Source organism: Nocardia cyriacigeorgica, from assembly GCF_010868145.1.
Taxonomy (GTDB): Bacteria; Actinomycetota; Actinomycetes; order Mycobacteriales; family Mycobacteriaceae; genus Nocardia; species Nocardia cyriacigeorgica_D.
In genome coordinates, this window is record NZ_JAAGUY010000005.1 from 1 (window position 1) to 57671 (window position 57671).

44 protein-coding genes (1 of these 44 running past the window's edge) are annotated in these 57671 nt (G+C 67.1%); 7 read left to right on the top strand and 37 right to left on the bottom strand.

What is annotated here, in order from left to right; all coding sequences use genetic code 11:
• The 4 genes from GV792_RS09200 to GV792_RS09215 form a co-directional block, all read right to left on the bottom strand.
• Positions 1 to 13236: WXG100-like domain-containing protein (locus GV792_RS09200; RefSeq protein ID WP_445738778.1), on the bottom strand; the 13236-nt coding region annotated here is incomplete at its 3' end.
• A 17-nt stretch (positions 13237 to 13253) separates the two neighbouring features.
• Positions 13254 to 13766 carry a YbaB/EbfC family nucleoid-associated protein gene (locus tag GV792_RS09205; protein WP_163823629.1) on the bottom strand — a complete coding sequence of 171 codons (513 nt, stop codon included), beginning with the start codon at positions 13764 to 13766 and terminating at the stop codon, positions 13254 to 13256.
• 18 nt (positions 13767 to 13784) lie between these two features.
• Entirely contained in the window at positions 13785 to 14102 is a 318-nt protein-coding gene (locus tag GV792_RS09210; protein ID WP_163823630.1) for a hypothetical protein, read from the bottom strand.
• Positions 14103 to 14234: 132 nt separating this feature from the next.
• Positions 14235 to 14690, bottom strand: a complete 456-nt coding sequence (locus GV792_RS09215; protein WP_163823631.1) for a hypothetical protein — start codon at positions 14688 to 14690, stop codon at positions 14235 to 14237.
• Positions 14691 to 14804: 114 nt separating this feature from the next.
• Between GV792_RS09215 and dtd the strand changes: the two genes are divergently transcribed.
• Positions 14805 to 15248 carry a D-aminoacyl-tRNA deacylase gene (gene dtd / locus GV792_RS09220; RefSeq protein WP_163823794.1) on the top strand — a complete coding sequence of 148 codons (444 nt, stop codon included), beginning with the start codon at positions 14805 to 14807 and terminating at the stop codon, positions 15246 to 15248.
• Positions 15249 to 15297: 49 nt separating this feature from the next.
• Here dtd and GV792_RS09225 read toward each other — a convergent pair whose 3' ends face one another.
• The 10 genes from GV792_RS09225 to rpsH form a co-directional block, all read right to left on the bottom strand.
• Positions 15298 to 16287, bottom strand: coding sequence for an alpha/beta fold hydrolase (locus GV792_RS09225; protein WP_163823632.1), 990 nt, complete (start codon positions 16285 to 16287; stop codon positions 15298 to 15300).
• 142 nt (positions 16288 to 16429) lie between these two features.
• Positions 16430 to 17230 carry a type I methionyl aminopeptidase gene (map, locus tag GV792_RS09230; RefSeq protein WP_163823633.1) on the bottom strand — a complete coding sequence of 267 codons (801 nt, stop codon included), beginning with the start codon at positions 17228 to 17230 and terminating at the stop codon, positions 16430 to 16432.
• Positions 17231 to 17262: 32 nt separating this feature from the next.
• Positions 17263 to 17808, bottom strand: a complete 546-nt coding sequence (locus GV792_RS09235; protein WP_163823634.1) for an adenylate kinase — start codon at positions 17806 to 17808, stop codon at positions 17263 to 17265.
• Entirely contained in the window at positions 17805 to 19127 is a 1323-nt protein-coding gene (gene secY, locus GV792_RS09240; protein ID WP_163823635.1) for a preprotein translocase subunit SecY, read from the bottom strand. Before secY ends, GV792_RS09235 begins: the two co-directional genes overlap by 4 nt.
• 177 nt (positions 19128 to 19304) lie before the next feature.
• Positions 19305 to 19748: a 50S ribosomal protein L15 gene (gene rplO / locus GV792_RS09245; protein WP_163823636.1), complete on the bottom strand. Its 444-nt coding sequence runs from the start codon at positions 19746 to 19748 to the stop codon at positions 19305 to 19307.
• A gap of 1 nt (position 19749) precedes the next feature.
• Positions 19750 to 19929, bottom strand: coding sequence for a 50S ribosomal protein L30 (gene rpmD / locus GV792_RS09250; protein WP_014349110.1), 180 nt, complete (start codon positions 19927 to 19929; stop codon positions 19750 to 19752).
• 2 nt (positions 19930 to 19931) lie between these two features.
• Positions 19932 to 20588, bottom strand: a complete 657-nt coding sequence (gene rpsE / locus GV792_RS09255; RefSeq protein ID WP_163823637.1) for a 30S ribosomal protein S5 — start codon at positions 20586 to 20588, stop codon at positions 19932 to 19934.
• A 34-nt stretch (positions 20589 to 20622) separates the two neighbouring features.
• On the bottom strand, positions 20623 to 21030 hold the full coding sequence (gene rplR, locus GV792_RS09260) for a 50S ribosomal protein L18 (RefSeq protein WP_163823638.1): 408 nt from the start codon (positions 21028 to 21030) through the stop codon (positions 20623 to 20625).
• A gap of 2 nt (positions 21031 to 21032) precedes the next feature.
• Positions 21033 to 21572 (bottom strand): 50S ribosomal protein L6, encoded by a 540-nt coding sequence (gene rplF / locus GV792_RS09265; protein WP_163823639.1) that lies wholly within the window; start codon positions 21570 to 21572, stop codon positions 21033 to 21035.
• A gap of 13 nt (positions 21573 to 21585) precedes the next feature.
• Positions 21586 to 21984: a 30S ribosomal protein S8 gene (gene rpsH / locus GV792_RS09270; protein ID WP_163823640.1), complete on the bottom strand. Its 399-nt coding sequence runs from the start codon at positions 21982 to 21984 to the stop codon at positions 21586 to 21588.
• Between the two features lie 389 nt (positions 21985 to 22373).
• On the opposite strand from rpsH, the gene GV792_RS09275 reads away from it, so the two are divergent.
• Together GV792_RS09275 and GV792_RS09280 are read left to right on the top strand one after the other, a co-directional pair.
• Entirely contained in the window at positions 22374 to 22874 is a 501-nt protein-coding gene (locus GV792_RS09275) for a GtrA family protein (protein ID WP_175583312.1), read from the top strand.
• A 237-nt stretch (positions 22875 to 23111) separates the two neighbouring features.
• Positions 23112 to 23375 carry a hypothetical protein gene (locus tag GV792_RS09280; RefSeq protein WP_163823641.1) on the top strand — a complete coding sequence of 88 codons (264 nt, stop codon included), beginning with the start codon at positions 23112 to 23114 and terminating at the stop codon, positions 23373 to 23375.
• Between the two features lie 635 nt (positions 23376 to 24010).
• Here the strand turns inward: GV792_RS09280 and GV792_RS09285 are convergent.
• From GV792_RS09285 to rplN, 4 genes are read right to left on the bottom strand one after another with little or no spacing between them, the layout of a single operon-like run.
• Positions 24011 to 24196, bottom strand: coding sequence for a type Z 30S ribosomal protein S14 (locus GV792_RS09285; RefSeq protein WP_014349101.1), 186 nt, complete (start codon positions 24194 to 24196; stop codon positions 24011 to 24013).
• 4 nt (positions 24197 to 24200) lie between these two features.
• Entirely contained in the window at positions 24201 to 24764 is a 564-nt protein-coding gene (gene rplE, locus GV792_RS09290; protein WP_163823642.1) for a 50S ribosomal protein L5, read from the bottom strand.
• A 1-nt stretch (position 24765) separates the two neighbouring features.
• The gene (rplX, locus tag GV792_RS09295; protein WP_163823643.1) at positions 24766 to 25083 is read right to left on the bottom strand and encodes a 50S ribosomal protein L24; all 318 of its coding nucleotides are present in this window, start codon (positions 25081 to 25083) and stop codon (positions 24766 to 24768) included.
• A 1-nt stretch (position 25084) separates the two neighbouring features.
• Positions 25085 to 25453, bottom strand: a complete 369-nt coding sequence (rplN, locus tag GV792_RS09300) for a 50S ribosomal protein L14 (RefSeq protein WP_163823644.1) — start codon at positions 25451 to 25453, stop codon at positions 25085 to 25087.
• 366 nt (positions 25454 to 25819) lie between these two features.
• Here rplN and GV792_RS09305 point away from each other — a divergent pair, with 366 nt between their 5' ends.
• Positions 25820 to 27865 carry a M13 family metallopeptidase gene (locus GV792_RS09305; protein ID WP_440137352.1) on the top strand — a complete coding sequence of 682 codons (2046 nt, stop codon included), beginning with the start codon at positions 25820 to 25822 and terminating at the stop codon, positions 27863 to 27865.
• A 136-nt stretch (positions 27866 to 28001) separates the two neighbouring features.
• Here the strand turns inward: GV792_RS09305 and GV792_RS09310 are convergent, their stop codons facing one another.
• Entirely contained in the window at positions 28002 to 28673 is a 672-nt protein-coding gene (locus tag GV792_RS09310) for a TetR/AcrR family transcriptional regulator (protein ID WP_163823645.1), read from the bottom strand.
• A gap of 104 nt (positions 28674 to 28777) precedes the next feature.
• Between GV792_RS09310 and GV792_RS29540 the strand changes: the two genes are divergently transcribed.
• From GV792_RS29540 to GV792_RS09320, 3 genes are read left to right on the top strand one after another with little or no spacing between them, the layout of a single operon-like run.
• Positions 28778 to 29017 carry a hypothetical protein gene (locus tag GV792_RS29540; RefSeq protein ID WP_256668012.1) on the top strand — a complete coding sequence of 80 codons (240 nt, stop codon included), beginning with the start codon at positions 28778 to 28780 and terminating at the stop codon, positions 29015 to 29017.
• Positions 28965 to 29792: an MFS transporter gene (locus tag GV792_RS09315; RefSeq protein ID WP_256668013.1), complete on the top strand. Its 828-nt coding sequence runs from the start codon at positions 28965 to 28967 to the stop codon at positions 29790 to 29792. Before GV792_RS29540 ends, GV792_RS09315 begins: the two co-directional genes overlap by 53 nt.
• Before the next feature lie 11 nt (positions 29793 to 29803).
• The gene (locus GV792_RS09320; protein ID WP_163823646.1) at positions 29804 to 30190 is read left to right on the top strand and encodes a cupin; all 387 of its coding nucleotides are present in this window, start codon (positions 29804 to 29806) and stop codon (positions 30188 to 30190) included.
• 10 nt (positions 30191 to 30200) lie between these two features.
• Here GV792_RS09320 and GV792_RS09325 read toward each other — a convergent pair whose 3' ends face one another.
• The 18 genes from GV792_RS09325 to GV792_RS09410 form a co-directional block, all read right to left on the bottom strand.
• Positions 30201 to 30782 (bottom strand): Uma2 family endonuclease, encoded by a 582-nt coding sequence (locus tag GV792_RS09325; protein ID WP_163823647.1) that lies wholly within the window; start codon positions 30780 to 30782, stop codon positions 30201 to 30203.
• A gap of 133 nt (positions 30783 to 30915) precedes the next feature.
• A complete protein-coding gene (locus tag GV792_RS09330; RefSeq protein ID WP_163823648.1) occupies positions 30916 to 31704 on the bottom strand; it encodes an ABC transporter permease in 789 nt (262 codons plus the stop codon).
• Positions 31704 to 32441, bottom strand: a complete 738-nt coding sequence (locus GV792_RS09335; RefSeq protein ID WP_163823649.1) for an ABC transporter ATP-binding protein — start codon at positions 32439 to 32441, stop codon at positions 31704 to 31706. The genes GV792_RS09330 and GV792_RS09335 overlap by 1 nt, the downstream gene beginning before the upstream one ends.
• 41 nt (positions 32442 to 32482) lie before the next feature.
• Entirely contained in the window at positions 32483 to 34123 is a 1641-nt protein-coding gene (locus GV792_RS09340) for a long-chain-fatty-acid--CoA ligase (RefSeq protein WP_163823650.1), read from the bottom strand.
• Between the two features lie 109 nt (positions 34124 to 34232).
• Complete coding sequence (locus tag GV792_RS09345) at positions 34233 to 35516, bottom strand: wax ester/triacylglycerol synthase domain-containing protein (protein ID WP_163823651.1); 1284 nt, start codon at positions 35514 to 35516, stop codon at positions 34233 to 34235.
• The gene (locus tag GV792_RS09350; RefSeq protein WP_309139089.1) at positions 35513 to 36664 is read right to left on the bottom strand and encodes an acyl-CoA dehydrogenase family protein; all 1152 of its coding nucleotides are present in this window, start codon (positions 36662 to 36664) and stop codon (positions 35513 to 35515) included. The genes GV792_RS09345 and GV792_RS09350 overlap by 4 nt, the downstream gene beginning before the upstream one ends.
• Positions 36657 to 38066, bottom strand: coding sequence for a condensation domain-containing protein (locus GV792_RS09355; RefSeq protein ID WP_309139090.1), 1410 nt, complete (start codon positions 38064 to 38066; stop codon positions 36657 to 36659). The genes GV792_RS09350 and GV792_RS09355 overlap by 8 nt, the downstream gene beginning before the upstream one ends.
• A 19-nt stretch (positions 38067 to 38085) precedes the next feature.
• Complete coding sequence (locus GV792_RS09360) at positions 38086 to 41574, bottom strand: non-ribosomal peptide synthetase (protein ID WP_163823653.1); 3489 nt, start codon at positions 41572 to 41574, stop codon at positions 38086 to 38088.
• Between the two features lie 105 nt (positions 41575 to 41679).
• Positions 41680 to 43140: a condensation domain-containing protein gene (locus GV792_RS09365; protein WP_163823654.1), complete on the bottom strand. Its 1461-nt coding sequence runs from the start codon at positions 43138 to 43140 to the stop codon at positions 41680 to 41682.
• A gap of 86 nt (positions 43141 to 43226) precedes the next feature.
• Positions 43227 to 43709, bottom strand: a complete 483-nt coding sequence (locus GV792_RS09370) for a hypothetical protein (RefSeq protein WP_163823655.1) — start codon at positions 43707 to 43709, stop codon at positions 43227 to 43229.
• Positions 43710 to 43762: 53 nt separating this feature from the next.
• The gene (locus GV792_RS09375) at positions 43763 to 44068 is read right to left on the bottom strand and encodes an acyl carrier protein (RefSeq protein ID WP_256668015.1); all 306 of its coding nucleotides are present in this window, start codon (positions 44066 to 44068) and stop codon (positions 43763 to 43765) included.
• Positions 44069 to 44139: 71 nt separating this feature from the next.
• A complete protein-coding gene (locus tag GV792_RS09380) occupies positions 44140 to 45453 on the bottom strand; it encodes a lysine N(6)-hydroxylase/L-ornithine N(5)-oxygenase family protein (protein WP_163823657.1) in 1314 nt (437 codons plus the stop codon).
• Positions 45446 to 46990, bottom strand: a complete 1545-nt coding sequence (locus GV792_RS09385) for a pyridoxal phosphate-dependent decarboxylase family protein (protein ID WP_163823658.1) — start codon at positions 46988 to 46990, stop codon at positions 45446 to 45448. Before GV792_RS09385 ends, GV792_RS09380 begins: the two co-directional genes overlap by 8 nt.
• Positions 46991 to 47097: 107 nt before the next feature.
• Positions 47098 to 49452 carry a penicillin acylase family protein gene (locus tag GV792_RS09390; RefSeq protein WP_309138491.1) on the bottom strand — a complete coding sequence of 785 codons (2355 nt, stop codon included), beginning with the start codon at positions 49450 to 49452 and terminating at the stop codon, positions 47098 to 47100.
• Positions 49449 to 51266 (bottom strand): IucA/IucC family protein, encoded by a 1818-nt coding sequence (locus tag GV792_RS09395; RefSeq protein WP_163823659.1) that lies wholly within the window; start codon positions 51264 to 51266, stop codon positions 49449 to 49451. The genes GV792_RS09390 and GV792_RS09395 overlap by 4 nt, the downstream gene beginning before the upstream one ends.
• A 12-nt stretch (positions 51267 to 51278) precedes the next feature.
• A complete protein-coding gene (locus GV792_RS09400; protein WP_163823660.1) occupies positions 51279 to 53429 on the bottom strand; it encodes a GNAT family N-acetyltransferase in 2151 nt (716 codons plus the stop codon).
• A 262-nt stretch (positions 53430 to 53691) separates the two neighbouring features.
• Positions 53692 to 55458, bottom strand: coding sequence for an ABC transporter ATP-binding protein (locus tag GV792_RS09405; protein WP_163823661.1), 1767 nt, complete (start codon positions 55456 to 55458; stop codon positions 53692 to 53694).
• Positions 55455 to 57671, bottom strand: partial view of an ABC transporter ATP-binding protein/permease gene (locus tag GV792_RS09410; protein WP_163823662.1) — the 3' portion only. 429 nt of this gene lie beyond the right edge of the window; only the last 2217 of its 2646 coding nucleotides appear in the window; its start codon lies beyond the right edge, outside the window; it ends in the stop codon at positions 55455 to 55457. Before GV792_RS09410 ends, GV792_RS09405 begins: the two co-directional genes overlap by 4 nt.

Consider the following 57671-nt stretch of genomic DNA (forward strand, 5'->3'; position numbering starts at 1 on the left):
GGTGTCGCCGGAGGGCTGCGGGGTGGGGTCCGGGTCGTCACCGGGGCGCCAGGAGCCGTCCGGGTTGCGGGGTTGCTGCGGGTCGGGATGCGGGCCGGGAGTGGCGTTGTGGACATCGTTCGCCAGTTCGGCCAGGTGGCGGATATCGGCGGCGCGCTGATGGATCTCCGCACGCAACGTGGCCTGCACCTCGGCGAGCTGCGCGGGCTTCAGGCGTTCGTGCAGATCCAGGCGCCCGTCGCGGAACTTCTGGTACGCCTCGTCCCAGGCGTCGTCGCTCGCGTCGGTGATATCGACGCCGAGGATGCGCAGGTAGTCGCGGCTGGGTCGACGTGTGGGGTTGTCCGGGACCTGGCCGCTGCCTAGCGGGGCGAAAAGCCCGGTGTCGCCGAGGATGTCGAGTAGGAAGGCGAGCGAGGACGGGTCGTGGACGGGGAGTTCGCTGCCGCCTACGCGCGGATCGGCGCTCGGATCACGTTGCAGGTCGCGGGTGAAGGGGTCGACGTCGCCGAGCGCGTGCACGAAATCGGTCAGCGCGTCGACGACCGCGGGATGGTCGGCCATCGAGTAGACCATGGCGTTGATCGCCCGTCGCATCCCCGCGGGATCGAGGGTGTCCGGGTCCGGCAGCAGCTCGCTCAGGTCGCGAGTGAAGCTCGACCCGTACAGGCCCTCCGGTGGGACGCCGAGTCGCTGGGCGAGGCGCTGCACCGCCGCGTTCACCGCGGCCTTGTCCAGTTCGCGCAGGACCTCGGCGTAGTCCGCCAGGTCCGCCAACTGCTGGAGTCCGCGCTCGTTCGAATTGTCGGGGTCGGCGATGATCTGCGCGACCAGCTCGGGCGACAGCGCGGGTCGATCGATCTCCAGCCGGTTCACCAGATGCCCGAGCACGTTGTCCAGCGCGTGATAGCGGTCGATCGCATCGGCGCTGCGGGTGGCGTCGAGCAGGCCTTCGATCTGCGTGGCGCGCAGCAGGTTGTCCTGCCACAGCTTGGCGAGCTCGTCTGCCCACTGCCGAGGACTCAGCGAATCGGGGTCGCTGATACCGAGCTGGCCGGCCAGCGCATTGCGTTCGGCGCGAGAGGTTTCGGCGCTGCGCGAGCTCGTGCCTTCGTCGGTGCCACTGTCGGAGGCAGGGTCGGATGAGCGCTCGGCTCGGCCTGGTGTCCGATCGGTGTCGCCAGGCGTGCGATCGGCATCACCGGGCCTCCCGTTGGTCTCGTCAGGTGTCCCGGGCGCCCCTTCGCCGGGCACCGGATCAGGAACCACATGCCATTGCCCACCCGGCTCGCGCACCATCGTTACCGCGACCGGGCGGCCGTCGATATCCCCACGGAACTGCCGGATCTCCGGGGTGTCGAGCTGAACGATGTGGACGATGCCGTCCCGGTCCAGGAAGGCGCCGTGGAACTCGACTTCGACTTCGCCACGGCCGATCCGTCCGGCCAGGTCGTGGTCGCGGGCCAGCTCACCGGCGATGGCCGCCTCGTGTTCGCCCCTGCCGTTGACCACGATGATGCGTGGCGGCTCACCCGGCACCCGCACCACCCGGTCGGCGGAATCGGCGGCGAGGAAATCACGGACCCGATCAGAGAATTCACCGACCAAATCGACACGTGCGGACAATTCATCGCGCAATTCGGCGATGGTCTCGTCCAGTCGCTTCGGCGGCGACAGCTCGTCGATGCCGACGCCGAGCAGTTGCGCCCAGACACCACGCTCGTCGCGAAGCTGCTCGCGCCGCAATGCGTCCTGGAAGTGCAGGCTGTTGCCCTTGTCCCGCTCCTGCGGCACCTCAGGACCCCAGTCCAGGCCCGGTTCGCCGCCGTTGTTGACGCCTTCCCATTCCAGTATCTCGGTGCGTTCACCGCGGGCACGTGCCCGATCGATCAGTGCGCGGCCGAGCGGATCCTCATCGAAGAAGCTGGTGGATTCGCCGTACGGGACCGCGGCGTTTTCGGCGTTGTAGCGGCGGGAAGCGGCGTAGAGGCCTTCGATGGCACCGGCGCGGCGCAGGAACGCGTACCGTGCGTCGGCGACTGCCCGACGCAGGGTCTCCGGTTCCAAATCCGGCAGGCGCATGCCGAGCAGACCGGCCAAGCGACGTAGTTCGGCGGCATCAGCCGCGCGCATCCGAAGGCTATCGGCGAGGTCGCGCGCCCAATCCGGCAGTGGTTCACCGTCTTCGAGCTCCCCCGCTCGGGCGGCTGGTTCGCCGGGTGGCAGTTCCGCACGGATCGGTGGTTCGCCACCGGCGAGCCCGGCCAGCTCGAGATCCGCCTGAATTGCGCGTAGCTCCCGCTGATCCACCTCGTCGATCCACGGCGCGTACTCGTCGCCGTCCGGGGTGAAAATCGGTGCCACATCGCCGGAGCGCGTTGGCAGTCGACCGGTGAAGTACCGCGCGAACGGTAGGTACTCCCGGCTCTTCCACATCGTGACGCCCTCTTTGAGAATGCGGGCCGGATTGAACTTGGTGGTCAGCTCCTCGGTCGGCGAACCACCGGGAGTCGCAGCCGGTTTGGTGCTGGTCAGGTCGATCGGGAGGTAGCCGTGGCCGAGGAACGACTGGCCCGCGCCGTCGACGCCGGAACCGGACGGATACTTCGGATTCGCGCCGCCGTACCCACCGCGCAGGGCGTCCCACACGCGACGCAACCAGGACTTCTTCTTCTCGATCGCCTTCGGCTCTTGCCGCTCGGGTCGCTCGACCGCCGGACGTAGGCGCTCCGGTGCCTCGACTCGCCAACCACCGTTGCCGTCGTCGACCAGGCGGACCGGGACCCGATCACCGTCGACGGTGATGGTGTAGCGGCGCCCGCCCGTCTCGCCGGACTGTTCCTGCCGGTCCGCAAGGACCGCATCGGCCAGATCATTGATATCGGCGATGCGGCGCAGCACGTCGCCGCGGAGCCGGTCGACCGTCTGGTCGGGCCGATCGGTGAGGTCACCGAGATCGACGTCCAGGCAGCCGGCCCACCGGTCCCGTTCTGCCGTGGTAGCGGCAACGCCATCGGGGTCCGTGACGGTATCGAGCCGGGCGACGGCATCGGCGAGGGCCTCGACGACCGCCGCCCGCACCAGGTTGCGGTACTGCTCGGCGGTGACGGTGCCTGCCAGCCGCGCGGTGTCGAGATCGTCGGCGCCGAGGCCGTACTTGCGGGCCAGCTCGGTAGCGACCTCGGCGATCGGATTGACCTCTGGCATCAGCACATTGCCGCTGCGCGGGACACTCTCGCCCACCGGATCGGGTGCTGGGGCGGGTGGGGCCTGCCCCTCCGGCGGGAACCACAGGCCGGGCTGGTCGGGTGCCGGATACGTGAAGTCCGCGGGGTACCGCATAGGACGCAGCGGGCCCGCGTCCGGATTCAGCGCCGCGTCGAGGAACCCGTGCACCAGCGCCAGCTCGGCCAGTTCGGCCAGCGCACCCAGCGGATCGGGATGCCGCGTCAGCCGCTCCCCCAACCCGAGCAGCTCCGCCAACCGAGCGACATGCGCCCGATCCCGATCCGACAGTGGCACCGGATCGGCCTGATTCCGCAGCGCGACCTCCCGCAGGAAATCCACCACATCGGCGAACGGCCGATCGCCCCACATCCGTTCGGGTGCGCCATGATCGGTGCCCCCATCGATGTTCGGCACTTCCGGTGTCGGGGATCCCGATTCCGGATCTCCGGGCGGTGGCCGGTTCGACTCCGCGGCCTGGTGCGCCGTTGGCGGATGGGAAGGCTGGGGCGGGATCGGTGGTCCCACTGGCTGCGGCGGAGTCGACGCCGGGTCCTGAGGCGGCTCCGCGCCGTTCGGCGACTGCGGTTGACGTGGCGGCATGCCCGGTTCGCCGGGCGCGGAGCCCGGGCCCTCGGGGGACTCGGGCCCGTCCGGGTCCTCCGGGGATTCGGACGGCGAATCCGGGTCCTCGGGTAGCGGGTGGATCGCGGTATCGCGCAACCACTTGACGCGTTCCTCGGCCATGCGGGCGGACCATTCGGCCTGGTCGGCGTGGATGCCTGCCCACCGGTCGTCGGGGTGGGCGTCGGCTTGGGCGCGCAGGAAGGCAGCGTGTTCCGCCGCCATTCTGGCCTCCCATTCGGCCTGGAGGATTTGCTGCCGCTCGTACCACGCCGACGGGGTCCGCGCGGGCCCAACGGGTTTCGTCGGACCGCTTCCGCTACCCGCAGGATTGTCGCCGGGCAAGCCTTCACCCGCGGAGTCCCCGGACTCACCGTCGCCCGGCTCACCGGGATCACCCGGCGAGGAGGGCGGTTTCGGCGGACCGGAGGGCGGTGGCGGACCGTCGCCCGCACCCGAAATCGGGGCGGGCGGGCTGCCCGCGGCCGTGTGCGCTGCTCGCAGCGCGCGAGCGAATTCGTCGGTGAGGCGGACGAGGTCGTTGATGCGCTGGGCACGGTCACGTACCTCATTGCGCAGGGCGGTGAGTTCGGCGGCCAGCTTCTCCGGAGTGAGTCCCTCGTGCTTCTCGATCCGGCCGTCGCGATAGGCCTCGTACACCTTGCGGAAGGTGGCGTCGTCGGCATCGGCGATATCGACGCCGACGATGCGCGCCCAATCCCGGTTGGCCGTCGGTCGCCGTGCCGGATCGTCGCTTGGCATCGGTCCGCTATCGGGACGACGTGCCGCGTCGGCGACCGCGCGCGCGAAATCGTCGGCCCCGCAAGTACGCACCGCGTCGGCAATGATCTCACGCAGCGCGGTCATGGCGTCCCGATCGTGCATCGGGAATCTGCCGTCGATAACCCGTGGATCGGCACCGGTGTCACCGCGCGCCACACCGGCATACGGATCGACATTCAGCAGGGCGTTCGCGTATTCGGTGAGTGCGGAGTTCACCAGATCGCGTTGCCCGGCCCGTTCCAGCGCCCGGATCAGCTTGCGGAGCTTCTTCGGCGACAGACCCGTCGGATCGACGGCGAAGACCCGCTGTCCATTCGGACCATCGACCCGCCCGGGCGGAAGCAGCGCGGCGATCGTGCGCGAGACGCCCGCCCGCTCGGCGAACTTGGCCCGGGTGAGGCGGCGGGCGGCATCGTCGGTGACGAGCCGCTCCGCCAGCCGGTTGCGTGCGGCGTCGACCGCCGTCGCATTCACCTCACGCAGTTGTCCGGCATAGGCGGCAAGGTCCGTGAACTGCTGCGCGCGCAGGGCCCGGCGCTGGGTGGTGTCGCCGAGTGCGGCTGCCATGGTGTCGCCGGTGAGCTCGGCTTGTGGGATGCCGAGTCTGGTGGCCAGCCTGCTGCGGGCGTCGCCGACCTCATGGAAGGTCTGGATGTCGTTGGCCGAGCGGATGAAGTCGGTGAGGCCTTCGATCTGCGCGGCCCGGACCGCATTGTCGAGCTTCTGATCCGCGACGGTCTGGTTGATCATGTCCGGATGCACATCGGCCGGGCCGAGGCCGAGTTCGCGCATCACCCGGATCAAGTCGGCGAGGACCTCGTCACGTGGGCGCGGTGCGGTGGTGGCGGGGTCGTCGCCCTCGGGTGCCGAGGTGGATGGCGCGTCCGATTCGGGTACCGCACGCCAGGGGCCCTCGCCCTCGCGGACCAAGGTCACGCTGAGCTCGCGGCCGTTGACGGTCTCCTGCCGGTGCAGGACCTGCGGGGTGTCGACGGGGTCGAGGTGGGTGCGGCCGGTCCAATCGGTGCGGGCGGATCGGTAGTCGACGACCACACGACCGTCGGCGAGGTCGCGGACGAGCTGCGGGTCGGCAGCGAGCGTGTCCGCAAGTACCTGGTGCCTGCTGCGCTCTCCGTCGACGATGACCAAGCGGTCCGGACCGTCCGGCATCGGAATGCGCACGGCTTGGTCGCCGAGCGAATCGCCGACCAGTTCACCCTGATCGGTCTCCGGGTAACGATGCCGCGCCAGGTCGGCGAATTCGGCCACTCGATCGGAGCGCGCGACATTGGCGTCCCGCAACGCGTTCAGGGTGTCGTCCACCAGGTCGCGGGCCAGCTGACGCACGTCGAGGTCGCGCATGGCCGCCCAGGTGGCCAGCTCATCGCGCAGCTGATCGCGGCGCAGGGCGTGTTCGAAGAACTTACGCAGACCTTCGTCGCGGCCGAGTTCGTCGCCGTCGCCCCATTCCGGCAGCGGGTCGGCGCCATTGCCGATCGGCACGGTGTCCAGCAGGCCGAGATGATGACCGAATGCCGCGATGATCTCGTTGCGGAAGCGCCCCATCGGGTTCTGGTCGGTGAAGCTGACCGAGCCGCCGAACGGGACGGCACGACCTGCTGGGTCGGGTTCGGCGAAACGGCTCGGTCGCGGACTGTCGTCGTTGTCGTCGAGAAGATCCTCGTCCAGGACATCGTCGGTGTCGTCATCGGGTCGCCGCGGCGGCCCATCGAGCTGGGCCGGGTCCGGACCGCGATCCAGTCCTGGCGCGCCGTCATCGGTGGTGCCGTCCCACGCTGCCCTGGTGAACGGGAGGGTCTGCTCCTCATGCAGACGCTGAGCAGCAGCGGCCAAGCCCTCGATCGCAGCGGCCGCGCGCACAACCCGGTACTGGTGCTCGTCGATGAGCTCGCGCAGTGTCCGAAGGCTCTCGTCGGGCAGTTCGACGTCGAGCAGGCGACGCGCCGCATCGGTGAGCGATTCGCCTTCCGACGGTGGGCCTGCGGGTTCGGCCTGTTCTGTATCAGCCGGTGGTTCGTCGGCGAGGCGTTCGGCTTCCTCGGTCGTGATGAGCTCGCGATCGAGCAGATCGTCGATAATCCTTTGCCGCTGTTCGGCATCGGCACCGGTGAACACCTCCAGGAGATCTTCGCGGGCCTGCTCGGGCGTTATCCGCTCGACGTCGAGATCCGAGATGAGCTGCTCGCGAACCTGATCCGCGTTCGCGTCGGTGAGTTCTGGTCGGTACTCCTGACCATCCGGTGTCCGCATCGGCAGGTGCTCACCCGCGGCGGCTCGCATGCGTCCGGAGAGTTCACCGAAGATCGGGATCAGCTCACGGTTCTGGACCCAGACTGGGGCCTGCTGGGCGAGCCGCAGCAGCGTCGGATCCGGCGGGCCCGCCTCGGGCGGCGCCTCGAAACGCGGTATGTCCGACGGTGGTGGAGGCGGTGTCGGCGGCGGCGGACCGATCAGGTCCGGTGCCCCGGTGATGCCATCGCGAATGGCGGCCTGACCGGCCGAGTCCCCCACCGGAGAACCGGAGGGATACTTCGTCTGCTCTTCACGCACCGGCATCATTTCCCGGACCGCATCCCATTCGCGACGCATTCGCGACCGGGTGTCGACGGCATCGGGTTCGGTGCGCTCGTCGACCACCCGCCACCGGTTCGCACCGTCCGGGCGGACATCGACCCGCACCTGCTGACCATCGACGTCGATGGTCACCTGCGGCGGTGGATCGATCGAATCGGGATCGACCGCACCGTCGCCGTTCGAATCAAACTGCGTGTCAGATCCGTCCGGTGTGCCGGCACCGGACCGCGACAGGCGCGATGGTGGCTTCTCGCCGCCGTCTCCAGGTGGCTCGACTCCATCGGGATCGGAGGCCGACGGTGGCGGATCGGTCGGAGGTTTCTTCGCACCACCGCCCGCACCGGCTGCGGTGTCGGCGGATGCGGGATCCGAATCGCCTGGGGATCGAGGCGAGGCGTCGATTCGATCGGCCTCGGAGACCTGTGGATCGCTTGCGCCGGAAAGGTTCTCGGCCGAACTGATCAACAGGTCCCGCAGGATGCGGGTTGGTGTGGTCGCGTTGGCGGGGCCGCCGACGACATATTCGGCGAGCGCCTCGGCCAGCGCCTCCCCGGAGCGGAGCATGCCGTCGTCGTCGAGGCTGTAACCGCTGAGCTCGCGCAACCATTCACCGAAATCACCGTTCGGGTCTTCCGCGGCCCGCCTGAGCAGTAACCCTTCGGCTTGCTGCCTGGCCGCGCCGCCACCGCCGTAGTCGAGTGCGTGGCCGTACTCGTGCACCGCGACGAAGTACACCGGCCGACGCAGAATCGTCTGGGTGAACTGGCCGTTGGCGACGCCGACGCGCGCCTGCTCACGGAATCCGTACGCGCTGGTGGCGAGGTCGTAGTTGAGGGTGATCGACTCGGAGAAGATCGCACCGGTGGTGTGGTCGATCCGGCCGGCGGTTTCGCCGAGCACACCGTAGCTGAGCTCGCCGATGCCGACCGAGCGCAGATCCACCTGCGGATGCTGTGCGTACATATCTGTGATGCCCCTGGCGAACTCGCGCACCACCTGGGCGTTGAGCCACGGTAGATCGAAGCCGAACACCTCGAAATCGGGATTACCCGTCGCCTCGCGCATCAGATCCCGCAGCCGTTCCCCCACTTCTGGCGGATCGAGGTTCGACCATTCATCCGTGCCGGTGACTCCGAGGATGTCGGCATCGAGATCGGCGATGCCGACGTCCTCGGTGGGTGGGCGCAGCTGCTCCGGACCGGATCCGGTGGACATGCGGTCCGAGTCCTCGGCATCCCCCAGCTGATCCGCATCGCCCGGTAGCGAATCCCCGCGCCTGGCATCCTCACCCCCGCGCGCGGTATCCGTCAGCAGGTCATAGGCCCGGCCCACCGCATCGTTGACGTTGCCGCGCCCATTGAGCACGACATCGACAAAGGCTTCGGCGAGCGCCTCACCCGGATCCAGTTCGCCGGCCTTGTCGAAGCTGTAGCCGGTGAGCTGACTCCGCAGCCAGTCGTCGTAGCTGTCGACGGTTCCCGCGCCCAGCCGGTTGTTGACGTAGAGCTCGATGAGGTCGTCGTCGAGTGCGAGTCGCGCGGCACGCCTGCCCGCGTAGTCGACCGCGTGCCCGAACTCGTGTACGGCGGCGGCGTACACCGGCCGATCCATCACCGACGGATGGAACCTGCCCGCGGCGACCCGCTCGCCCATCCACTGCCGGAACTGCTCCCCGTCCGCGGCGTAGCGGCTGCTGAGCGTGATCGAGTCGGCGCGCATCGCACCGGTGGCGGGATCGGTGAAGGGCCGGGTCAATCCGATCAGGCCGGCCGACAGATCACCTATGCCGATGCGGCGCACATCGACCTGCGGGTGACGTCCGGCCATATCGACCATGGCCCTGGCGAATTCACGCGCTACGTCGGCATCCAGATCCGGGCGGTCGAAGCCGAATACTTCCAGATCGGGGTTGTCGAGCAACTGCCTCAGCTGGTCGCGCATGCGTTCGCCGACCTCGGCCGGGGGCAGGACCGTCCACTCGTCGGCGCTCGGCCCACCGAGCGGGCCGGTATCGCGTGGCGTGTTCGACGGCGTCTGGTCCCGGTCCGCCGCAAGGGTCGCCGCATCGATCCCACCGACCACATCGATATCGACCGGTACTCCAGACCGGTCGAGCCGGAACCTGCTCACCGTGACCTCGCCGGTCTCGGAGGTGTGCGCGAGGTGGTATTCGAATGTCAGGGTGCGGTCACGGTGGGCGCGCAGCAGTTCTTCCCTGGCGGCTGTCAGCTCGCGGCCTTCGGGGCTATCGGGATCGATGCCGCGAGCCCGCATCTGTTCAGAAGTTTCGCTGAGTATCGCGGCCAGGTTCCGGTCGATCGCAACGGTGCGGCGCAGATATTCTGGTGAACCCTGTTGTGCACTGGCAGTTTTCGAACCACCGAGGATCGATCCGACGCCCTTGGCCTCGACCACCACAAGTTTCGGCGGATTGCCGTCTGTCCCTGGCACAAGGACCGCGATATCGACGACGTTCGCACCGTCGAAGGCACCGTCGAACGGAGTGATCTGGACCGCGCCCGGCCGCAGTGCCGGATCCATCGCGAAGGCGGTTCCGCCGAGCTCGCCGAGCAGTTTGGAGGTGGCGACCATCTGCCGGCCGAGCGTGTTGTACTTGTCGGCTCGGGTGCGCAGGTCGTGCAGATCTTTCAGTCGTTGTGCCCGATCGGCGTCCGACAGCGACTGGTCGGCCAGGATCTTGCGCTGCTGGCTTTGCATTTCGGCGCCGAGCCGTTTCGGCGCGAGATCATGGATATCGGTGATGCCGAAGGACGCCATCGGGCCGCGCATCGCGTCCCGCTCGGCGTCCCGCTGGGTTTGCAACGCGAGCCGGTCGGCCGAGGCCCGCGCCAGCCGGTCACCGATTTCCGGGTCTGTGACCTGATAGGTCGTTTCAGGGCCCCGCTGCGCCTGGTGAAGATACCCGGCGGCGACGAGCACATCCGGAATCCATCCGTTGGGACCGCGCAGCTGAAAATTTCTGTCACGAAACGTGTTCGGCCGGTCGATCTTGTGATGCCAGGTGCCATCGGGATCGCGATACGAGTCGGTGCGATCACCTGGCCGGTGCAGGAATCCGTCGTTGCCGACGAACATGCCAGCCGGCACCGGCTCGCCGACCGGATGCGGCTGAGGCGCCGCCGGAGTCGTGTCGCCCGGCTGGCCGACCCGATCCCCGGAATCGCCCGCGGTGCCCGCGGGAACGGTGTCACCGAGCGGTTCGACCGGAGTGGCATCCGCACCGTACAGAACGGCACGCACCTCACGGACCTCACGCGGAAGCGTAGGCGGGAAGCCCTCGACACGACCCGCGCCCGGGTCGCGCACCATGATGGTGCCGTTCTCATTGACCAGCGCATACGCGTGCGCACCGACCCGATAGCGGTCGGTAGCGCCCGTATAGTTGTCCACCACCAGCGCCGACGCTCCGTCGCCGAGAGCGAGCAGCCGGTCCGCGATGGCCTGGTGACCGTCGAATGGCCGCAGCCGCCCGCCTGCCGCCGCTTCGACCTCGGCCGCCGACATCCCGTCCGGGCCGATCAGACGGGTCGGCGGGGTGATCGCATCGATACCGAGCACACCCTTGAGCAGGCGCAGTGCCAGCTCTGCGCAGCGCCCGCGGCGCGAGGCGTCGCCTGCGTGGTGTGCCCCCGCATCGTCGCCGAGTTCGTAGATGACGCCGTCGGTATCGCGGAGCGCGGCATCGGTGCGTTGGGTGCGAGGTGCCTCGCCCGTCCGGTCGGTGACCGGGGCTCCGTCACGCTGGCCGATGCGGTTGATACCGCGGTTGTCGTCGCGGCCGGGGCCGGAAGTGGAGAGATCCGGGGGCGGGATGACGAACATCGGGGCCGGTGGCGAGGTCTCGTCGTCGTCGCGGTCGGCGCGGAGGTCGGAGTCGTCGGAGTCGTCGGCTGCGCGCGGCTCGTCGGGGTCCGGCGTTCCGGTGCGGAGTTCTCCGGTGGCGGGAGTTCGGTCGTCGGATCGGTGTGCGCCCGCGTCAGCAACCGCATCCTCGCGAACACCGGCTTGAACGCCGGGCTGGTGCGTATCGCTACCGACAACCGGCCGATCAGCAGCACCCGCCCGCGGCTCTGGCGGCACGACCGGCTCGTCGCGCATCGGCCCGGTGGGGTCGGAGTCGTCGGCACGAGGTGTGGCCGGGGTGTCGACATCGCCAACCGATGCCCGGTCCGGACCTGAACCAACCGGTCCATCCCCGGAAGGCGCCCGCCCATCCACCGGCGAAACCCCGCGGGCCGGACTGGAAGAAGTCGCGCCACCGCGTGTTTCGCCGCCGGCCTGCGACTGCCCCGCAGTGGGGGCCTGGTTCTGGGGCGGCGCACCGGCCGGAGGAACCGCCAGTGCAGGCGCCGCTGCGGCCGGGATCGGCTCGCCGGTCTGGATCTCTCCGTCCGAGACTCCACCGTCACCGTCCCGCGCGGGCACGATGCCTGGGTCTCCATGGAATCCGATGACACCGTCGTCACCGCCGCGCGACTGCGCCTGCAACCCACCGTCGGCCTGCGGGCCGTCGTTGCCCATCTGCGCGGCACCCGCGCGCGTCTCCCCGGAGCGATCGCCCACACCGTCGCCACGGGTGGCGTCACCGGCACGCCCGGAATCGCTATGGCCCTCGCCTTGGCCGCGACCACCGTCGGACGCGGTCGCACGGGTGTCGCCGCCGTCGCCGCGCCGATCACCCTCGCCGGACGACTGCCGCGAGCCGTCGTCTGTGCGGCCACCGCCGTCGCCAGGACGCGCAGGCGAGGAACGTTGCCCCTCGCCCGTCCCACCGGATTGGTTGCCTCCGTTGGTATTACCACCCTGACCGGTGGCCGGACCGCCGGAACTACCTCCGCCGGTACCACCCGGTGCGCCGCCGCCGGTGCCACCACCGGTACCGCCGGGGGTTCCGCCGCCGCCCGAACCAGGCGCCCCACCCGGACCGAAGATCGCGGCATCGATGCGCGTCTGGAAGCTCGGACCGTTGATCAGCCCGGGCCGATGGTTCTGCCAGAACTGGTTCGCCCGCGCCTTGTTCGCACCGCTCATCGCCCCATTGGAGACACCTGCCGTGATCACCCGCGGATCGAAGTTGTTGAGCGCGTTGCCGAGATTCTCGTTCGCCTTGTCCCAGCCGTGCTGCGCCCAATCGAATCCGAACTGCGCGCCGAGGCTCGCGCCGTAGCCCGCCACCGACCCGGCCAAGCCCGCCCCTGCGCCGCTGATCATCCCGTTCATGACGTTGTTCACCCGCGGCGGGCGAATCATGGTGCCGTCCGGGCCGAACCGCCCACCGAGACCGCGGCTGATGCGGCCGGCCAGGGGCCCCGCCGCCGCACCGCCCGCCGCGGAACTGATGGCCGTCACGCCGACCTGGGTCCAGTCGATATTGTCGCGGTGGCCTTGCGACACTTGCCAGGCCTGGATGCCCAGATCCTGGCCAGTGCCGATGATGGTGTCGATGGCGACATGGCGCACCATGAACTGCAGGAACTTCTTGCGCGCCAACGCAAGCACCATGCTGCGGATGGCAGCCATGACGCGCTGGGAGATGACCCGCGCCGCGATTCGGGTGAGGGCGATGGCCGCGGCCTGCACGGCCGGTGCGGTGGGCGGGAAGATCCAGGCCGCCGCGAGTTCGGCCGCCAGCAGGACCAGCGACGAGATGAACATGAGCTTGGCATATTCGATCTCGGTGCCCATTTTGTCGGCGGACTCGCCCATGCTCTCGAGTCCCTCGATCAACTGCTCGAGCGAACCCTTGTCATGGCCTTCGGTCGCATACAGCATCGAATCGAAGGCCTTGGCGATCTCCGCCGGCGCCTCACCCGACGGGTAGGCATTCAGCGACGCCGTCTTGGCCGCCCGGACGTCGGCGATGACGTCCTCGAGGTCCTTGGCAGCTTTGCGCCAGTCCTCGGCCAGCAGCCACATATCGTCTTCATTGCCGTCCGGCCACTCGCTGCCGACAACCCACCCCAGGACGCTGGGAAAATCGATCGCCATTGCGCGCCCAGGTCAGCTCACCAGCCGGAAGCGGTGACTCCACCGTCCTCATCCGGCTTGTTCAACACTTCGGCGTTCTCGAATTCCACTGCGGCGCTTCCATCGTCGACCAGCGCACGGTTGCGCGCGGCAGGTGAAGCGGTGGACGCGCGCTGCGGCGCAGGCAGGTGCCCGGTCAGGTCCGGCATTCCGTCGATGAGATCCGAGAGTTTCGGCAGCCGCGCGCGCCTGTCGTCGAGCGGGCTCATCAGCTGCTGCCCCTTGCGCATCACCTCGGCGGTCGCCTTCTGCGCCGCCTCGGTGACGGCAGCGGCGATCTCGGGATAGGTCAGCTCCTCGATATTCGGACCGAACTTGGTCTCGATGACGGCACCGTCGGCGTTCACCGTGACGGTGACCCGTTTACGCCGCACAGTCGCACTCGCGGTGAGTTGGTTGCGCTCGTCCTGGATGCGCGCGATCTCCCGGAACTGCTGGGTTACCTCGTCCACCAGACCGGCGAGCTGGGCTTTCGCTTGTTCGTTGGCCATCGGCTCAGCGGCTCCCGATCACTGGAAGCTGTCTTCGTTACCGCGCTCCATCTTGTTCAACGCGATCACGGTCTGCGCCTGGCCGCTGCGGAAGTTGTTGAACGAGTTGACGACATTGTCGAGATTGCCGGTCAGGCTCTCGCGGGCGGCGAAGTACCCGTTCTCGCCGTCGGTGAACGACGCACCCATCTTGTCGTTGCCCCACGGGGTTCCGCGCGAGGCGATCGAAGTCTGCAATTCGTCGAGGATGCCCTGCACCTTGTCGCGCACCCCACCGGTCTTCTCCGCGGCCCGGCGGAAATCGTCGGGATCGACATCGACCTTGTCGGCACCCATGCTCGCTCCTCACCGCCCGTGCGGACCCCGCACTCCATCTGCTCGTCTGCGACTGTGGCAGCCGATCACGAATCACGAGTTGCGACTGGTTGAATCGGAGATGGCGCGGTGGTGGCGTCGGAGAGCAATCGGTTACCACGCCCGCCGCGGGTCGCGAGTGTTCATCGGTGTCTGCGACCTCAGGCCGTTGCTGCGGTCGGTCCGCAAAAGAATTCCGGGATCAGGCGGGTACTCATCGGTCGGCGGAGCCGGTGGATGGTATCGCCGAGTACGAGGAAGTTCGATTTCGACCAACTTGCCGTCGTGGAGCATCCATAGGCCGAAGCAGTCGTCTTCCTCGTCGTGGATCAGTACCTGGACGCTCTCCGGGTGCGGCCAGTGCAGCGACTCGAGATGCGCGAAGAGCCCTGTCCGCGTCCGCATGCGATCGAACTCGGTCGCCCAGCCGATACCGAAAGAGCTGCCCCACTGGCTTTCGATCGGCACGAACCGGCCTCGCCAACTGCGGTTCTCATCGTCACGAGTCAACGGCTCCATGACCTCGTGTGCGCCCAGCGCCAGCACGATGACTTCCGCGAATCTGCTCATGACATTCAGCAGAGCACGGAGCTGTCGGGCGGGACAACAGAGTTCGCGCGGTGTGCAGATCGCGCGGGGTCGGTGGCCTCCGCCATCGTAGGCTCGCCTGCGATGATGACGGGTGTGCGAGTCCTGCTTCAGCGCGTGACAGCGGCCCGGGTAACCGTCGACGGCGAGGTCGTCGGCAGGATCGATCCCGAAGCCCACGGCGCGCCACACGGCCTGGTGGCCCTGGTCGGCGTCACCCACGACGACACCGAGGCGACCGCCGCTGCACTGGCGGACAAGCTGTGGCGGTTGCGCGTCCTCGACGGCGAACGCAGCGCCGCCGATCTCGACGCGCCGATCCTGGTGATCAGCCAATTCACCCTGTACGCGGACACCAGGAAGGGGCGTCGCCCATCCTGGTCCGCGGCCGCACCCGGCCCGGCAGCCGAACCGCTGGTCGATCACTTCGCCGACTCACTGCGCGCGCTCGGCGCCACCGTCGCCACCGGCCGCTTCGGCGCACACATGCACATCGACCTCACCAACGACGGGCCGGTGACACTGCTGCTCGAGGGGTGATTCCCGGCACCCAGTGATCCGCGGGCGCCGCCCGAGTGGCACCCCTGGATCAGGTTGGGGTCCCCTCGCGCCGGAAGCTCGAACCAGCCATCCACTCACCGACCGCGTCGGCATAGCGGCCGGGAACTTCTATCGGCAGCGCATGCCCTACCGCCTCGAACACCGACAGATTCCAGTCGGGTCGCCGCGTCATCCAGTCATCGATCCATGCGCGCACGATCACACGATCGTCGTCTCCCCACAGCAGGAGCGTGGGCGCCTCGGTACGGCATATCGCGTCCTGCACGCGTTGGGGCCGGACGCACATTGCCGACAGGATCGAGGCCATCGCCGCGACGCCGCGTCCCAGTTCCTTCGGCCGTGCCGCCGTGAGTTCTTCCCGCGCGAGGTCCATGAACTCGCTGGAGAGCCTCGACATGTCACCGCCCCCAACATCGCGCTTGCTCCCCGGTGCCGCAGAATCGGCCAGGGCCCGGAACTTCTTTTCGATCAGCCTCCTGCCGAGCACCGGCAGCATCGCTCGGGCGACGGGCGGGGCGACGGCCAGCCCTGTCCGGCCGATCGTCCGCCACCAACGGGCCTCACCAGCGCTGAGCGGAGGAGGCAAGGCAGGGGCCGCCAGCACGAGCCCAGCAGCACGCTCGGGTGCGATGTCGGCGAAGAGTATCGCGATCATCGAGCCCGCCGACCAGCCGTGGACCACGACCCTATCCAGCCCCAACACGACCGTGAGATCTCGCAGGAACCGTGCGTGTGGTTCGATTCCGGTCGCGCGCCGGTTCGGCGAACCGGTGTGCCCGGCAATCGAGCCCGGAAGGTCCACCGCGATCACTCGCCCGTGCTTGCGCAGCACGGGAAGCAAGTCGATCACATTGGTAGCGCTTCCCGCAGGGTTGGGAACCAGTAGATGAACCGGAGCGTCCGACGGCGTTCGCTCTCCCGTCGCGAGATAGTGCACCGAAGTGCCACCTAGATCGACTGTCTCGCTGTGGATTCCAGACCAGCGGGCGGACCGCTCACCCCAGTCGGAGTACTGCATACCGCCAACCTACTCGGCGCGACCTGGCCCGACATCGACGATGTCATCCGAACTCCGGCCTGTGCACCCCTAATTCTGCCGCCGGGGCGAGAAATGACGAAGGCCCGTGCGAACGCACGGGCCTTTGTCGGAAATCCGGGTACTACTCGGGACGCGGAGTGAGAATGCGCGGCCCATCTTCGGTGACAGCGACGGTGTGTTCCCAGTGCGCGGCCCGCGTACCGTCGGCGGTCACCACGGTCCAGTCGTCGTCGAGCACGTCGGTTTCACTGGTGCCAAGGGTCAGCATCGGCTCGATGGCCAGCACCGAACCGACCACGAGCAGCGGGCCCTTGCCCGGCTCGCCCTCATTGGGCAGGAACGGTTCCATATGCATCTCGCGGCCGATGGCATGGCCGCCGTACCCATCGACGATGCCGTAGGCGCGGCCGTGCGCCTTTTCGGCGGCCCTGGTGCCGAGCTCGATGGCGTGGGAGACATCGGAGAGCCGGTTCTCCGGCAGCATCGCCTCGATACCGGATTCCATCGCGAGCCTGGTGGCCTCGCTCAGCAGCCGGTCGGCCTCGGTGAGTTCACCGACGCCGAAGGTCCACGCCGAATCGCCGTGCCAGCCGTCGAGGATGGCGCCGCAGTCGATGGATACCAGATCGCCCTCGGCGAGGATCTCCTCGGCGGACGGGATGCCGTGCACCACCCGGTCGTTGACCGACGCGCAGATCGAGGCGGGGAAACCCTGATACCCCTTGAACGACGGAACCGCACCTGCGTCACGAATGACCTGCTCGGCGACCTCGTCGAGGTCGAGTGTGGAGGCGCCGGGTACGGCGGCGGCCCGCACGGCGACCAGGGCGCGGCCGACGACCGCACCCGCGGCCGCCATCGCGTCCACTTCACCCGCCGTGCGGAACGGCACCACCTTCTTGCGCTTGCGGCCGAAAACCATGGCGCCTCAGTGCTCCATCGTCGAGTGGATGATCAGTGTCCCAGCGCGACCAGGGCGCGGGAGTTGACCTCGTCGATCTCGCCGACACCGTCGACGGTGACGACCAGGCCGTCGTAATGCTCGAGCAGCGGCTCGGTCTCCGAACGGTACACCCGGAGCCGGTTGCGGATCACGCCCTCGTTGTCGTCGCCGCGGCCGCGCGCCAGCATGCGCTCGGTCAGCACGTCTTCGGGGACGACGAAGCACAGGACGGCGTCCAGCTTCTTGTCCATATCACCGAGGATCTTCTCCAGCGCGTCGGCCTGATCGACCGTGCGCGGGTAACCGTCGAGCACGAAACCGTTCACCGCATCCGGCTCGGCCACCCTGGCCTCGACCATCCGGTTGGTCACATCGCTCGGCACCAGGTCGCCTGCGTCGATGTACTTCTGCGCCTCGCGCCCCAGCGGGGTCTGCTGGCTGATATTCGCGCGGAACAGGTCCCCCGTGGAGATGTGTGGCACGCCGAGTTTTTCCGACAGCAGAACGGCTTGCGTGCCCTTGCCGGCACCCGGTGGTCCGAGCAGTACAACTCTCACTTGAGGAACCCTTCGTAATTTCGATTCATCAGTTGGCTTTCGATCTGCTTCACGGTGTCCAAACCGACGCTCACCATGATCAGCACGGCGGTGCCACCGAACGGCAGGTTCTGCACACCACCGGAGTTGCCGATATCGAGGAAGAGGTTCGGCAGGACGGCCACCGCGCCGAGGTAGATCGAGCCGGGGAGGGTAATGCGGCTCAGCACGAAACTGAGATGATCGGCGGTCGGCTTACCGGGCCGGTAGCCCGGAATGAAGCCACCGAATTTCTTCATCTCGTCAGCGCGTTCCTCCGGATTGAAGGTGATCGCCACATAGAAGTAGGTGAAGAACACGATCATGCCGAAGTAGATCGCGATGTAGACCGGGTTACTCGGATTCACCAGGTACTTCTGGATGATGTCCTGCCACCAGCTCGGATCAGGGTTGTTCTGCGACCCCGTCAGCTGCGCGATCAGATTCGGCAGATACAGCAACGAGGACGCGAAGATCACCGGGATGACACCGGCCTGGTTCACCTTCAACGGCAGGTAGGTCGACGATCCGCCGTACATCTTCCGGCCGACGACACGTTTGGCGTACTGCACCGGAATCCGGCGCTGACCCTGTTCGACGAAGATCACCGCGACGATGATCGCGAACGCGGCCAGACACACCAGACCGAAGACCAGCCCACCGCGGCTGTCCAGGATGGCCTTGCCCTCGGTGGGGATGCGGGCGGCGATACCGGCGAAGATCAGCAGCGACATACCGTTGCCGATACCGCGCTCGGTGATCTGCTCACCGAACCACATGACCAAGGCCGCACCGGCCGTCATGACCAGCACGATGATGATCATGCCGAAGATGCTGGTATCGGCGAGAATGTCCTGTTGGCAGCCTTGCAGCAGCTGACCGCGGGCCGCGAGCGCGACGAGACCGGTGGCCTGCAGGACCGCGAGCGCGATCGACAGATAACGCGTGTACTGCGTCATCTTGGTCTGGCCGGCCTGGCCTTCCTTACGCAGTTCCTCGAACCGCGGGATGACGACCGTCAGCAGCTGAATGATGATGCTCGCGGTGATGTAGGGCATGATGCCGATCGCGAAGACCGACAATTGCAGCAGCGCACCACCGGAGAACAGGTTGATCAGCTGGTAGATACCGGCGTTTTCACCGCCGGAGACCAGGTCGACGCACTCTTGGACCGCCTGGTAATCGACACCGGGCGACGGTAGCGCGGCACCGGCACGGTACAGCGCGACCAACCCCAGCGTGAAGAGAATCTTCCGCCGTAAGTCCGGAGTCCGGAAGGCCGATACGAAGGCGGAAAGCACAGATCCTCCTGGCGAACGACATGGTCATGCCATGGAAATTTCAGCGGAGGGGCGGAATGTGAAACCCGGTCCCTCGACGCCGACCCCATGACGAGTCTTGGCAGACAACACTTGAACTCTAACAGTGGCACCGGACGAGTTCTTCACTCGTCCGGTGCCCCTGTGGAATTCCTAACGTCAGCCGAGCTCGGTGACGGTGCCACCGGCCGCGGTGATCTTCTCCTTGGCAGAGCCGGAGAACTTGTCCGCGCTGATCTGGACGGCAACGGCGATCTCGCCCTCGCCAAGGACCTTGACCAGCTGGTTCTTGCGGACCGCACCGGCGGCGACGAGCTCGTCCTTGCCGATCTCGCCACCCTGCGGGAACAGCTCGGCGATAGCGCCGACGTTCACGACCTGGTACTCGACCCGGAACGGGTTCGTGAAGCCCTTGAGCTTGGGCAGCCGCATGTGAATCGGCATCTGCCCACCCTCGAAGGCGGCCGGAACGTTCTTACGAGCCTTGGTGCCCTTGGTACCACGGCCCGCGGTCTTACCCTTGGAGCCCTCACCGCGACCCACACGGGTCTTATCGGTCTTGGCGCCGGGGGCAGGACGCAGGTGATGCAACTTGATGGTCATGTCAGACCTCCTCAACTGTTACGAGGTGGCGCACGACGTTGATCAGCCCACGGTTCTGGGCATTGTCCTCACGGACCACCGACTTGCGGATGCCCCGCAGGCCGAGGGTGCGCAGGCTGTCCCGCTGATTCTGCTTGGCGCCGATCGAACTCTTGATCTGGGTCACCTTGAGATCTGCCATCGTCAGACTCCTTGTCCGGCACGGGCACGCAGCATGCCCGCGGGAGCGACGTCCTCGAGCGGCAGACCACGACGGGCCGCGACCTCTTCGGGACGCTGCAGCATCTTGAGCGCGGCAACGGTCGCGTGGACGACGTTGATCGCGTTGTCGCTACCGAGCGACTTGGCCAGGATGTCGTGGATGCCCGCGCACTCCAGCACGGCGCGCGCGGCGCCACCGGCGATGACACCGGTACCCGGGGAAGCCGGACGCAGCATGACCACACCGGCCGCCGCCTCGCCCTGCACCGGGTGGGTGATGGTGGAGCCGATCATCGGCACGCGGAAGAAGCCCTTGCGCGCTTCCTCGACGCCCTTCTGGATGGCCGCGGGAACTTCCTTGGCCTTGCCGTAACCGACACCGACCAGGCCGTTGCCGTCACCGACGATGACGAGGGCGGTGAAGCTGAAGCGACGACCACCCTTCACGACCTTGGAGACGCGGTTGATCGCTACGACGCGCTCGAGCTGGTTCTTGTCGGCCTGCTGGTCCCGACGGTCACCACCGCCGCGACGATCGCGGCCACCGCCACGGCCGTCACGGTTGTCGCCGCCACCGGCGGCACCATTCTGCTGTCCGGCGGGTCCGCTTCCGCCGTCACGCCTCTGACGTCCCGGCATCAGACCGTCCTTCCGTTCGCACTCTTGATCATCATCAGAACTTCAACCCACCTTCGCGAGCGGCATCGGCCAGCGCCGCGATACGGCCGTGGTAGTCGTGGCCACCACGGTCGAACACGACGGCCTCGACACCGGCTGCCTTGGCACGCTCGGCGAGCAGTTCGCCGACCTTCTTGCCCTTGGCGGTCTTGTCGCCGTCGAGCGCGCGCACATCGGCCTCGATGCTGGAGGCCGCGGCGATGGTCTTGCCGATCGAGTCGTCGATCAGCTGAGCGTGCAGGTGCCGCGAGGAGCGGTTCACGACCAGACGCGGACGCTCGGTGGTACCGGCGACCTTCTTGCGCAGGCGGAAGTGGCGACGGGTCTTCGACAACCGACGCCGGGTGGAAGCATCCTTGCCCAGCGGAATGCGCTTGGCCTTCTGATTCTCGGTTTGCGCCATGATCACTTACCCGTCTTTCCGACCTTGCGGCGAACGTTCTCGCCGGCGTAGCGGATGCCCTTGCCCTTGTACGGCTCCGGCTTCCGGTACTTGCGGATGTTGGCGGCGACCTCGCCGACCAACTGCTTGTCGATACCGGCCACCGAGAACTTGGTGGGCGATTCCACCGCGAAGGTGATGCCCTGCGGAGGCTCGGCAACGACCGGGTGGCTGTAGCCGAGGGCGAATTCGAGGTTCTGGCCCTTGAGCGCGACGCGGTAACCGACGCCTGCGATCTCGAGCTTCTTCTCGTAGCCCTTGGTGACGCCTTCGATCATGTTGGCGACCAGGGTGCGGGTCAGGCCGTGCAGTGCACGGCTGCGACGCTCGTCGTCCGGACGGGCGACCGCGAGCTGACCGTCGTCACCCTTGGTGACGGTGATCGGCTCGGACACCGTCAGCGACAGCTGGCCCTTGGGGCCCTTCACTGCGACGTCCTGGCCGTCGATGGTGACATCGACGCCGGAGGGGATGGCGATGGGCTGCTTACCAATACGCGACATGTCTCTACCTCCCTTACCAGACGTAGGCGAGGACTTCGCCGCCCACGCCGGCTTTGGCCGCCTGACGGTCAGTGAGCAGACCGGTCGACGTGGAGATGATCGCCACGCCGAGGCCGCCGAGGACCTTGGGCAGGTTGGTGGACTTCGCGTACACACGCAGACCCGGCTTCGAGACGCGGCGCAGGCCCTGCAGGCTGCGCTCACGGCTGGGGCCGTACTTCAGATCGACGACGAGGCTCTTGCCAACGGTCGCGTCTTCGGTGCGGTAATCGGCGATGTAACCCTCGCGCTTCAAGATCTCGGCGATGTTCGCCTTGAGCTTGGAGTGCGGAGCCTTCACCTGATCGTGGTACGCCGAGTTGGCGTTGCGCAGACGCGTCAGGAAGTCTGCGATCGGATCAGTCATGGTCATAGTTCGACCTCGACACCTTTCTCGCTGCGGTTCCCATACAGCACCCGCGACCCTTTCGGGCCTGCAGATCGTGGGCCTACAACAATTCGGCTGGTCCGGCCGACCCTTGCCGACCGGATGAGTTCGTATCGCCCGAGCCACCCACACGCAGACCGCATGCGGGCACAGAGGTGCCCAGGCAACCGGTCTAGTGTAGGCAACCGCTCTGCCCAGGCCAAATCCGGGTGGACGTGCGTCCGCCGCGGCGATCCGGGCCCGAGTAGCACGACCACTCCACACGGGCGATCCATTGTGCCGCAAGTGCTCTCACCTGCACTTCTTGTATACGTATACATCTACGTATATGGTTCGGTTGCCGCCGAGCGGCCCCGACCGATGAGGAGCAACCGATGGACCGCCCCCTGCACAGCCTGCTGACCGGCACCGGTCCCGTCGCATCGTTTCTGCGCTTCGCTGGGATCGGGTGCAGCATCGGATTGATCTCCAGCGTCGCCGTCACACTCCTCGGCCTTGCCATCCCGTTCGCCCTGGCCAACGCACTCATCACGGTCGGCGCCACGCTGCTCGGTACGCAGTTGCACGCACGCTTCACCTTCGCCGCCACCGAGCCCGCAGGCGGGTGGCAGCATCTGCAATCCGCGGTCACCGCCGCGGCCGCCTACGCACTGACCGGCGCCGCGATGCTGCTGGTCTCGACCCTGTGTCAGGACCCGAGCATCTGGACCGAACAGGCCGTCTACCTGGCAGCCTCCGCGCTGGCCGGCGTGCTGCGCTTCGCCGTCCTGCGCATCCTGGTATTCGGCACCGGTCCGCGCCGGATCGCAGTGCCGCAGCTGCCCACTCGGCTCGCGGGTTCCGGGTTCGGGCCGACCGGCGCCGTCGCCGCGTGAACGGGCGGAGCTGCCGAACTCACATCGGCTTCTGCGGTACTAGAGGTTTTGCCGCGTGGGATTCTGAACGATGCGACAGGTCGCACAGCGAGGCCTGCGCCACGCGAGGTTTTCGCCCTGTCTCCTCGGTCAACAAGTAGGCAGCGGCCGCCGGATCCGGGACGGCGGAATACCCGCATGAGCGCAGGCTTCGCCCGGCATGCAACCGCGCCGTACGGCGCATACGAGGAGGATTAGGTGCGATCCATCAAAGCAGGCATCGTCGCTGCGGCATTGGCGGCGGCGACCGTGGCCGTTGCGAGCCCGGCCCACGCCGACGAGCCACTGCCGGGGGCGCCCGAGGAGCGGATCACGATCGATATCAATCTGCTCGGCTGCTCCATCGGCGCCGGACTCGGTGTTGATGTGCTGCTCGCGCTGACCACCGGACAGGGTTCCAGCACCACCGTCGGCTCGGGCCTGGCCACCCGACTCAAGCTGGCAGGCTGCCTGCCCTGGTGACCGCGAATCTGCACAGCACCCTGCTCATGCGGGCGACGCGATAGGACTCAGAACGGCGCCGGCGCGCTATCGAACGAACCAAGGGCACGGACTCGGCGAGTCCGTGCCCTTGTCTGGTTTCGCCCAGAGTCCGCGCAAGACCCCAAGGCCGTCCAGAAGTGGCAGCTGCGCGGTGGCACAGCAGATGCAGTGGGCTTCGCCATCAAGACTGGCCGGAAAGTAACAGTGGTGTGGCCGCCGAATTCCGAACGCACAGAGACGGATACCTCGACCACACTGATCCGTCCATGCTGTCCGGCGGCGGTGGCGTCGCTTCGCGCATTCGAGTGAAACGAGCGCGATATCGAGGCTTATTCAGGTCGACCGTGCCGAGTTCAGGCTCGGCCGAACCACCAGATATCGCCCGATGTCCATTCCGCGGGTTGTCCGGAGATCGTCAAGGTGACCTCGCCCGCGAATGACAACGACAACGAATCGTCAGGCTCGATGGTGGCAGCTTCCACTGTCGAGTTGATGACTTCCGCTAGGAGCAGCAGCCATAGCCGTACCTCGGGGGGGCTGTGAACGCGACGAGGGCACGGACTCCGCAGAGTCCGTGCCCTCGTTCAGTTTTCGCCCAGGCGATCAGCGCGAGCTCACCAGGAGCTCTTGTGCACGCCGGGAAGCTCGCCGCGGTGCGCCATTTCGCGCAGGCACACGCGGCACAGGCCGAACTTGCGGTAGACCGCGTGCGGGCGACCGCAGCGCTGGCAGCGGGTGTAGGCCCGGACGGCGAACTTCGGCTTGCGGTTGGCCTTGTTGACCAGTGCTTTCTTAGCCATGTGCTCAGTTCTCCTTGAACGGGAAGCCGAGGTGCTTGAGCAGGGCACGGCCTTCTTCGTTGTTGGTCGCCGTGGTCACGACGGTGATGTCCATACCGCGCGGGCGGTCGATGGAGTCCACGTCGATCTCGTGGAACATCGACTGCTCGCTGAGGCCGAACGTGTAGTTGCCGTTGCCGTCGAACTGCTTCGGCGACAAACCACGGAAGTCGCGGATACGCGGCAGCGCGATGGAGACCAGGCGGTCCAGGAACTCCCACATCCGGTCGCCACGGAGGGTGACCTTCGCGCCGATCGGCATGCCCTCACGCAGCTTGAACTGCGCGATGGACTTGGTGGCCTTGCGGATCTCCGGCTTCTGGCCGGTGATCAGGGCCAGGTCGTTGACCGCGCCGTTGATGAGCTTGGCGTCGCGCGCGGCGTCACCGACACCCATGTTCACGACGACCTTCACCACGCCGGGGATCTGCATCACGTTGGCGTAGTTGAACTCGTTGTTGAGCGCGTCCTTGATTTCCTCGCGGTAGCGCTGCTTCAGCCGGGGCTGCACGTTTTCAGTCGTGGTCATGTCAGATGTCCTTCCCGTTGTTACGGGAGATCCGAACCCGCTTGCCGGTCTCTTCGTCGGTCCGGTAGCCGATACGGGTCGGCTTGCCATCGGAGTCGACGACCATCACGTTGGACACGTGGATCGGGGCTTCCTGGGTCACGATGCCGCCCGAGGAGGCGCCGCGCTGGTTGGCGGAGTTCGCGACGTGCTTCTTGATCCGGTTCACGCCCTCGACGAGGACCTTCTCGGTCGCCGGGTAGGCCTGGATGACCTTGCCCTTGGCGCCCTTGTCCTTGCCCGAGATGACGAGCACGGTGTCACCCTTGTGCACCTTCATGTCAGAGCACCTCCGGAGCCAGCGAGACGATCTTCATGAACTTCTTTTCGCGCAGCTCGCGGCCGACCGGGCCGAAGATGCGGGTGCCGCGCGGATCGTTGTCCGCCTTGATCAGCACGGCGGCGTTCTCGTCGAAACGGATGTAGGAACCATCCGGACGACGGCGCTCCTTGGTGGTGCGCACGACGACGGCCTTGACGACGTCACCCCGCTTGACGTTGCCGCCGGGGATGGCGTCCTTCACGGTGGCGACGATGACATCGCCGATACCGGCATAGCGACGCGACGAGCCACCGAGAACGCGGATGCAAAGGATTTCCTTCGCTCCCGTGTTGTCGGCGACGCGCAGTCGCGACTCCTGCTGAATCACTTCAGCCTCCTTGACCTGGATGTAAAAGCACGCCGGATTTCCGACCCGACGGGCATGGTCGTGTTACCACCCGAACGCGCGCCTGCCAGCGGTTTCTTCGATCCTGACGGACCAACCACTGGGGGTTCGCGGCCGGATTGCGGGCACAGCTGCCGCAGGCAACCGGTCTAGTGTAGGTGAAAGCCCAGGTCATCCCCAAACCGGGGGCGGCCGCGCCCAGACTGGCGTCGGTTCGGCGCCGCGACATCGGCGCATCCGGCGCCGACCGGGCCAACCGGGCTTTACGCCGGTAGCCTCGTGCGAGCTGGTTCACATCGGTCACGAGGTGGGCCCGCGCGCACTGTCTGATCGGGGAGAGGAAGTTTTGTGACATCGTCGGGTCGTCCGTTCATGTTGGACCGCCGCGCGTTCTTGGTCGCCTTGGGCGTGGTGCCGGCGGCGGCGCTGCTGGCGTCCTGTTCGGAGGATGAGGCGGCCCAGCCGTTGACGCAGGTCGATATGACCGGCTCCGACCCCGCGATCCGGGCGCAGGACGATCTGTACCGGCATGTCAACGGCAAGTGGCTGCGCGAATACCAGCTGCCGCCGGACAAGGTCTCCTACGGTGCGATCAGCGAGGCCAACGACCGCACCGAATCGCAGTTGCGCGAGATCATCGAGTCCATTTCCGACCCGGAGCAGGGGTCGGAAGCGCAGCAGATCCGCGATCTGTACGACGCCAGGATGAATCTCGACGAGATCGAGCAGCTCGGCCTCACCCCGTTGGAACCGATGTTCGCCGAGATCGATGGCGCGAAGACCAAGGCCGATCTGGCCGCGGTGATGGGCGCGCTGCCGATCGGCGGGCTGATCGGGATCGGCATCAGCATCGATCGCAAGAACTCCGACGCCTACATTCCCTCGGTCGGCCAGTCCGGCATCGGGTTGAGCGAGCAGTACTACCGCAAGCCGGAGTACGCCGAGCAGCTGGCCGGGTATCGGGCCTTCAACGAGCGTCTCGCCGCGGCAGCAGGCATGCCCGACCCCGCAGGCCTGGCCCAGCGCAACCTCGACCTGGAGACCAGGATCGCCGCGGCGCACTGGGACAATGTCCGCAACCGCGACACCGACGCCACCTACAACCGGATGAGCTGGGACGCGACCAAGGCGCTCGCGACAGAATTCGACTGGGAGCCCTGGCTGGCCTCATCCACCGCGGGGAAGCCGAAGGACCTGTTCGCCGAGATCGTGGTCAATCAGCCGTCCTTCGTCACCGAGGCGGGCAAGATCTGGGCAGAGACCGATATCGCGATGTGGCGCGATTATCTGAAGCTCACCCTGTTGCGCCAGTACGCGCGGTTCCTGCCGAAGGCCTTCTCCGACGCCAATTTCGATTTCAACGGCAGGCTGATGGCCGGGCTTCAGGAGCGTCCCGAGCAGTGGAAGTCCGCGGTCGGAACGGTGGACTCGAACCTGGGCGAGCAGCTGGGCAAGCTGTATGTGGACAAGCATTTCCCGCCCGAGGCCAAGGAGCGGGCCATGGAGATGGTGGACGATCTGTTCGCCGCCTACCGGGAGAACTTCACCAATTCCACCTGGATGTCGCCGGAGACCAGGCAGGCCTCGCTCGAGAAGCTCGACAAGATCAACCCCAAGATCGGCTATCCGGACAAGTGGGTGGACTATTCCGAGCTGAAGATCACCAGGGGCAAGCTCATCGAATCCCTGCGTGCGGTCAACGATTTCGAGGTGAAGCGCGCCCTCGACCGGTTGGGAACCAAGGTCGACGACTCCGAATGGGCGATGTCGCCGCAAACGGTGAACGCCTACTACATGGCGTCCACCAATGAGATCGCCTTCCCGGCCGCGTACCTACAGCCACCGTTCTTCGACAAGGACGCCGAAGCCGCGGTCAACTACGGCGCGGTCGGTGCGACCATCGGCCACGAGATCGGGCACGGGTTCGACGATCAAGGCTCGAAGTTCGACGGTGACGGCAATCGTCGCGACTGGTGGACCGAGGCCGATCGCGCCGCCTTCGACGCGAAGACCCAGCAGCTGATCGACCAGTACAACGTCCTGGTCCCGGAGGGCCTCGATCCCGAACAACACGTCAACGGCGAACTCACCGTCGGCGAGAATCTGGCCGATCTGCGCGGCTTGCAGATCGCACTCGCGGCGTTCCGGATCGCCGAAAAGCGTCGTGGTGTCGAGAATCCCGACTACCACGCCATGTTCCTTTCGTGGGCGCGCGGCTGGCGCGACAAGCAGACTCGGGAGGTCACCGAGCGGCTGCTGGCCACCGACACCCACTCCCCCAACGAATTCCGCGCCAACCAGGTGGTGCGCAATATCGAGGAGTTCTATACGACGTTCGGGGTGAAGGAAGGCGACAAGTTGTTCCTGCCGAAGGATCAGCGCGTCAGCTTGTGAGTTCCGAAGGACGACCGTCCGCGCCGCACTGCCAGGCGCGGGCGGCTCGAACCGGCAGCCAGAGGCCGCCACCAGCGACGAGCACGCAGGACGACAGCGCCTCAGCGCGGGTCCACAGGCCGGCTCGGCAGCAGGTTCAGCGTGCGTCGCGGTTCGCCAGCAGCCCGTTGACCAGCGCGTCCAGGCCCTCTGCGTAGGTATCCTCGGCCGCCGTTGTCAGGAAGCGCTGGCCGAGCTCAGCCAGCCGGGGTAGCGACTCCGGGTCGAGGTCGGCGAAGATCTGTTCCCGATAGGTCGGGCGGTCTTCGGCGGCGCGGGCGGCCGAGCGTGCCCGGATGATGATCTCCCCCGCCGTGTAATGCCAGATGGCCCGGTAGGCGTGTACCGCCGCCGTCTCGGACAAGCCGCAGTCCATCGCTCCGGCGACGATACTTTCGGCCACCCATAGCGCGGAGACACCGAGCAGGTCGTCGGCGGCGAGGATCTCGACGATCCAGGGGTGCGCGGCGAGCACCTCACGCATCGCGGTGGCGGCCACGATGATTCGTGCGCGCGGGTCATCCGGGAGCTGCGGCCATTGCACCCGATCGGCGTAGTCGTTGAGCAGCAGCCGGAGCAGATCTGCTTTGTCGCGCACGTGGTGATAGAGCGCCATCGCGGTGCAGCCGAGTTCGGTGGCGAGCCTGCGCATCGTCAGCTTCTCGACGCCGTCGGTCTCGATGATCGCATTGGCGGCCGTGACGATGTCCTGGCGGGAGATCTTCGGCGGACGGCCGGTGCGGGCGGGCTGCGGCGACGTCTTCGGCATACCCCCATCCTGACCTATCCACAGACCTAGATGTGGACAGCCGTGCTCGTTGCGGTTAGTTTCTATACGTATATAAAAACGATGCGGGCCGGCCCGGCGCCGCCTTGACCGCAGTCGCGGTCGCACAGTTCATGGTTGCCCTGGACATGGCGGTGATGAATGTCGCGCTGCCCTCGATCCGCACCGATCTCGGCTTCGCGCCGCTGGACCTGTCCTGGGTGGTGCATATCTACGCGCTCACCTTCCGATGCACGCCGCACCGAGCGCGAACCGCTGGACTACCTCGGTGCGATGACGGCTACTGCGGGCATCGGCCTGCTGGTCATCGCCGTCGTGCGCACTGACCACTACGGCTGGCTGTCCCTCATTACCGGCCTCAGCCTCGCGGCAGGCGTTCTGCCGCTGAGCTGCTTCGTCGTGATCGAGCGGCGCGCGACCTCGCCGCTGGTGCGCATGGGATTGTTCGGCAATCGCTGGGTGGCCGGAGCGAATGTCTTCGTATTCCTCGCTGCGGCAGGGCAATTCGCCACCTTCTACCTGATGTCGCTGTACATGCAGCAGGTGCTCGGCCTGAGCGCGGGCGCGACCGGCATCGCGTTCGTGCCGTTCTCGGTGACCGTCATCGCGGGCACGGTGCTCGTCACCAAGTCGGGATCGGGCCGCTCGCCGCGGTTCTGGCTCATCATCGGCGGCCTGGTCACCGCGCTCGGCTTCGGCTGGTTCGCACAGATCAGCCCGGACGGCAGCGTACTGACCGATGTGCTCGGACCATCGATCATCTCGGGCTTCGGTATGGGCTTGTGTCTGGCGCCAGTGGCGGGCGCCGCAATGATCGGCGTCACCGGCCGTGAGGCGGGCATGGCATCGGGGGTGTTCAACAGTTCCCGCCAGCTCGGCGGCAGCGTCGGCGTTGCCGCACTGGCGACACTCGCGGCAAGCAGGACCACCCACCCTGCCGATCCGGCCGCACTCAACAGCGGCTATGCATTCGCGCTAGGCGGCGCCGCACTGCCTTTCCTCCTCGCCGCAGCAGTAGCGGCTTTCGTGCTGCCCACCGGACGCAACGACTCCCCCACCACCGAGAACTCCGGCGACGAACTCGCGCCAGTCACCCGATGAAAGGACCAGCGATGACCATCGCACCGATCGACATGTTCGCTCGCGCACTGTATTTCCAGCCCGATGGCACGGTGAGCGAAGGCGAGCGCCGGATGGCCGGCGGATCGGACGGCTGGCACCTCAGCGTCTTCCACGTCGAGACCGACGCCGACCTGCACGCCGACCACTGGGAGATGCATCCCGATTCCGAAGAGGCTGTCTGCTGCCTGTCCGGCTCATTGCGCCTCTACCTGCGGCCCGAACACGACGGCGAACCGGAAACCACCGTCCACCTCACCGCTAGCACCGCGACCATCATCCCCCGCGGCCGCTGGCATCGGCTGACCCTGGACGAACCCGGCGACATCATGTCGATCGGTGTGCGCGCGGGCAGCAAGCTGGAGCGCGTAGCGGAGTGAGCAGTCGCGGCTAACGAGTCAGGTCCACGAACGCGATGTCGCCGAGTATCACATGTTCCAGCCGCAGGAACCCGTCCCGATGCAGGCTGTGCAGCCGGTACTCGGCGGCGTGCGCGTCGAGCCTGAATTCGCGCACCTCCTCGATCTCGAACTTCGGATCGAGGCTGATCACCAGGTAGAGCGGGATGCCCGCCCTGGCGTACTGGACCTTTTTGTCCAGCAGATCCTCAGTAGCAGTCGACGGCGAGGACACCTCGACCACGATCAAAGCATCGCCCGCTTCCGGCTTCGCACCGCGCTCGGGCAGGCACCGGTAGACGATCACATCCGGACGCCGGAAGGTGAATTTCGGTATGCGCCACAGCACCATGTCGATGTCGGTTTCGACCCGAACACATGGTTCGGTACTGGGGAGCTGTTCCATCGCTCCGGCCAGCCGCCGTGCCACACGGTTGTGCTCGGGCACTGGTGATTCACACACGATCACGTGTCCGTGCACGACCTCGATTTCTCGGGCGATGTCGTCGGGCAGCAGCCGATACTGCTCCTCGGTCATCTCATGCGGCAGGTCGTACGACGGATTGATCGTCATGACCGAAGCCTACTGGCTGGTGCCGACCGAGGCTCGGCTCTTCGCGGCCTCGCGATAGCCCGGACCGCGAGGCCGCCGAAGATACCGGTCCAGAAGCCGCCGACGAGGGCGGCCGAGAGTACGCCGGCGCGAACTACTCGGTCTTCGTGTCCCCCACCGCGAGCCGCATCGTTCCGACCACGAAGATGACCATGCATATCGCGCCGAAGTACAGCAGGGAACCGGTTTCGCCGCCGAACAGGGTCTTGATGGTCGACATCTGGCCGACGCCGAGTTCACCGTTCTTGAACGGTGACAGGCGCTGGAGCAGGATGCCCGGGTCGCCGGGGACGAAGGTGACGAATACTTCGACGCCGAACTTCCACAGCAACACGACCATCACCACCAAGCCCGGTTTGGGCATGAGGGCCGATAAGCCGAGGCCGAGGGCGCAGATCAGGATGGCGAAGATCGGCACGCAGATCAGCAGGCGGACGCCGTCACCGGAGAACGCGTCGACCTTGCCCCAGATCTCCGGGAAGATCCGCGGGAAACCGCCGAGCAGGAGGAAGGTGGTCACCAATGCGACCACGCCGGTGATCGTGCCGAACACGATCAGCTTGGCCACTGGCAGCAACCAGCGCCGCGCTTGGATACCGAAGGTGATCTCTACCGTCTTGTCCTTGAACTCCGCGCACAGCGAACTCACCCCGCCCGACATCAGGATGAAGGTCGCGAAGATCAGGATCCAGTACGTCGAGTTGTTGGTCTCCATGCCGCCGCTGCCGTTGAAGGACTGCGCCTCGGTGGCTTTCGCGATACCGAAGTTGATCAGCACCGGAATCAGGATCGCCAACGGTACGACCGTGTACCACAGCGAATTCCGCCAGGAGAGTTTGACGAGTTCGCTGCGCACGGATCGTGCGAGATAAGTGCCGAGCATCAGCGCTCACCCCCGCCCGCGGTGTATTCGACGCTGGTACGGGTGAGGTCGATGTAGGCCGATTCCAGTCGGCGGGGGCCGGACCCCTTGGCCACCAGTTCGTCCTTGCTCGTATCGGAGAGCACTTTTCCCTTGCCCATGACGACGATCCGGTCACCCGTGATCTCTACTTCGGTGAGATTGTGTGAGGCGATCAGCAGACATTTGCCTTCTGCGGCCAGGCCGACGACCAGCTCGCGCAACCACAGCGTGCCCTCGACATCGAGACCATTGGCCGGCTCGTCGAGCACCAGCGTGCGCGGATCGCCGAGCAGCGCCGACGCGATACCGAGCCGCTGCAACATGCCGTAGGAGAATTTGCCGACCGAGCGGCGCGCCACCGGCTCTAGCCCGACCTGTTCCAGCACCCGCCCGACGTTCGCCGCAGGCACGCCGCCCAGTCGCGCCTGCCAGAGCAGATGCTGTCGGGCGGTGTGCTTGGGATTGCGGGAGAACGCACCGAGACTGAACCCGATCTCGCCGATCGTGTCCCGGAAGTCCAACAGGCCTTTGTCGTTGATACGGACCGAGCCGGAGGCCGCCCGGGTGAGGCCGGCGATCATGCGCATGACCGTGGTTTTGCCTGCCCCGTTCGGCCCGAGCAGATAGGTGATGGAGCCCGCTTCGGCCTCGAAGCTGACATCGTCGACGGCGACGTTCTCACCGAAGCGTTTGGAAACGCCGCGAACGCTGATCATGAAAGAGAAATCCTGGTAGCTATTGCTGAAAGACGTTTCCGTCAGGCGGGGATCAGGCTTGCCGCCGAGGAGCGACGCAGCTTGCCGGACGGGGTCTTGGGCAGCGCACCCTTGTGCACGACGGTGACCACCGCGGGCGCGACACCCACATCGTCGTAGACGGCACGGGCCACCTCCTTGCGGATGCGCTCGCTCTCGTCAGCGTCCGCCGCCACATCGGATTCGACGATGACAGCGATGCCTTCCCTCGCCATATGGGACAGCCGGACCGCGACGGCAGCGATACTGCCGGGCCGCACACCGGGGACGATGCCCGCCGCCCGCTCGACCACGGTCGGGGAGATATTGCGGCCCGCGACGATGATGACGTCCTTCTTGCGGCCGGACACCACGACCTCACCGGTACCTGCCACGACGTAGCCGAGATCGCCGGTGGACAGCCACCCCTCGGCGTCGTTGGCCGAGACGTAGCCGTCGGGGCCGAGGTAGCGCTTGGTCACGGCCTCGCCGCGCACCAGGATATTGCCGACGTGATCGGCGGGCAGCGTCTCGCCGTTGTCGTCGACCACCTTCAGCTCGATCCCGGGAACCGGGACGCCGAGCCGCATCATGGTGCGGGCGCGCGTGACATCCTCGCGCTGCACGACACCGTCGGCCTCGACCCGCTCCGCGTCGATGACGTCGACGGTGTACCGCTCGGCGGCAGCGGTGAACGACACCGCGAGCGTGGTCTCGGCCATACCGTAGGACGGCATCAGCGCTTCGGCACGGAAGCCGAAACGTTCGGCCTCGCTGACGAACTCCACGAGGGTGCTCTCATCGACGGCCTCCGCGCCGTTCACCGCGACGCGCATGGACGACAGGTCGTAGGCGCCGTCCTCGGCTCGGCGCAACCGGCGGGCGAGCAGCGAGTAGGCGAAATTGGGTGCCGCGGTGAGTGTTCCACCGAAGCGGGTGATGAGTTCGGCCCACGACAATGGGTTCTTGAGGAAGCCGAGCGGGGTGATGATGACCGAGGTTGCCTGCGCGAACATCGGTGTCATCAGCATGCCGATCATGCCCATGTCGTGGTACAGGGGCAGCCAGCTCACGACCACCTCGTCGGACGCGATCTCGGCCGCCGTGACCATCGCCACCTGGTTCTGATGCATGTTCGCGTAGGAGATGGCGACGGCCTTCGGCACACCCGTGGTACCGGAGGTCAGCTGGAGGATCGCGATGTCCTCCTCATCGGTTGGCACATGCGGCAGTTCCTCGGACCGAGCGGCCAGCTCGTCGATCGACACGAACGGGACGCCGATATCGAGCCCCTGCACCGCCTCGGTGAACGGCGCGCCGACCACGACGACGCGGGCATCCAGCATCTCGATCACCGCGCGCGTATCCGCCACCCAGGTCTCGAGATTGGTGCGCGGGGTGGGCTGATGCAGCATCGTGAAGGCACCACCGCGCATCCAGATCGCCTGCACGCTCACTGCCACGTCGCCAGGGGTGCCCGCCAGGACGGCGACCGAATCGCCAGGCACCACACCGGCTTCGGCCAGACCGCCCGCGACCCGGCGGGCCACCGACCGCACCTGGTCCCAGGATCGAAACGTCAGATCCGATGATTCGATACCGCTCCACAGGCCGTTGACCTCCGAAGCGGGCTGCTCGAAAAGCAACTCGGTGATTCTGCTCATTGGTGTTCCATCCTCTTCCCGCACTGCGGTTGCGCACACGGCGCACCACGGCGTCGCATCTGAGTCGGTTCCGGCAATTCGTGTCCGCCGACGCCGGGGTACGGCCGGATCATTCCGATGTGGCTGCTGCTTCGGTGAGCACCCGGTCGAAATGCTCGACAAAGGTGTCGGTGTATCCCACCGGCAGTGCGGCGGGATCGATGACGATGCCGAAGGACGTCTTGTTGCCGAGGATCAGCGCGGTCACCGACAGCGAATAACCGGCCATCGGTGACAGCGGGGTCAATTCCGCGATCCGCTGTCCGAGCACGGCACGAATCCGCGAGAAACCGGGGTTGATTCCGATATGGATATCCGGGCTCATATGCGCCATGCCCGCGCCCGCGATCACCCGCTGCATCGCCCACGGCAGGCCGGGAGCGGTGGCGGGGGCGGCGGTGGCGAGTTCGGGACGACGCTGCTCGATGGTGGCCAGCTCCGACCGGGTCCGCTCGATCTGGCGAGCCAGATCGGCCTCGTTGCCGAGGAGGTTGAGCGGGGAGACCAGCACCGCGTTACCGGTGTGGCGGAAGCCCGGATCGTTTGTGACGGGCAACGTCACCCGGATGACCTCGGCCGGTGTCGCAGCGACGGGCGGCGCGATGCTCACGGTCCGGCCGATCGCGGCGAGCAGGAACTCGTGCACGGTCGCGCTGTTCTTCTTGGCGGCGCGGCGCAGATCTCGGGTGGACGCGCTGTACAGGGCGTACTCGCGCTTACCGGACTTGGTGAGCTTCGGCCAACCGCGGCCCTTACGGCCCGCGGCCCACTGCTCGTTGAAGGCTGCCTTCGATTCTTTCAGCACCTCGGCCTCGACGGCCGGGGTGCGGAAACGCGCACTGGTCGCGAATCGCTCGAATTCGGTGAGTTCTTCCGGTGTGCCATCGGCCAGCAGCGCGGCGAAGGCCGCACCGGCGATGCCGTCGGATACGGCATGGTGCACACGCAGCAGGAAGAACTGGGGACCCGCACCGTGCGGGGTGAACATGGTGATGTGCCACATCGGCTCCGGCCGGGGCAGCGGCGTCTCCAGCAGGGTCGCCACCTGCTTGCGCAGATCCGCCTCGTCGGCGTAATCGACGGCGGCGAGATGCCGGTCCACGTCGACCTTTTCGGCCAGCACCACCTGCGGTTTGCGCCACCGTCCGTTCAGGATCCCCATGCGGAAGAGCTCGAACAGTTCGCTGCGCTCACGCACCCGCTCACGCACATCCGCGACCGCCAGCCGTTGGCCGCCGGCCTCCAGCTCGAGGAGCATCGACCAGTGCATCGGACAGCTGTCGGTATCCAGGTGCAGGTAGGTGTGATCCGACGGCGTCAGCTCGGCGACGGCCGACGTGGTCTCGGTACTCATGCCTGTTCCACCTTCGCGAGCATCTGCTCATAGCGTTCGTTATCGGGCTTCATGGCCGCGGCGACCAGCTCCAACAGCACCTCGTCGGCACCTCCGCCAACGCGGGCCAGCTTCATGTCCCGGTACCAGCGTTCGAACGGCAGGCCGACTTGCAGATAGCCGATGCCGCCGAAGATGTGCAGGCACTCCGAGGCCACCTCCTCGCCGAGTTTCGCCGAGGATGCCTTCAGCGCGGCCGCGGTACGCAGATTGATCTTGCCTTCGGCGGCGACACCGTCGAGGGCATAGCGCAGCAGGTCGACGCGCGATTGCAGATCCGCGATCCGCAGCCGCAGGGCCTGATGGTCGTAGAGACGCTTACCGAACTGGGTGCGGTCGTACATCCGGGCCAGGGTGACCCCGAGCATCACCTCGCAGGCCGCGGCGATCTGGCCCGCCACCGAGTAGCGCTCATGGGCCAGGCCCCAGCTGATGACGGCGAGACCGGTCGCGGGGCGGGCGATGAGAGCCTCCGCCGGGATCCAGGTGTCGATGGTCACCGGGGCGGTGTCCAGCGGGCCGGCGCCCAGCTTCTCGTACGGTGTGCCGACCCGCACCTGCGAGGTGGGAACCGCCGCGAGTGCGACACTGCCCGACTCTCCGGCCGAGCCGCTGGTGGCGTCGCGACAGACGACGAGGATGTAATCCGCGATCGGAGAAAGCGAGACGAACTTCTTGTGGCCGACCACCCGGTAGCCGTCGCGCTCGGGTTCGATCATGGTCTGGGCGTTCTGCAAATCAGATCCGCCCGATTCCTCGGACGCGCCGATGCACAGCACCTTCTCCACCGCGATGGCTTCCTCGGCGAGGTTGCGCAGGAAGTCGTTACGGCCGAAGCGGCGCAGGATGGCGATGGCCGAATCGTGCAGGCTCACCCCGACGCCGATGGCCGCCGAGCCGAGCGTGCCGAGCTGACGGGCCAGCGCGAAGTGGTGCTCGAGTTCGGTGAGCTTGCGATCCTCCCATTTGCGCGCGAACACCCCTGCGGCACCGAGGTGCTCGAGTAGCTGGCGCGGGAACTTCTTGTCCAGCTCGGCCTGCTCGGTCCAGGCGACCACACGGTCGTCGAACGCCTTGGCGAGCACGTCATCATAGGAATTGTCAGTCACTGGTGTGCCCTTTGTCCTGCCGGTCCGCAGCCGCGTTCGCGAGGATCCGGTCGAGTTCCTCATGAATGCGCACAACGGTCTGCTCGTCGAAAAGATCGACCTGATAGGCGATCTGTACATCGGTGTGGTCGGCGTGTAAGAACGCTTCCACGGTCAGTGGGAGCAGGGCGTACCCCTTCTCCGCGAGTTCCCAGGTGGTGGAGCAGCCGGGGAGCTGTGGGCCGTCGATCTTCTGCTCCAGGAACAGCACCAGCGATTCGTATGGCCTTGTCTGGCCGCCGACCCGTCGCGCCGCCGCGGCGATGTGGTCGTAGGGGAAGCTCCGGTGGCCGAATGCGGCGTCGGTGACCGCGCGAACCCGCGCGACGAGATCGGCGAAAGACACGTCGCCTGCGCCGATGCGCAAGGCGATCGAATTGCTGAGATTGCCGATCAGCGATTCCATCCCGGATTCCTCGCGATTGGCGACCGCGGTGCCGATGACGAGTTCGCGTTGGCCGGTGATCCGTTGCAGCGTCAGATAATACGCGGCCAGGAACACCGAGAATGCCGGAGTGCGCATGGTCGTACTCAGCGCGCGCAGATTCTTGTCGGCCGCCACGCTCAGTGTGCGGTCGCACCGCCCGCCTCGTTCGGAGACGGTGCCCGGCTGCCGGTCGTACGGAAGGCGCAGCGGCTCGATACCGGCGAATTGCCGCTCCCAGAAACGGATATCGTCGGCGTGATCGGTTTCGGTGAAACGCTTCTGTTCCCACTCGGCGAAATCGGCGATCTGCAGCGACAGCGGCGTGAAATCGGTTTCCGAACCCGGACGCTCCTTCGCGCGCACATAGGCGCGTTCCAGGTCCCGCGAGAGGACGGGCAGCGTCATGCCATCCCAGACGATGTGCTGCAACGCCATGACCACGGCCGTCTTCGGCCGCCCTGACTCGTCCGCGGGCAATGTCACGAAGGTCAGCCGCAGCGACGATTCGGCCGCCAGATCGAACGGCTCAGTGCCGGCCGCGGCCATCACCGCGCGCAACCGCGCGTCCGCGTCCGGCTCGCCACGCAGATCCAGCGACTCCGCGCGCGGCGGCAGATCCTCGTGAATGCGCTGGTACGGCGTCCCCTCCGGGTCCGAATGGTAGGTGGTGCGCAGCACCTCGTGCCTGCGGACAAGGGCGAGGAACGCGCGATGCAGCGCGGCCCCGTCCACCTCGCCGGTGAAAGTGAAGGCGAGACAGAGATTGTGGGCGGTGCTGTCCGGCGTGTGCCGCTGGTACTCCCACACGCTGCGCTGGGCGAACGACAGCGGCGCCCGGCCCGGATCGCGCCGGGCCGCGACGCCGGGCGCGGCCGCGATGCCCGCATCGCTGAGCCTGGCCCGCATCGCGGCCTGAAGGTCCTCTAATGACGCCACGTCGATCGCCCCTCGCCGCTCAGGCTCGCGCTGCGGCCAGATCGGCCGACGGGTCGGGAATTCCGGCGACCTCCAACAGGATTCGCGCCACCTGGACCAGCTGGCCAGGCACCTGCTCGCGTTCGACGAGCCGGGCCGCGAAGCCGCGGACCGTCTTCGCGCCGAACACATCGGTGACGCCGACACCGTCGACGGCCAGCAGGCCACGCACATTCGCCACGAAGGTGGTGGCGAGGATCGAGTTGGCACCCGCGTCGAAGAAATCGGTGGTCACACCGATCCGCTCGATCTCGAGCACCTGCGCGGCGATATAGGCGACCGCCGCCTCCAGCGCGGTCTCCGGCGCCACATACTCGGCCTCGGCCAGACCCTCGGTCTCGCGTTCGAGCACCGCACGGATGGCCGCGCGGTCGATCTTGCCGTTGCTGGTGAGCGGCACCTGCGCCAGGAAGTGCAGGACGTCGGGAACCATGTACTCCGGCAGCAGATCGGCCAGGGCGGCGGCCACCACGACGGTGTCGACCACCTGCCCGGACTCCGCGCCGACCACGGCCAGGCTCAGCCGTCCGGAAACGACCGCCGCCACCGCCTCTCCGACCTCGGGCAGGGTCTTGGCCGCGGCCTCCACCTCACCCAGTTCGACACGGTAACCACGAATCTTCACCTGATGATCGGCACGACCGAGGAAGTCGATGGTGCCGCCGGGCAGGTAGCGCGCCAGATCACCGGTGCGGTACCAGCGGATACCGTTCGCGGTGACGAACCGGTCGGCGGTGCGCTCGGGATCGCCACGGTAACCGTCGGCCACGCTGACGCCGCCGATCCACAGCTCACCGGTGACCCAGTCGGGAGCGTCCTCGCCGCGCTCGTTCACCACTCGGCAGTGCACGCCCGACAGCGGGCGGCCGTACGGAACTGCGGTCCATTCGGCGGGGAATTCGTCGGTGACCTCGTACACGGTGGAGTGGATCGCGGTCTCCGTGGTGCCGCCGAGTCCGGCGAAGCGCAGTCCGGGGACCTGCGCCCGCATCCGGGCGGCCACACCGGCATCCACACGGTCGCCGCCGGTGATCACCACGCGCAGGCTGCTCAGCTGTTCGGCGGTCGCGGAATCGAGCAGCATGCCGATCAGGCCCGGCGCGCAGTTGAGCACCGAAACCCGGTGGGCCGCGACGAGTTCCGCCCAGGCGGCGGCGTCACGCACCTTGCCGGCGTCGATGCAGACGAGCGCGCCGCCGAGCGCGAGCGGGCTGAACATATCGAACACCGACAGATCGAACTCCAGCGCCGAGAGGCCGATGGTGCGGTCGTCGGCGTTCAGGCCGAATTCCTCGGCGATCGCATCGATGGTGTTGGCGGCCGCACGGTGGCTGACCTCGACACCCTTCGGTTCGCCGGTGGACCCGGAGGTGAACAGCACATAGGCGAGGGCATCGGGGTCGGGCACGACCGCCTGTTCGGCGCGTGGGCCGGTGACGGACTCGTCGAAGACGATCCGCTCGATGCCTTCGGGCACATCGACCGTCGCACCGGTGATCACGGCGCGCACCAGGCCCCGCGCGAGGATGCGATCACGACGCGCGACCGGCTGATCGGCGCCGACCGGCAGGTACACCGCGCCAGCGGCGAGCACGCCGAGCACGGAGATCACCTGCTGATGGCCCTTCGGCACGATCACCGCGACGGTGTCGCCGGGATGCACACCCGCCGTGGTCAGTGTCTTCGCCAACGACAGCGCCTGCTCGGCGACCGTGCCGTAGCTCAGTTCCTCGCCCTGCGAGGTCACGATCGCGACGCGCTCGGGCCGCTGGGTGGCCTGCGCGAAGAACTCCGCGTGCAGGCTGCGCGGCGCGATCGACGCCGAGATGGTCTCGGCGGCTTCGCGCGCGGCGAGCTGCGCGGCGGGTAGGGCGATGGACAGCGGGGCGTTCCAGTCGGCGGCGGGGGCGAGCAGGCTGTCGAGCAGTGCGCGGAACTCGGCGAACATCGACTCCATGACGCCCTCGGGCAGGGCGTCGCGGCGGGTGTCCCAGTTCACCAGCAGTCCGCCGTCGACCTCGGCGACCTGGGCGTCCAGATCGACCTGCGGGCCCTGCGACAGAATCCACACCGGGCTGCCGAACAGGCGGGTCACGCGTTCGGAGAACAGCTCACCGAGACCGAGGCCGGAGGTGAACACCACTGAGGGTGTGACCGCCGAGCCGCGCAGTTTGCCCAGATCGCGCAGCACGTCGAGACCTTCGTAGGTGGCGTTCGCGGCGCAGCTGTGCAGTTCGTGCTGCAAGCGGCGGGCGCGGTCCACCAGAGATTCGCTCGCCCGCGCGTCGACGTCGACCAGTACCGAGTTGGTGAAATCGCCGACGACCTGGTCGATCTCGTCGTGCACCGGCTCACGGTTGAACAGCGGCAGGTTCAGCAGGAACCGCTGCCGTGCCGACCAGCGCGCGATCACCTCGGAGAACACCGAGGCCAGCGTCACCGCGGGAGTGAGTCCGTGGCCGTGGGCGAGTGCGTACAGCCGGGTCTTGCCCTCGGGCTCGAGCCGGTGGTGGAAGCGGACGCTGCGCGACGGGTCGGTGCGCCTGGCCTCCGGGATCGTCGGCAGTTCGGCGGTCTCCGGCAGGCTCGGCAGCTTATCGGTCCACCACTGCCGGGCAGCCTCGTGTTCATCGGCCGGAATGCGGTCGCCGCGCTCGGTCAGGTACTGCCGGAAGCTGTAGCCGACCGGCGGCAGGGCGCCATCGGATTCGTAGGCGGCGGCGAGATCGTCGAGGATGCGCCGGTAGCTCATGGCGTCGGCGGCGAGCATGTCGACGTCCAGGTGCAGTCGGTGCTTGTCACCGGGCAGCAGGGTGAGCACGAACTCGACCACCCGGCCTGCGGCGACGTCGAGGAGCTGGTGGCTCATCCGGTCGCGCATGCGCTCGAGTTCGGCGTCGGCGTCGGCGGCCTCGCGCAAATCCACCACGCGGTACACCGACTGCGGCGGCTGCGCCAGTATGCGCTGTCCACCGGCCTCACCGAAGGCTGCTCGAAGTTGGTCGTGCCGCGAGACCACCTGTGCGACCGCGCGTTCCAGGCGGTCGGGATCGGCGCCCGCACCGTCGAACTCGACGTACAGGTGCGCCGCGACACCACCAAGGGCCTGCCCGGACTGGCGCCCGACCCAATAGGCGTGCTGCATGGTGGCCAGCGCGAATTCGTCGCCCTCGGCATTCGCGGCGACCGGTGCGGATTCGGCCGGAGTCGGTGCGGCCTTGACCGGAGCGATGGGCTCCGCGGCGGGCTCACCGCCGGACAGCAACGCGGCCCATGCCTCGATCGTCGGTTCCAGCGCCAGTTGCGAACTCTGCACCCGGTAACCCTGGCGACGCCAGGTGCCGGACAGTTTCATCAGCAGCATGGAATGCAGGCCCAGGCGGACCAGATCGTCACTGTCGCCAATGGACTCACCGGGAACACCCAGCAAGTCCGCGACATCAGCACGTAGCTGGTCTTTCGAAAACACGTGACTCCTCAGATCAAACCTATTAGTTAGGCTAGGCTTGCCTAGCCTAACATGATGAAATCTCGCACCCGGCACGACCCGGGCCAGCCCATATGGGCACCGCCGCTACGCGCCCGCCGCCGCACGGAGCGTGCCGAACAGGTCCGACAGCGGCAGATCCAGCGCATCCGGCACGCGCGCAACGAGTTCGGCGACCACCTTCGCGGCGCGCTGCGCGTACGCCTGGTCGAGGATGTCGGTGCGGTACTCGACCTCGAGACGCACCTGCTCGTCCTCGCCGATCTCGAAGGCCAGCGCCAGCGGATAGTGCACGACACCCTTGAACACCGTCTCGCAGGTGACGCGCGCGCCACGCGGAAGCGGAACTCCGCGCAACGGGGTGTTCTTCACCAGCGCCATCACCTCGGCCACCGGGAAACGCCCGCCGTCACCACGCAGCGCGGTGAGAATCGGGCCGTAGTCGACGGAGGAGAATTCCATCGACCCATAGACCGTCGAGACCGCCTCACGCAGCGCGTCCTTGGTGCACGCGGCCGGATCGAAGGTGAAGCGCATAGGCACCACATTGCCGCAGTAACCGACCTTGTCGGCCGCCTCGCCGGGCTGCCGGTTATCGGCGGGCACCAGAAGCACGTAGTCGTCGGCGCCGGTCAGCGCGGCGATGCTCAGCGCTGACACGACGATGAACACCGCATTGGGCGTCGCGCCGACCTCGCGGGCGACACCGGCGAGCGCGGTGACATCGGCCTGGTCGATGGGGCGGATGAGATAGGCACCTGGCCCCTCCCCCATCACCGACAACCAGCTCTGCTCCGGCGTGGTCTGCGGCAGCTCACCGGACAGCGGATAGCGAATACCTTCGGCCGCCCAGGTCCGCACCGCATGCCGCACCGCGTGCTCCAGTGCGGCCACCGGACGCGCCGGAGCCGGCGGCATGGACGGCGCGGGCGCCGCGGCCGAATCCGCACGCGCCACCAGCTCACTGAGGATCGGAGGCAGCGCGGTCTCGTCACCGGCCAGGTGATGCAGTACCAGCACCATGGAGACGCCGCCGTCGGGGCCCGCGTAGGCGCGGGCGCGAATCGGTGGGTCCTGCCGCAACCGGAACGACGCGGTCGACAGCGCTGTGGCGGCGGCGCGCACGATGTGCTCGGGTGAGCGCCCCGCGGTGGACTCCTCGGATTCGGGCATCGAGCCCCATTCCCAGACCTGGCCAGGAACGACCCAACGGCCATCCCAGCGCTTGGGCTCGCGCCGCGCCACGCCGTCGTCGCCGACGGTGATGACCGAACTGAGCACCTCGGAGGCGTCGACCAGCCGAACATAGGAGGCGACGACCTCGTCCAGGGTGTAGGAGTCGTCGAATTCCAGCAGGACGCCATAGTTGTGCGAGATGGACTCCGGGTCCAGCTCGTAGATCTTCCACATCCGCCGCTCGGCGATGCCGAGACCGCCGTCCGACGGCTCGGCGGGCTCGGCGGCGGTCGCGCTCTGATCGCCCGCGATGCCCGCGTCGGCGAGCCGCCGCCGCATGAGTTCCATTTGCGCGTCGGTCAGTACGTTCATGCTTCTCCTAGCCGTGGAGGCGGGGCCGGTCGCACCGGGCGGGGATCATTCCGCGCACCGCCCGGCGGGCCGGGCGGTGCGCGGCATCAGTAATCGAACTGCGGGTCGCCCGCGCAGTCGACGTTCTGGCAGAACGCCTTCCAATCGAACTTCCACAGGCCGCCGTCGCGCACCAGGTAGTAGGTCGCCGACGTTGCCGGGAATCCGGCGATGAGCCCCTCACCGCGGACGGTGAGCCGGTTGCCTTCGACCTGCACCGGACCGACCGCGCGGCCCTGGATGGTGAAGAAATCGTAAGCCTGACTGAACGACATGGCCTGCTCGACGACCGGGCGCACCTTATCGCCGCCGTAGCTGACCTCGACCTTCTGATCGATGGAGACGTTCGGGTTGTAGAACGCCGCGTACAACCGCTCCAGCTGCTCCAGCGACGGGACTTCATCGCGGATGTAGAGGTCGGCGGCGGTGGCGTCGCGAATCGAGACATCCGCGGCGGCCGGGTGGGCCAGGCCGAGACCGAGCAGAGCGGCAAGTACCGAAACGACAGCGACCTTGATGAGTTTTGTCATGGGAACCTTCATTGAGCAGTGTGGAAACAGAAAATTGGGATCGGCGGCAGCGATTACTTGGCGACGCTTTCCGCCTTCGAGCGGATGAGGTCTTCCAGATCGCCCACCGAGGCGGCCTCCGACATCTCCCGTTCGGTCAGCTGCACTCCGAGCCGCTCCTCGATGGCGACGACGCCGATGGCGAACGCCACCGAGTCGATGCCGAGATCCTCGACCAGCAGCGAGGACCGAGTGACGTCGGCGAGCGGCAGGTCGAGATCTTCTTCCAGAATGCTGTTCAGCGTGTCGCGGATGTGATCGGACATCAGGTACTCCTCAGTGACAGAAACGACTACTTCTGCCGGGCATGGCCTCGGCAATCGCACCGCACGGGTGCGTGGTCAGCGGGTGTTGGCGCGTGGTCCGTTCGACCCGAGCGCCGGTGGGTGTCCTATTCGAACACCTCCTCGTCCGTCACGCCGAAGCTGGTGAACGCGGTATCACGTTGCAGGCGGTACACCTCGCGGCCGAGCACGGAGTTGAGGATCTTCGCATTGCGGACCGCTCCGATGTCCAGGTTGGGCGCCGAGACACCGACGGCATGCGCCTCGGCATTGGCCACGAAGATCCGCCCGGACAGCGCCGCGTCGGCGGCAACCGCGTGGTTCGACTCGATGACGAGGCGGTCGCGCGAATCGCGCCGCAGCCGGTCGGCGATCGGGGCGAGGAAATCGGTCTTTCGCTCCCGGTACCCGGTGGCCGCGATGACGAGGTCGGCGGTATGCGCCAGCGACGATCCGGTATCCAGATGCCGTCCGCGGATACGCAACCGGCCGTCGGCCAGGTTATCGAGGCCCTCGACCGCGACACCGTTGCGCAGCTGCACCGGCGGCAATTTTTCCAGCAGTCTGTGCCGGTAGAGCAGATCGTGCAGACGCGCAAGCGTCTCGCTGGAGACGCCCTTGTGGAACTGCCAATGGCCGGCACGCACCTGGTCGCGAGTCTCCTCCGGCAGGCTGTGGAAATAATCCATATAGGCCGGGGTGGTCATTTCCAGCGACAGCTTGGTGAAGTCGAGCGGTGCGAACCACGGGGTGCGGGTCCACCACCGCACCGAAGGACCGCCGCGCAGGTTCGCCTCGAGCAGATCGATCACGATCTCCGCGCCGGATTGGCCGGAGCCGATCACGGTGACCGAATCGGCCTTGTGCGCGGCGGCCTGATGGAACAGGTACTGCGAGCTGTGCACCAGCGCGGGCGAGCTGGTCGAGAGTTCGCGCGGGATCGCCGGTTCGGTACCGACCCCGACCACCACATGGCCGGCATGGATCACCGAGGCGTTGCCGTGACTGGTCACCGACACGTCGAAGTGCTGTGCCTGCTCGTCCCAGCGCACCGCCTCCACGGTCGTGGAGAAACGCAGCGACGAGAGCTTGCCGACCGCCCACAGCAGGTACGCCTCGTACTCGCGCCGAGTCGGGAAGAAATCCTCGCGCACCAGGAACGGATACAGCCGGTCGACGTCGGCCAGGTAGGCCAGAAACGACATCGGATGCGTCGGATCGACCAGGGTGACCAGATCGGACAGGAAGCTGACCTGGAGCTTGGCCTCCTCGAACATGAGGCCGGGATGCCAGCGGAACTCCTCGACCGAGTCGACCACCAGCACCTCGACGTCGTCGACGGTCGAGGCCATGGCGGCAAGGCCGATATTGAACGGACCGCATCCGATCGCCAGGATGTCGACCTTCTGGATGTCACTCATGAACATTCACCATCTCATCGCGATCACTGCGCAAACCTTCCGACTCCACTTCCAGGCCCATGCGCAGCAGTTCGTCGAACAGCGAATCGATGTCCTGCTCGGTCGATTCGGGGTTGAGCAGCGTGAGTTTCAGGCAGGTGCGCGGCTCACCTTCGCCGTGCACCCGCACCTGGGTGCGCCCGATCAGCGCCTTGCCCGAGCTGATCAGGCGGCGCCGCAGTTCACCGTTCACCTGGTCGAGATCCAGATCCTCGCAGCGGTAGCGGAACACCACCGTGGTGAGGGTCACCGGCGCCACCAGCTCGAGCTGGAGTTCGGTACCGATCCGGCGCTCAGCGAAGCGGGCCAGCTCATGGCAGGTGTCGAGCATCTCGCCGAGGCCGTCGCGACCGTAGGCCAGGAAGGTCGCGGCCACCTTGAGCACATCAGGGCGACGGGTGGTCTGGAGTGTCTGTCCGAGCAGACCGCCGAATCCGGCTTCCACGTCGTCGTCGGGGTTGAGGTAGGCGACCGAACGATTCAGCGAGGCGAATCGCTCCTGATCGGCTAGCAGCAGCACGCTTGCGGCTGCAGGCTGCCAGCCGACCTTGTGTAGATCCAGCGTCACCGAGTCGGCGCGTTCGATGCCGGTCAGCAGACCGGACAGCTTGTCGGAGAACAGCGAACCGAAACCGTAGGCCGCGTCGACGTGGAACCACACATTGTGCCGAGCCGTGATCTCGGCGATCTCGGGCAGCGGGTCGACCGAGCCGAAATCGGTGGTGCCCGCGGTAGCGACGACCGCGACCGGAGTGTGGCTCTCGGCGAGCTCGGTCAGCAACTGATCGAGGGCTTCCGGGATCATCCGGTGCTCGGAGTCGACCGGCACCGGGATCGTCGCCGCCTCACCGAGACCCAGCGTGGCGCAGGCGCGGTGGATAGAGAAATGCGCCACCCGCGAGCACAGCACCACCGGACGTGGCAGCGCGCTCACACCGTTCTGGCGGATATCGATGCCGAGCTGTGCCGCGCCGTAGTCGCGGGCGATCAACAGCGCCAGCAGGTTCGAGTAGGACCCGCCGGGACCGAAGACGCCGCCGGCGGTCGCGGGCAGTCCTGCCAGCGCGGCCAGCCCGCTGACCGTCCACTTCTCGATGGCCAGTGTGGCCGGGCCGGAGTCGTAGGTGTCCAGCGAGGCATTGGAGGCGCTGGCCAGTGCGTCGGCGACCACGGCGACGGTCAGCGGCGGCGGCTGCAGATGCGCGGCGCACAGCTTATGGGTCAGGTCGAGGCCGTAGGCGGCGATCAGATCGGCCAGCTGCGTCAACGCGGCCGATTCGCCCACCCCACTGTCCGGAATACGTTCGGGCCCCAGCGCTCGAGCGACGATATCGAGCACCTCGGCGGGATCACCGGATGGCAACGGCGACCGGTGGTGGCGGCTCTCCTCGACCGCCGCGGCCAGCTGCGCGAGACCGCCACCTGCGGCGGTCCAACCCTCGCCCGGATCGGCGAACTTGGATGACCTTCCCCAAGGGGAAGTGGATTCATGTGACACGGAAAGCCCCACTCCGTTGAATGACTTGGCGAACGAACTTGTTTCGGCCGAGGTGGTCTGCGCGCGCGAGCTTCCTCGCGGCGACCCGCACGATCACCTCGCCGTGGCTACCCCGGCCGTAGCGGCACCACCGCGGTCCGCGCGAGCCGGTAGGCCGCGATGCCGGAACCGACGTCGGAGGTCGCCACTCGATCGAAGACCTCATGCCGGTCGGCGGATGCGCGCACGCGCGCCCAGTCACTGAGGATCGGAATGAGTTCCCCGCGCGCCCAACGCGGCGCCTGATCCTCGAAGTTGGGCGACCGCGGATCACCGCTGACACCCAGCGGCACGATCCAGCGACCCGCGTCACGGTCGGCCAGATCCCAGATGTATCGCGCGGCCGATCCCAGGCTGCACGCATGGGAGAACCCGACGGCGCTCGCATTGGCGAAAACACATTCGGAATCACCGCCAAGTGGCAGCCGGCTCGGCCGCACACGTGCCGACATCTCGGGATGCTTCGGTGACATCCCGGCCAGATCCATACCGTGCAGCGGGTGCAGTACGTGCACGCTGCCCCAGGTCGGAACGGTCTCCAGCTCGGCCAGATGCGCAGCGACCGCCTCGACGGACTCGGTGAGCAGCCGGTCGATATCCACGCCGACACCGGGTGCGCGTCGAAGCACGGAATCCAGTGCCGCCGCGAGCCGCGTCTCCACCACGAACCACGGGTTGAGCACCGGCGAGAACAGGTGCGGCACAGACAGTCCGGCGAGTGCCTCATGGTGGGCGATGGCGCGGACCAGGCGGGTGCGAACCTCCGCGAACACGTAGGCGTCGGTGCTGTCGGCCCCCATGGCGCCGTCCCAGGCGAGCAGCCTGCGGCGGACTTCGTCACCGGCCGGACTCAGTTCGGTCAGCGCCGGTAGCAGTGCGCAGATGACATCGGATTGTTCGTTGGCGACATCGCCGTGGATGCGTTCGCAGCCGTCCACGGAAACGGCCGGGTCGGCGGCGAGCAGTTCGCCGATCCGCGCCCCGCGCGCCGAAGCCGCGCATTCGGTGGTGACCGGTTGCAGTGGCAGCGAATCCGCGATGCGCTGGTTGGCGATCACCGAATAGTCGGAGACGCCCGCGTCGAAGCCGTCGTCGGTCACCGAGGGCGTGACGTAGCCGCGCCACTGATACCGCGCGTCCCAGCCAGGGACGGGCAGCCAGTAATTCTCGTGCGCCCGCACCGGAATCTTGCCGACCACATGGTGGGTCATCCGCCCGCTGGTATCGGCGATGACGATCCGGTTGACCGGCTCCACCCACTCCCGCATGGCCTGCTCGACATCGCCGACATTCTTGGCGAACAACACATCAAGCGCGGCGTCGAAGGTGACCTCGGGATCGTTCAGCATGGGGCTGCGCAGGCTCAGCGCGAAAGACTTCTCCGGCCCGCCGAACAGCACCGGACCGTTGCCGGTGCTGATGATCTCGAGGTCGACCGGATCGCCGTCGCGCACCAGGATCCGCTCGTGCCGGATATCGGCCGCGCGGACACCGTCGGCCGATTCGGCGAGCACCTCGGCGCCCGACCTGCTGAGCCGCTCCAGGTAGAGGTCCTGGTAGTCGGCCATCGCATTGGTGATCCCCCACGCCACCGTGCCGGAATGGCAGAAGTGCGGAACGCCGGGGACGCCGGCGAACGAGAATCCGACGACATCGAATTCCGGGCAGGCCAAGTGGAACTGCTGGTAGATGCCGGGCAGTTCCAGGAAGCGATGCGGATCGCCCGCGATCAGCGGCGCACCGGTCGCGGTGCGCGTCGCGGCCACACCCCAGGCGTTGCTCCCGGACAGCGGTTCACCGAACGATTCGCGCGGCGCCTCGGTCCCCTGCGCATCCTCGGCGAACCGGGCGAGCAGGTCGGTGAGGAACGTCTCGTCGGGGTAATCGGGCACGGTCTGCGAGGTGGCGTCCACTCCCTCGCAGTCGAACAGGGCCAGCGCATCGGCGCCGAGCGCGCGGACCGCGTGCAGGCGCCACAGCTTCGTGGTGAAACGTCCGAACAGGATGTGGTGCAACAGGAACGCCGAGATCGGGGTCCACGGCTGCCACGGAGTGGGCCGATGACCCAGTTCGGTCAGTTCGATGGCGTCGGCGGTGTCGACCGTGGCGTTGACGCCATCGACATAGGCGCGGATCAACCGCTGCGAACGCGGCGAGGACGCCTCGTAGATCCGGCGGGCAGCCCGGTCGAGCTGAGTGCGACGAGCGAATTCGTCCCAGCCGATGCCGTCGGCGCCGAAGACCTCCGCGCTGCGGCCCTCGGCTCGCAGGCGGATGAACTCGAGCTGCCAGGCGCGGTCCACGCCGCACGCGTACCCCTGGCCGAAGAGTGCGCCCTCGGCGGAATCGGCGACGATATGCGGGATGCCCTGAGCATCCCTGATGATCTCCAGGTCCGCCGTCACGGCGTTGCCGGTCGTCACGAGACCGCCACCTCCTCCGCGCGCACAGAATCGGCCGGCGGCCGATGGCCCGCGATCGGGTTCACCAGTTCGTGGTCGGCGTCGACCAGGGTCGAATACGAATCACCGAGATTCACCATGCGCCGGTTGTTCGACAGCTGAAGACGATTCATGTGGATCGCCTTGAAGGTCGGTGCGAACAGATCCCATCTGCGGAACTTCTCCGCCATATCGGGATGCTGCTGCTGGAACTCGATGACTCCGCGCGCGACAATGGCCCAGAATTCCTGGTCCGCGACCAGTCCGCGCGAATGCAATATCAGCGCGAGATGGCGCAGGTAATCGTCGAATACGTCCGAGAGCACGCCCATGTTGCGGATCTCGTCGGCCTCCTCGGTCACCGCGCGACGACAGGTGTCCGGAATGCCTTCCGGCGCCGCGAAAATGGAGACCTCTTCACCGATGTCCTTGAGGATGCCGCGTACGGGCACTCCGCCGTCGAGCACCAGAATCAGGTTCTCACCGTGTGGGGAGAACTTGAACTCGTACTTGTACAGCAGATACATGATCGGCTGGAGATAGCAGCGCAGGTATCTGGCCAACCATTCCTCGGCGGGCAGGCCCGAACGGCGGATGACCGCCTCGACCAGCGGGTCGCCGTGATGGTCGATATGCAGTAGCGCGGCCATGGTGGTGAGCTGCTCGTTGTCGTCCACCAACGGAACCGGGCTCTCACGCCACAGCGCCGACAGCAGCTTGCGGTACTCCGAACCCGGTTCGGTGAGGGCGTTGTAGGTGGTGCTCCGGTAGCCGATCGCCGCCACCTCGTACAGCATCTCGAAGCCGAGCGACTTCAGGTACGGGTCGCCGTTCACCTGGGCGCGGACCCAGTCGTTGATCAGCGGGGTGGTGCGCATGTAATCGGCGGACATGCCACGGGTGAAACCCATATTGACGATCGACAGCGCCATCTTCACGTAGTGGCGGACCGGATTCGACACATTGAACAGGGTTCGGATGGACTGCTGCGGCTGGTACAGATCCGGTGCGTCGCCGACCTTCACGATCTTCTGCTCGGCGATGTCGACCGCGTAGATGCGCGCGATCTTCTGTACCCATTGCCACGGGTGCACCGGCATGTAGTAGTAAGCCGCCGGATCGAGACCGCGGGCGATGAGCACGGCGTCGAAACGCGCGAGCGTCTCCGCACCGAGCTCCGCACGCACCAGGCTGTCGTAGTCGAGGCCGGACACCGCGGCGAAATCGGTGTTCTCGCGCAGTACGGCCACCCAGGTCAGCGGGAATCGCCCACCCGATTCGGGTGCGTAGCGCTCCACATCGTCGGCGCTGAAGCCGAGCCGCCCGGCATTGGCGACGATGCAGGGGTGCCCCTCGGTCATCGTCCGCTCGATCGTCTGGAAATCGGCATCCGCCAGTTCCGCCGCCGTGATGCGCCGCGCATCGGGGCGATTCGTGCTGATGGCGAGCGTGTTGGTGAATTCTTCGAGATATTCCGGCAATACGTCCGGGGAAATACCGAGGGAGTCACTGAGATCGATGAGCAAGTCGATCGAGTCGATCCGCAGCTCCGCGCCGTCACGCACCCGTCGCAACGACGATTCGTCGATACCCCAACTGTCAAGAGACAGAACCTCGGCGCGGAACCGGTATTCGGTGCGGCCGTCATCGGAATAGACCACGTACAGACCGGGCGACTGTTCGACCGGGTGAACGAAACGCTCATGACAGAACTCGGACAGGATCTTCTTCGCGATTCTGGCGTTGTAGGTCTGCCAGAACGAACGATGGTCGGCCGAAGCCTCGGTACTACTCAAAACGCTGCCTTCTCAAAGATTGGAACGCTGATCGACGACTGCGAGAGACCGCCCGTTGTCCGTCACGCGAATGAAATTCGCCCGCGTGCAGTAGCTGAGCCGGGCCACCTTGTCCGCCACCGGATAATCACCGGCGACCACGAATCCGACGGCGGCGTTGAGGGCCTGCACGTCCAGGTTGCGCACATCCGGCTCGACCACGACACGCTGCGCACCGAGTTCGAAGAACGCGGTCCGCATGATGTGCAGCATCACGTTCCCGGTGAACGCCGGTAGCCGGCGATCGGTGCTCGCGACCAGCAGATGCATGCCGACATCGCCGGGCTCGTGCTCGTAGCCGGTGCCGGGTTTGGCCAGATCGCTCGTCGCGGGGTTGTACAGCTCGAACAGGAACTGCGGTTCGCCTTCGAAATAGCCGATGCGCATGCCGAAGCGAGGGTCGGGATCGGTACCCGCCTCCCGGATCAGTTCCTGCACGTCGGCCACGCTGCTGTCGAGCATTCCCCAGTACGCCGATTTCGGATGGTTGAGCCAACCGTGGGCGACCACGGCATCGCGCTCGACGTCCATCGGCCGGGACTCGAAGTGGTACACCGGCGCGGCCACGGTCTCGGGGCCGGGTGCGGTACGGTCCCATTCCCCTTCGATCAGCAGATCCAGCAGGCGCACGTAGTAGTCGAACATCGACCGCGCGGTCTTCGGCGCCAGGTCGGGGGTGCGCACGCCCCAGTTCACCAGCAGTCCGCCCGACACCTCGACGACCTTCGCGTCGAGCAGCATCTGCGGACCCTGCGAGACGATCCAGGACGGCTCGCCGAGCACCTCGGCCACCACCGGCGAAAACAACTCGCCGAGTCCGAGCGCACTGGTGAACACCACCGGCGACACCACCGGCTCGCCGAGTTCGCGCAGCACATCGAGACCGCCGGCGATGCCGCGACCCGCCGCCTCGTGCATCGCTGTCCGCATACCGCTGGCCCGCTGGGCCAGGGGCTGTTCCTCGGCGAGGTCCACGTCCACGACGATCGTGGAGGTGAAAGCGCCCACCACCTCGTCCACGCCGGAGTGCACCGCGTCCCTGTCGTGCAGCGGCACGGTCAGGTGGAATCGCCTACTTGCCGAGAACGCCCCGACGGCCTCGGCGAACGCGGCCGCCATGGCGGCCGCGGGTGTCACTCCACGCTTACGAGCGCCTTCCTCCAGCTGTTGCCTGCCTGCGGCGTCGATGAGGTGGTGCAGGCGCAACGTCGCGGGTGCCGCATCGGCACCGGCCGCGTTCGCGGGAAGTTCGGGCGGACCGGGCAAATCGGCGATTCTAGCCTTCCACCAGGCCACATCGGTGTCCCGCGCACGGCGCCGAGCCGAAAGGGCCGGAAAGGTCGCGCCGAGTTCCGGGAGATCCTCACCCAGGTAGAGCCGAGCCAGATCATCCACCAGCACGCGATAACTCATGGCGTCGGCCGCGATCATGTCCACGGCCAGATGGACCCGCCCGCGCCCTTCGGGCAGCAGGGTCAGCTCAGCGTGCAGTACGGCGGCTTCGCCGGTCGGCAGGCTGCGTTGCGCACCCTGCTGCCGTCGTTGTTCCATGGTCTCGGCAACCGACGTCGGCGAATTCTGCCGGAGGTCGTGTACGTCAACAATGTCCGCGTGCGCGGCGCCGATGACCTGGGTGCCGTCCTGGAGTGGCCGGACGCGAAGCATCGGATGGCGCTCGAGCAACGCCCCCACCGCCGCACGGAAACGCTCGGGATCCAGCGCGGGGCCGTCGAACTCGACATAGAGATGCGCGGCGCCGCTGCCGAGCGCGTCATCGCGTGAGCGTCCGGTCCAATACGCGTGCTGCGTAGTCGCGAGCGGGAACGCGGCAGCCAGATCCGCGTCATCGAAATCAACAGTGGTGGAATCGCTGTCGGCCAATCGGCATTCGCCGAGCAGAGCCGCCCAGGCATCGATCGTCGGCTCGGCCGCCAACCGCGCCAAGTCGGCGTCGTAGCCGAGACTGCGCCACCGGCCAACCAGCCGCATCATGCGGACCGAGTCGAGTCCCTGCTCGATGAGGTTGGCGCCGGTATCGACATCGGCGGATGGGATCCCGAGCACCGAACCGATCTCCGCCTGGAGATCGATCTCCGTACCGAGCTCTGGACGAGCAACCACCATCAGAACGCCTCTCGCAGATCAAGAACTCCGCCGGTTAGCACACCCTAAAAAATTAGGGTGCACTAACTCGCCAACAGAGCATAGCCAAAGGTGGCCGCACGACAAGCATGCTGCGACTGTGACAAACAACCGCCGCTCTCGAATTGGACCCTAGGCAAGCTTAGGCTACACTAACCACCCGCCCGGCGGGGTCGGGTCCGAGCGAGAAGCCCGAAAACCACCTCAGGGGACACCCGCCGCTGGTGGCGGATGCCCCCGTCGCTCAGTTCGCGCCTACCCGAGTGGAATCCGAGGCGATCCGCCACCCGGCAGCGTCGTGCTGATGCGCCCAGAACTCGGCGAACCGACCCTGGGCGGCCAGCAACTCCTCGACCGTGCCGTCCTCCACGATGCGGCCTGCTTCGAGGAAGAGCACCCGAGCCGCGCCCGCGATAGTGGACAGCCGGTGGGTGACGACCACGCGCGTGCGCTGCTGCGGGTCATCGGTGATCGCGGCGACCACCGCGGCCTCGTTCTCGGTATCGAGTGCGCTGGTGCCCTCATCGACGAGCAGCACCGACGATGGTTTGAGCAACGCCCGTGCGATCGAGACGCGTTGGCGTTCACCGCCGGACAGCGCGGTGCCCGCGTCCCCGACCAGGGTGTCGAGCCCCTCGGGCAGGCGTTCGGCGAACTCCTCGACCCGCGACAGCCGCAGCGCCGACGTCAGTTCCTCCTCGCTCGCACCGGGATTGCCCGCCAGCACGTTCTCCCGGATCGTGCCCGCGAACAGGTACGGCTGCTGGAACACCATGCTCGTCACTATCGGACGATGCGCCGGATCGAGGGCGCCGCGATCGACACCACCGACCAGCACCTGACCCGAGGCCGGCTTCTCCAACCCGGCCACCAGTCCGAGCAGGGTGCTCTTGCCTGAGCCGGACGGGCCAACCACCGCGGTGACCTCGCCGGCGCGGAACTCGACGTCGAAGCCGTCCAGTACCGGTGGGGTGTCGTGTCCATAACCGAAGGACACCCCGCGCAGTTCGACTCCGGCGGCGCCGGATTCCGCGCCCCGCGGCTGCGCGGCAGCGTCGGTGACCGGCTCGGGCGCATCGATGACGGCCCGGATATCACGCAGGATGCCCCTGCTGGTCTCCAGCGCAGGCGCCAGATCGGCGAGCGCGCCGAACGGTTCGAGGAACCGCACGACCACGACGATGAGCGCGACGGCCTCTGGCACGCCGATGGTGTCGTTCACCGCGAGCCATGCCGTGGTGCCTGCGAGCAGCACCAGCGTGATCTGGCTGGCCACGCTGAACAGAATCTGCCCGGGAATGTTCAGCAGCAGCAGGCGGGTCGTCGCGCCGTGTTGGGTGGCGAGCGCCGTGCCGACCTGGCTCCGTTCGGGTTCCACGCGCCGGGCGGCGCGAAGCGCGGCCTGGGTGCGGGCGAATTCGAGGATGCGGGCGGTGAGCGCGCTGTTGGAATCCTTGGCCACCTCGTCGGCCCGGCGCGAGATCCGCCCGCTGGCCCACAGGGCGCCGAGCAGCAGCGGGACGGCAAACAAGGACACCGCGCCGAGTTGCCAGGCGACAGGCACCAGCCCGATGCCGATCGCGAACGGCAGCAGCACCGACTGCACCAGTGGCGTCACCTGGTAGCCGAGCAATCCGACCAGGTCGGGGCCGTTGCTGGCGATGGCGCGACGAGCGGCGGCCGAATTGTCTTCGCCGAACCAGCGCAGCGGGATACGGGCGACCTGCGCGGAGACATCGCGTTGCGCGTGGTCGAGGATGGTGAAACCGAGGTCGAAGCCGACGCGCGAGGCGATCGCATCCACGATCCACCCGGCGGCGACCGCGACGGTCAACGCACCGACCACCGGCCAGGCCTCGGCGGGATTGTCACCGAACAACGCGGCGACCAGCGGGACGATCAGCACCACGCCGATCGCGCGCAGGACGGTCGAGACGACGATCAGCACGAGGTACCCCCCGAAGCGCGCGCGGCGCTCCGGGGGCAGCAGGCTCAGCAGGGTGCTCGTCATCGGACGCTCTCCTTCAGATCGGCGGCGACGGCGCCGGCTTCCCACAGCTGCCGGTAACGGCCGTCGGCATCGAGCAGGTCGGGGTGCGTACCCGACTCGACCACCCGGCCGCCCTCGAGCACGACAATGCGGTCGGCGTCGGTGACGGTACGCAGGCGATGAGCGATCACCACCACGGTGCGCCCGACGGTCAGGCGGTTGATGGCCTGCTGCACCAGGTATTCCGATTCCGGGTCGGCGAAGGCGGTGGCCTCATCGAGGATCAGCACCGGGGTGTCGGCGAGCAACGCTCTGGCGATGGTGAGGCGCTGGCGCTCACCGCCCGATAGCGCGGTGTCGGCGCCGAGCACGGTGTCGTAGCCCTGCGGCAGCCGCAGGATTCGTTCATGGATCTGCGCATCCCTGGCCGCCTGCCGCACCGCATCCTCGGTGGCGTCGGGCACCGCAAGGGCGATGTTCTCGCGGACCGTGCCATGCACCAGCTTGGCGTCCTGGAAGACGAATCCGACCTGCTGATATAGCTCATCGGCGGTGAGCGTGGCGATATCGCGGCCGCCCACGCGGATGCTGCCGCCGTCGAGGTCGTGAAAACGCGCCATCAGCGCGGCCAGCGTCGACTTGCCCGCTCCGGAGGGACCGACCAGTGCCGTGACGGTCCCGGGCTCGAGGGTGAGCGAAACGCCGTCGACCACAGGGACACCGGGCCGGTAGCCGAACCTCACGTGGTCGAGGACAACGCGGCCGGCCGGATCCGCCGAGTGCGCGCCGTCGGCGCCCACTCCGAGCTCGGCCTCGTCCAGCGTGAGCTGGATGTTGCGCGCAGCAATCCGACCTTCCTTCAGCCCGGACAGGCCATAGCCGATGCTCAGCAGCCGCGAACCGAATGTCGTGCCGAGGAAGAGGAATGGCAGCAGGTTCACCGGATCGAGGCGATCGGTGGTTACCAGTGCGGTGCCGACGACCAGAATGAGCCAGAGGAAGGTGACCGGCCTGGTGATGATGTCCATTGCGGCTTTCTTGCCGACGAACGGCCGCTGCCAGGTATCGAGGAAGCGGATGTAATCGTCCAGACTGCGCCGGAACGATGAGGCCGCCGCGCCGCCGAAGATCCGAATCACCGGCTGGCCATCGAGGTAGGAGGCGGCCTCCCCGTTCATCCGCTCAGCCCAGCGCTGCGACTGCACGATCTTGATCCGCGACTGCGCCACCATCGAGAACATGATGAAGACATAAACGAGCACGGGCACCAGCAGCACCAGGCCGAGTCGCCAGTCCACCCACAGCAGGTAGCCGAGCACCACCAGCGGTGCGACCACCGCGGCGACGGCGTCGATGACGGCGTGCGTCACCACATAGTGCAGCGACAGCGTGTCATTGGTGATCAGCTTGTTGATCTGGCCCGAGCCGCGTGCGGTGAACCAGCCCAGCGGCAGCCTGGAGAGCTTGGACAGCAGTCGTCCACGCAGGTCACGACTGAACCGCGCGTCGACGGTGTGCAACCACAATTGCATCGCGAGTTCGAGCAGGGCGCCCACACCGAGCAGCGCAAGCGCCCACGATCCGAGCGCCCACAGGGTGGACTCGTCGCTGCCATTCAGCAGGTTGCGGGCGAGCTCCACCAGCAGCACGTACGGCGCCAATTGGACCAGCGTGATGAGCAATTGCAGGACACCAGCGATGTACAGCTTCGGGCGCACTTCGGCGAAGAGCTTGCTCGCCGCCTGCGACCGCCAGTTGCCGGGTGGCGTGCCGGGTTGGGCGGCGGCCATGGCCGGTTCCGGCGTTGGCGTGGTCTCCGGAGCGGCTTCGGTCGCGGCGGAAGCGGCCGCAACGACGACGGCGTCGTCCGCGGCCGAGGCCGGTGTGAGGTTCGTTGTCTGCGCGGCGTCGAGTTCGGCGCCGTCTCGCTGCTTGCCCATGGCGCGCCCGTGCACCCAGTAGGCCTGGGTATAGACGTCGTTCTTCGGGAAACCGAATTCCTTCAGCCGAGCGCGGACGTGTTTGAGCGACTTCGACTCCGGGCCCGCCCATGCGTACCAGTTCGACCAGTCACGTGCCTCTAGCGCGGCGGCGAGGGATTCCTCCGACGTTCGCGCCACCCAGTGCACCAGGGCACGCGGGTGGGAAGTCAGCGGGATGAGTAGATCGTCATCGTGATGCTGTTCCAGATACACCTCGACCGACATCTGCGGCGGAACGGCGGCCAGGATGGA

Bases quoted from the DNA above. Each gene is read 5' to 3' on its own strand.
- GV792_RS09205 (WP_163823629.1), bottom strand. From the start codon at position 13,766: ATGGCCAACGAACAAGCGAAAGCCCAGCTCGCCGGTCTGGTGGACGAG.
- GV792_RS09210 (WP_163823630.1), bottom strand. From the start codon at position 14,102: ATGGGTGCCGACAAGGTCGATGTCGATCCCGACGATTTCCGCCGGGCC.
- GV792_RS09215 (WP_163823631.1), bottom strand. From the start codon at position 14,690: ATGAGCAGATTCGCGGAAGTCATCGTGCTGGCGCTGGGCGCACACGAG.
- GV792_RS09225 (WP_163823632.1), bottom strand. From the start codon at position 16,287: ATGCAGTACTCCGACTGGGGTGAGCGGTCCGCCCGCTGGTCTGGAATC.
- map (WP_163823633.1), bottom strand. From the start codon at position 17,230: ATGGTTTTCGGCCGCAAGCGCAAGAAGGTGGTGCCGTTCCGCACGGCG.
- rplO (WP_163823636.1), bottom strand. From the start codon at position 19,748: ATGACCATCAAGTTGCATCACCTGCGTCCTGCCCCCGGCGCCAAGACC.
- rpmD (WP_014349110.1), bottom strand. From the start codon at position 19,929: ATGGCAGATCTCAAGGTGACCCAGATCAAGAGTTCGATCGGCGCCAAG.
- rpsE (WP_163823637.1), bottom strand. From the start codon at position 20,588: ATGCCGGGACGTCAGAGGCGTGACGGCGGAAGCGGACCCGCCGGACAG.
- rplR (WP_163823638.1), bottom strand. From the start codon at position 21,030: ATGGCGCAAACCGAGAATCAGAAGGCCAAGCGCATTCCGCTGGGCAAG.
- rplF (WP_163823639.1), bottom strand. From the start codon at position 21,572: ATGTCGCGTATTGGTAAGCAGCCCATCGCCATCCCCTCCGGCGTCGAT.
- rpsH (WP_163823640.1), bottom strand. From the start codon at position 21,984: ATGACCATGACTGATCCGATCGCAGACTTCCTGACGCGTCTGCGCAAC.
- GV792_RS09275 (WP_175583312.1), top strand. From the start codon at position 22,374: ATGGACCGCCCCCTGCACAGCCTGCTGACCGGCACCGGTCCCGTCGCA.
- GV792_RS09285 (WP_014349101.1), bottom strand. From the start codon at position 24,196: ATGGCTAAGAAAGCACTGGTCAACAAGGCCAACCGCAAGCCGAAGTTC.
- rplE (WP_163823642.1), bottom strand. From the start codon at position 24,764: ATGACCACGACTGAAAACGTGCAGCCCCGGCTGAAGCAGCGCTACCGC.
- rplX (WP_163823643.1), bottom strand. From the start codon at position 25,083: ATGAAGGTGCACAAGGGTGACACCGTGCTCGTCATCTCGGGCAAGGAC.
- GV792_RS09310 (WP_163823645.1), bottom strand. From the start codon at position 28,673: ATGCCGAAGACGTCGCCGCAGCCCGCCCGCACCGGCCGTCCGCCGAAG.
- GV792_RS09315 (WP_256668013.1), top strand. From the start codon at position 28,965: ATGACGGCTACTGCGGGCATCGGCCTGCTGGTCATCGCCGTCGTGCGC.
- GV792_RS09320 (WP_163823646.1), top strand. From the start codon at position 29,804: ATGACCATCGCACCGATCGACATGTTCGCTCGCGCACTGTATTTCCAG.
- GV792_RS09325 (WP_163823647.1), bottom strand. From the start codon at position 30,782: ATGACGATCAATCCGTCGTACGACCTGCCGCATGAGATGACCGAGGAG.
- GV792_RS09330 (WP_163823648.1), bottom strand. From the start codon at position 31,704: ATGCTCGGCACTTATCTCGCACGATCCGTGCGCAGCGAACTCGTCAAA.
- GV792_RS09335 (WP_163823649.1), bottom strand. From the start codon at position 32,441: ATGATCAGCGTTCGCGGCGTTTCCAAACGCTTCGGTGAGAACGTCGCC.
- GV792_RS09340 (WP_163823650.1), bottom strand. From the start codon at position 34,123: ATGAGCAGAATCACCGAGTTGCTTTTCGAGCAGCCCGCTTCGGAGGTC.
- GV792_RS09345 (WP_163823651.1), bottom strand. From the start codon at position 35,516: ATGAGTACCGAGACCACGTCGGCCGTCGCCGAGCTGACGCCGTCGGAT.
- GV792_RS09365 (WP_163823654.1), bottom strand. From the start codon at position 43,140: ATGAACGTACTGACCGACGCGCAAATGGAACTCATGCGGCGGCGGCTC.
- GV792_RS09370 (WP_163823655.1), bottom strand. From the start codon at position 43,709: ATGACAAAACTCATCAAGGTCGCTGTCGTTTCGGTACTTGCCGCTCTG.
- GV792_RS09380 (WP_163823657.1), bottom strand. From the start codon at position 45,453: ATGAGTGACATCCAGAAGGTCGACATCCTGGCGATCGGATGCGGTCCG.
- GV792_RS09400 (WP_163823660.1), bottom strand. From the start codon at position 53,429: ATGGTGGTTGCTCGTCCAGAGCTCGGTACGGAGATCGATCTCCAGGCG.
- GV792_RS09405 (WP_163823661.1), bottom strand. From the start codon at position 55,458: ATGACGAGCACCCTGCTGAGCCTGCTGCCCCCGGAGCGCCGCGCGCGC.